We start from the raw sequence: 57671 nt of genomic DNA, 5'->3' as shown, positions 1-57671 counted from the left end.
CTGGAAGTATTGAAGATCATCGACAAAGACAATCTGTGCGACAAAGCCAGCGCGATCGGCGAGGTGATGAAACAACAACTGGAAACGCTTCAGCAATCCTTCCCTGAAATTACCGATATCCGCCAGTTAGGCGCTATGGTCGCGATCGAATTAAGTGACCCTGTCACTCATAAGCCGCTTAGCGATCTGACAAAGCAGTTGGTTCAGTCGGCCCCCCAAGCTGGACTTATCCTGCTGTCGTGCGGTGTCAAAGGCAATGTCATTCGGCTTCTGCCGCCGCTCACCGCTGACATGGATGAGATCCGACTCGGACTGAACCGGCTCAGGGTGCTGTTTGAGCAACTCGTTAAATAACACTCAACTCACCGGCCGTGCAAGCAGCCGGTGAGATACCTGCCTGGATCACAAGTTGCCATACTTTTCTGCTTTTAGCGCTGTTCTCTGTTCTCCCCTGCACTTGTTACTGATATGTTAAACAATGAAGGTATAGCGACAGGTTTGCCCAAGGATAAGGGCACCTTGAAATAGGACGTAACATGCTAAACCAACTGATTGCACTGGATCCGCAGTCTCGCTTATCTCTGGGCGAACAAATACAGGCCAGCATTACTGATGCTGTGATTAAGGGCTATTTTCCCTCTGAAAAAAGCCTGCCTTCTTCGCGTAAACTATCTCAAACCTTGAATGTGGCACGTAATACCGTCATCCGAGCCTACGAGCAACTGGTTGAAGACGGGATCTTAATCTCAAGGGAACGCTCAGGCTATTATCCGAATCCGGGTATGGTCAACACAGCAGCAATGGCAGACTCTCCCCCTCTCACCAATGAAGATTCAGTAAACTGGGCGACGCTGATCACCAATCCTGCAGAGCAGTCTTCCGAGCCAATTCATGATGATTGGCGCACATTCACTTACCCTTTTGTGTATGGCCAGGTCGATAGCAGCATGTTTCCGGCCAATGAATGGCGAAAATGCAGTCTCAGGGTGCTCAACCGAAAAAGTTGTGAAGTCTGGACGGGCGATCAGGCTAACGATGATGAGTTGATTGAACACATTCGCACACGCATCCTGCCCCGCAGAGGTATTCTGGTCAATCGTGACCAGATTCTGATTACATTGGGCAGCCAGCAGGCACTGTTCATCCTGGCGCATTTGTTTCAACGGGAAGGTTTAACTGTTGGTATCGAAGATCCGGGATACCCGGAAGCCAGAAAAGTGTTTGCAGCTCACCATGCCAACCTGTGTCCGCTGGACGTCGACAGCGAAGGCCTGAGGGTCGATGACAGCCTGGCACAATGCGATTTGGTGTACACCACACCCAGCCACCAACTTCCGACCACAGTCTCGTTATCCGAAGAAAGGCGTCATGCGTTGCTGGCGATGGCAGAGAAGCATAATCTGCTGATCATTGAAGATGACTATGAACATGAAACCAATTATCTCGACTCCCCCGTCCCGGCGCTCAAGTCGCGGGCGGATGCAGAACGTGTCATCTACATTTCCAGCTTGTCCCGGGTTTTGGCACCCGGGCTGCGCATTGGTTTTATGGTCGCCTCCCCTGCCGTGATACAGCATGCGAAAACCATACGTTCTCTGATGATACGTCAACCACCGGCAAACAACGTCAGCAGTCTTTCGCTGTTTTTATCTATGGGATATTACGATGCATTGATGCAGAAACTGATCCATGCCTACCGTCAGAAGTGGCAGGTCATGGAAGACAGCCTGAATTATTACTTTCCCCAGTACAATGCGACACCGGCTTTCGGCGGAACCGCTTTCTGGATTGAAGGGCCGCCTGAGCTGGATGCCAATGAATTACAACGCATTGCCAAAGAGCACAGTATTCTGATTGAACCTGGGGATCGCTTTTTCAGCCGCAACAATGGCCGTCACTGTTTCCGGCTGGGTTTTGCCGCGATACCGATTGACCGTATCCGTGAAGGCATTGCCCAGCTCGCGAGGCTGATGAACAAGCTACTACCGCCGGAACATATCGACAATGCCGTGGGTATTCGCTACCGGGGCGATGCGTTACGTCAGTTGCTTAATGGCTGTCAGGTTCTGGCCAGTGACTGCTACCACGTACCCTATCTGATTACCTTTCAGCGTGACGGGCAGATTCATGGTATTGCCGATCACCCCAATGATGAAGATGAAGGCTACTGGTGGATTAAAGACGACAGGTGGTACAGGCAATGGCGCCGATGGCAATTTGCCGAAGAGCGCAGCTTTGCCATTGTGGTGCATGGTGAAATATTTAAATGGTTTGATGAATCAGGCTGGTGCGTCAATCAGGGAATTCTGAACCCGAAGACCACGTTTCAGGTAAACAGCGAAGAGGTATTATCCAATACGGTGACCGCACTGCCGGGGTGATGTGTCTGATGCGTGGGGGAAGTATGTAAAGCTATCTGAAGCAAAAAAATCGGGGCTGTTAAGCCCCGCACTCAAGGAACCATTGTTCAGTTTCTTATTATAATTCTGTTGGCTTACGGCATAATGCCGCACGGCCAGATACCTTAAGAGTATCCAATCGATCCAAATATGGCGAGCGATCTCCCTGATATTGCGGAAAAATCACGTCATGATCACGGTAACTCTTTAAAATTTGTCCCAAGCCAAGTACACCTCGTTCTCTGGAACGGCGTACCCGGTTCAAATCCAGCTCCAGCGTAATCACTTGTTCAGTCGTACCCGCCTGATAGAGTATGTCGCCATCCGGGCCGACCACAATCGACTGGCCGTTCCCCAGATTTCCGGCACTATTAATATCAACAAAGTAACACTGATTTGTGACAGCATGGGTACGCGCCATGCAACATTCAAGTTCTCTGTCCAGCGTGCCCGTCATGGTGGGATGAATGATCACCTCCGCCCCTTGCCAGACCATGGCACGAATCGTTTCAGGCACCCACATGTCATAACAGATAGAGACCCCGAAGCGGCCGACATCCGGTACATCAAACACCACAAATTCATTGCCGGCGCTGATACCCTGCTCGTAGGGCTGAAAAGGATACATCTTCCTATACCGGCTGACAATTTCTCCTTGCGGATTTATTACCTGCACAGTATTAAACACCTGATCACCGGCCCGCTCATACATAGACCCGGGTACCAGCCAGATCTCCAGTTCACGTGCCAGCGCCTGTAGCCGCTCTTCAGTAGGCCCGGGCATGGGCTCTCTGAACGCCGGGTGAGAACCAAATGGCGCTAACTCACTGAAAATGACCATGTCCACCCAAGGAAAACGCTGGCATGTCAGACGGGTTTCCGCTTCAAGCCGACTCAGGTTATCGCCCTGTCCCAGCGCAAGCTGCAGGCCTGCAATCGCAAAATAACTCATTTCATCAACTCCCCGATTGGAAAGTGGCAGGCCACTTTATGCCGATCGTTATCGTTACTGTCTGGCTCAACTCTGCTTAGCTGATCACAGCTGGATGGGTTACCGCTGTCGTGAATAACCGGCTGTTTCTGCTGGCACAGCGTATTCACATTGCGACAGCGCGTATGAAACAGACACCCTTCAGGCTTATTCAGCGGGCTGGGCATTTCCCCTTGCAAAGGCTGAAGGCTATCCCGTTTAGCCGGGTCCAGCGATGGAATCGAATCCAGCAACGCACGGGTATAATGATGTTTTGGCTGACCGAATACCTGCCTGACTGGGCCTGATTCAATAATTTGCCCCAGATACATCACCAAAACGTGATCGGCAATACGTTCAACCAGCCCGAGATTATGAGTGATAAACAAGTAACTCAGCTTTCGCTGTGCACGTAGCTTATTGAGTAAATTCACCACAGTTGCCTGTACCGATACATCCAATGCAGCTGTTGGTTCATCCAGTACCAGTAAGTCGGGCTCAAGAATCAATGCCCTTGCTATACCGACACGTTGGCGCTGACCGCCAGACAGCTCGTGTGGCATCCGGGCTAACATCAGCTCATCCAATCCTACATCCGCCATGACAGCCAGTACCCGTTCCCGGCGTTGCGCCTTACTTAGCCGGAAATGAGTTTTAAGGGGTTCTTCAATCAATTGGAAGATATTCAGTCTTGGATTAAGCGAAGAATACGGGTTCTGAAACACAATACTGAAACGCTGCCGAAGCGATTTCATCGACTTTCGATCCACTCTGGACAGATTCATGCCGTCAAAAATAACTGTCCCCTGGTCCGGCTCAATAAGGTGCAACACACTCATCGCCACAGAACTTTTACCGCAGCCCGATTCTCCGACTAAAGCAACACACTGACCACGTCGGATATCAAAATCAACGTCAGAAAAAGCCTGCAGCGGCTGTTTCCCGACCCAGTATTGCTTGCCTAATCCGCGAACAGACAACAAAGGAGCCGCCTCGTCAGCCAATTTCTGATGATGAACCAAAATCTGACTGTCAGCCATTGGCAACCTCCCTGTTCAATGTTGCTGGCACACCTTCTGCCTGAAAACATCTGACCTGCCGTTGCCCGATAGTGGACATACCCACCTCCTGCTCATAACACTGCGAAACGCACTGCTGACACCGGCTGACAAACGCACACCCTGAAAGAGGCTGACGCAGATCCGGTACACTGCCTTTAATCGCAAACAGCGGAGCGTTGCCATGCCCTATTTCTGGTACAGATTGCAGCAACCCTTGTGTATATGGGTGCAAAGGCTGAGCAAAAAGCTGCTCGGTTGGCGCAGTTTCCACCACTTGTCCGGCGTACATCACTGCAACGCGGTCACACAGCGAGGCCACCACGGACAAATCATGGGTTATGAAAATGACAGACAAATCTTCTTTATTCGCCAGTTCGCGCAGCAGCACAATAATCTGGGCCTGTATGGTGACATCCAGCGCCGTTGTCGGTTCATCGGCAATCAGTACGTCCGGTTCGCAACTGAGTGCCATTGCTATCATGATTCTCTGCAACTGGCCGCCTGAAAACTGGTGCGGGTATTTTTTCAGTGCAATATCGGGATCGGGTAAATGCACTTTATATAACAGGGCGCTGGCCTTGTTGTACGCTGATTTTTTATCAAGGGGCTGATGCCGCCGAATCACATCGGTCAGTTGCCTGCCGACAGTAAAAAACGGATTCAGTGCCGTCATCGGATTTTGAAAAATCATGGCAATTTTTTGCCCGCGCAGGCTTGCCAGCTCTGCCTCTCCCGCCGTCACCATGTCGGTATCGCCCAGACGAATACGGCCTAAAACCTCAGCGTTTGCCGGCAGGATTCCCATACAGGCGGCGGATGTCAGTGACTTCCCACAACCTGACTCGCCAACCAAGCCAAGCAGTTCCCCTTTTCTCACCTCAAAGCTGCAGCCGTTGATTGCATGCACTGTGTGGTGAAAACCGGGAAATCGTACAGTCAGATTCTCGACTGATAACAGTATGTGATCATCCATTATTCACGTCCTTTGAAAGTCGGATCTAACATATCGCGCAAGCCATCACCCAGCAGGTTAACGGCAAGAACACATATAAATATGGCCAGACCAGGAAAAACCGCCGTCCACCAGAATTCAAGAAACAGGCTTTGTGCATCGCCAATCATCAGTCCCCACTCTATGGTCGGCGGTACTGCACCTAATCCCAGAAAACTCAGCGCCGCAGCCCAAAGAATGACATAGCCAAAATCCATCGAGACCTGCACCAGCAAAGGCGTCATCGCATTAGGCAATAAATGACGAAACATAATAGTGACATGACTGACACCTATAGCCCGGGCTGAATGCACATACAGCTCGTTTCGCACACTGAGCACAGCAGCACGTAATATACGGGCATACCAGGGGAACCAGGAGACGGCGATCGCCAGCATCACGTTAAACAAACCCGGCCCGAGGATCGCAATCATACAGATAGGTAACAACATGGGCGGAAACGCCAGAAACACATCCGATACCCGCATCAGAACAGTATCGACCCGTCCTCCCGCATAGCCTGCCAGTAACCCGACCGGCAACCCTATCAGCAGGGAAAAAACCACAGTCGCGAAGCCTATGGTTAATGACACCTGAGCGCCATATAGCACACGGGAAAAGATATCGCGCCCCAGATTATCGGTGCCAAACCAATGCGCCGCATTGGGCGCCTGTAATTTATGGGCGAAATTCATCTGGGCCGGATCATAAGGTGCCAGCCAGGGCGCAAACACCGCCGCAGCGCAGAGCAGTATCAATAATCCTGCACCGATAAACAGCAGCGGGTTACTGCGCACTCTGTGCAACCATAAGGCAATCGTGTAGCGCCAGCCTGTTTGTAACGTCAGCGTCTGTTCCATGACTACCCCTTCACACTCAAACGCGGGTCAACCGCGAAATAAATCAGATCCACAATGACATTGACTAGCAGGTAACTTCCGGACAGAGCCAGAGTCACGCCCATCACAGCCGGAAAATCATTGGTTATTACAGAATCCACGACATAGCGGCCAATACCGGGCCAGTCGAACACGAATTCGACAATCACACTGTTACCCAGCATGAAACCGTAGGTCAGTCCCACTACCGTCAGTAAAGGCACCAGCGTCGCTTTCAGGGCATAAATAAAATGTGTGGTACGTTTTGGCATGCCAAACGCATGACTGGTACGTATATAGTCCTGACTCAGTACTTCTACCATCAGATTACGGGTTGTACGCACGAAAATAGCAAAGGTCGCCAGACTCAGTGACATGACAGGTAATATCAGGTGAAGGGCCGCACTCTTGAACGCCTCCCACTGTCCATCCAGTAGCGTATCCAGCAGATAAAAACCGGTTACAGACGGAAATGGGTGCTCAATAAAGACCGCTGAGGCAATCCGTCCCTGAAGCGGAAACCAGCCCAGCCAGCCGTAAAACACCATTTGCAGCACGATCGCGAGAAAAAAGGAAGGAACAGCGATACCCATCAGGGAAACCGCTCTGGAAGCCTGATCTGCCAGGGTATTTTTACGCACCGCGGAAAACACCCCAACCGGCACACCCATCAAGACAGAAACCAGAATGGCTATGGTCACCAGCTCAATGGTTGCCGTCATGTGTGTGCCGATATCCGACACCACACTCTGCCCGGTTCTCAGGCTGTTACCCAGATCCCCGGTTACCGCCTTACCCAGATAGTCTGCGTACTGATAAAGCAGGGGCTTATCCAGCCCCAGTGCAATGGTTGCCTCGGCAATTTGTTCCTGCGTCGGTTTCGAGCCCAGCATCATTTCTACCGGTGACGAGGGCAACACCCTCGTCAGAAAAAATGTGATGGTCAGAACGCCGAACAGAATACCGCATAGCATGCCCAAACGTTTGGCAATGTAACTGCTCATCGCCGTCACCTCCCTGTGATTATGCCTGAATGGTGGGCGTGCCTCAGCCTTGACTCAGCTGGTAGAAAAAGGTCGCCGCATACGCCGGATTCGGTTTCAGCCCTTCTATTCCCTTGCGGTAAATCACCCTGTCTTTCAGATCGGCATAGAAAATAGCGACGGCGTCATCCACCAGAATTTTCTGGGCCTGCTGATAAAGACTGACGGCCTTCGCCCGGTTGGAACCTTCCAGTTTCACGCCTTGATCCACCAGACTGTCGTAGCGCTGGTTAGAGTAATGCGACAGGTTAAACGAGGTTTTATCTTCGGTGCGGAATAACCCGATCAGCCAGTCTGATGGCGTGGCATAGGTCGGCCACCATGTCATGGATTGCAGATTCGGTGCAGTACGCAGGTTCTTGGCATCATTCCAGATTTTACCCCAAGGTCCTGGCTTCACTTCCAGTGTGACACCAATTTGACGCAGATTTTCCTGGTACATAAGGATGGCGTTTTTATAAGCATCTGACGAGTTGATATAAGATACAGACACTTTCCAGTCTTTTTCCGGCACGCCGGATGTTTCGAGAAGCTGCCTGGCTTTTTTGAGATCAAAACTGGGCGACTGAATGTCAGAATTCGCTCCCCACATGGAAGTTGGGACAATCCCTTTGGCGACAGAAGCACCGCCTGCGTAGACATAATCAACAACAGACTGATAATCCCATGCATGTGTCAGTGCCTGTCGGAACTGCAGATTATCCGTTGGGTATTTTTGTGTATTGATCAGAAACTGTGAGTTTTTCCAGGAAGCGACTTCCTGCACCACCACATCTTTATTTTTCGACAATGACTGAATCAGATCCGCAGACGGCAGGCTGATGAAATCCGCATCACCGGCTTTGATCATCTGAATCTGAGTGGCTGGATTGGCGACCAGTTTCAGGACAACACGCTCGTACTGGCTGTCTTTCCAGCCCCCCCAATAGGCCGTGTTTTTATCCAATACCACTTGCTGGCCTTGTTCCCAGGATCGAACCTGATAAGGACCGGTGCCTGCGGCATGCCCTTCATTAAACCACTCTGTGCCTTTTTCAGCGGCTTTTGGGGAATAGATATAAGCGCCATATTGCGAGGAGGCAATAAGATCGATGGGCGCGGGATTTTTCGTGGTAATTGTCAGCGTGTAAGTATCAAGTGCATTAATGGCTTCTACTTCAGACCAGATGTAGTGCGCGCCTTTTTTCATGGCAATGGTACGTTCAAGCGACTGTTTCGCTGCCTGTGCAGTCAGCTTTTCACCATCATGGAAGCTCACGCCTTCACGGAGCCTGAAGGTCCATGTCAGCCCATCATCACTCACCGACCAGGAGGTTGCTAACGCTGGTGTGAAGGTTTCTTCGCTGCCCGGTGGGTTATACCACAGCAAAGGTTCATACACGTTGCTGAGCATATTCACTTCCAGTGAAAAGGCGACAGCCGGGTCCCAATCCTTGATATCGGCATACTGGGCATAGGTTAAAGTGTCTGTGCCAGCTGCCAGGGTGTCTGCTGAATACATCACGCTACCGGCTGCCATCGTCACACTCAGTGCACCCAGTAAAGTCATTCCCTTTTTCTTCAACATATGTCGCTCCACGTTAAGCTGTATAGTGAGGATTCGTACCTCGTACAGCCGCGCACTTAACCCTCTGCGCGGCGGCTTTTCCGTAACATCAGCTTAACAATAGAGGGATTAGGACACCTGTCATAGATCCAGATTTTTCTGATGAGGGGTCCAGTTTGGGATAGGAGCGATAAAATCAGAAAACCGCGACATCTCTGCGTTTGAAGAGCGCGTCAACGATCATGCTCTTATCGCCAGGACATCCGACAGAAACTGGTTTTATTATTCCCATTATCTTCCAGTATGAGATCTAACGGCAATAAAGCGGTATCTAAAGCAGCCGACGTCAGAATATCTGCAACGGAAAGTGGAATCGTGACAACAATGATGGGTGGAAATGCCAGAAGTGCATAAACATTACAGTCTGCATTATCTACAGCATATTCAAGGCCTCCGTAAGGCTGCCCTACCTGATAACCCGAGCCAACCCTCGAAGCAATACTTGAACAACCCGTTAAGATACAAACGTACAGCAATAAACTTATCCATCTCATTAATACATATGCCTTTAATCTCATTTAACATGCGCGTTCTATATCATGCTTTTCAATAAAAGCGTTCTGCAAAAGAAACTTTTGGAGTGTATCTCGCAAGAAAAACGGCCCCGCAGGGCCGTTGTTATTCATATTGTTTTTCAATGGATTACTGGCAGTAGGGTTTGATTTTTCCCGCCTCAGCAAACGCTTTATCCCACTTAAACTCGTCATTGTCACTGACGTAGTAATAAATCATATCATTAGGCAACATCACAAACTGGATACCACCATAACCTGACATGTAAGGCACGTGAACCTCACATTGACCCGGTACGCTCTGTTTCAGTGACCAGAAACTGTTGCTGTAATATTTGTTGGTGTAGGTCGTGGTAAACGGCGGTGTCGACAGTTCGCGGAACAGGGCAACCTCTAACTGCGCTGGATCCAGCACCTGCTGACCATTCACTCTGCCGTTATCAATACTGGTGAATCTGGCCAGTTTGACAATGTCATCACGCAGGAAAGTCAGACCATATCCGCCGAATGGCATTTTCACACTGTCGTAAGTGCGACGGGTATCCTGAGTCCCGAGATCCATATTCAAGGGCGCCCAGATATCTTTGACAATCACGTCTTGAAAGACATCAGCCTGCGCGCCAAGCTTGTCTTTCACGTAGGCCTGAGCCGTCGCGGTGGCAATATACGTATCCGTGGTATGGTAAATAAACAGTGTGCCGGGTTCTGAATTTCTCGGATAACGGCTGACTGAATAGTCCAGCTTATTTTGATGACCTTCCACCAGGAAGAATCCCGTATCATTGGCAACCGACCCTTCATCGCTCAGTGAATCACTGGTCAGACGATAATTCCCTGTCGCCATGTCAATCGCGTTATTCACTGTGACTTGCTGCCAGTCATTTTCCGGATCGTTCGCAGCTTCGGGCAGCCAGTCTGTAATCTGCTCCTGCATATAGCCCGGATACAGGTATTCCAGCCTCATTGTCGCGGTACCGGCCATCGCCGATTTCGCGGTCGAGTAAGAGGGAACACGCAAGCGATCACAATAAGGATGCATCCCGGCCCGGGTTTCACAACCGGCAGTATAGTGCGTGCCGTCAACATAAACGCCGTATACAGACATGTAATCAGAGCTGACTTCACTGCTGTTGCCAAACTGACTGACATCCACATTGGCCGCCGGATAGTCAGAAGCCAGTGCTGAGATAGGTTTGACCGGCACTTTACTGGCTTCATAAGCCTGATGCTGTTGCTTAATCAGCAAAGCATCAGTCACCGTTGAGGGTGTGTAGGTTGCCGCTACTCTGCCCCACATATCGACCTGATAATACAGGCAGGTTTCAGACGAAATCTGATACGCGACATCACTCATCCCGTTGTCATTGAACGTAAAGCTCATCAAACCGTTATGGACACAATTCGAGTTTTTTTGCATCAGCGAGAAAGGAATAGCGGCACGCGAATCACCGCTGTCATTGGTTTCACGCCAGACACGGCCAGGCTCGAGAATATACTCCCAGTATGGATGGCTTCCGAGCACAATACCCCGGGTTTCTGGAATCAGGTGTGTGCCAGATTGTACGAAACGAAAATCAAAGTCTGGCAGGTGTTTACGGGGATCATCACCTGAGCCGGTATACCTGAATGTATCCCTTTGCTCTGCAAACTGGCCTGTGCTGCCAGGATTGTGAAGCTGAATACGACCTTCAAACTGATGAACAGGCTGGGCTGCATTGGCTGGCACGGCAAACGCAGACAGAGGCACCTGAGTATCACTGCCAGCCCCGTTCAGATAGGCATAAGTCAGTTCAGAACGGGACACACTGCCCGAACCACTCAGTGGTTCATAGTTTTCAACATAGCCATCTCCCTGATCATCCAGGCCATATCCGCTGACAGGCAAATTCAGAACAGGTTGATCAGGATCGTTAGACTGAATAGACAGTGACTGATTAACCGACCCTTCGATACTTGGCAGATAGTTCAGCGTGATCTGACACTGGCTCTGTGCACGTAAACTCGCACTGCTGCAACTGTCAGCCGCCACTGCAAGATCACCCGACAAACCAGAAACACTGTTGATCAGTAAGTCGGCTTGCCCCTGATTTGTGACAGTCAATGTCTGATTAACCGATGAGCCAATCAATACACTGCCAAAATTCACTGAACTGCTGGTTTGAATATCCGCTTCTGGCGTGCCTGAGCCGGGCTCTCCGGTTACAGTGACATTTTCGATAAAGCAATTATCGGCGGTTGAAGCCGCAGCACGAAAACGGAGCACCACACCGGGGTTATTGGCAAGATCAGCCGTGTTTATCAGACCGTGCTGAAATGTCCCTGTATCCTGTCCGTTGGTCAGGCTGGTGACAACTGTGTACTGATTTCCGCCGTCGGTAGAATATTCCGCATAGCAATAGTCCGGATCTTCCAGTAAGGTCGCGGCAAAATAATAATCTATGGTGACATTGGAATAGCCTGTTGTATCCCATGTTTTCCAGAGTTGCCCCGTCTGCTGCAGTCGGACCGCATCACCCCCCAGGTTTTCGCTATTGTTACTTTCCACAACACCTGAACTTGACCACTGCGTAAATCCACTGTCGAAATTATCGGTAAAAAGAATCTCTGCCTGTACGCTGTAGCTTAGCGTCATGCCTGCTACTAAAAGCGTTGCCACTGTTTTCATCTCAACCACCTTAAATCAATCATTTGATATGGGTTAATAGGAACACGTCCTTGTTTACCCTAGTGGTAGGTGTTTTTGTAAAAGAGTACCAACGGCAAAAATCAGAGGATCCAGAATGCAGTTATTAATAAAATCATCATTTTTTATCAGACTTTAAAGCTGCTGCCGGGCAGCACGAATTTTTGCCTGCATCAGTCGTCCCCCTAAAATACAGCATGTCAAACCGAGAAAAATCAATCCTGCGCCTGCCATTTCTGTTTCAGTCATGCGCTCGTTCAGTACCAGTGTGGATGTGAACATCCCGACGACGGGAATGAGCAAAGCAAAAGGCGTCACTGTGGCTGCGGGATAGCTTTTCAGTAAATGCCCCCACAATGCGAAGGCCAGCAACGTTGAAATATAGCTCACGTAAAGCAGTGCCAGCCATGTGTCCGAAGTGGCAGCGAGCAGCACATCCAAAGGCTGTGCCGTTTCTGTGAAATACGAGATTAGCAGCAAAGGCAGCGGAGGAACCACACTGACCCATACCATGAAGTGAAGCAAATTGACGCCTTGCATCCGCTTCATAATGGTGTTGGCGATTGCCCAGCAAAAAGCGGCCGCCAGAATCATCATCAGGCCCATGGCGGTAATGTTGCCGTCGGCATCAAGAAAAAACAGCCCAAAACCTGCCACGGCAACCAGAATGCCGAGTGCCTGATACCGACTGACCATTTCTTTATACAATAAGACACTCAAACCAATAGTGAAAAACACCTGAGCTTGCAATATCAGGGATGATAAGCCGGCTGAAGCATCCGCTTTCATGGCGATAAACAGTAAACCGAATTTCAGCACACCCAGAAATACGCCGACACCCAGCACGTTCCATACGGACGTTTTCGGGAAGGGGATGAAAAACACAGCCGGTACAGCCACCACAGCAAATCGTAATGCAGAAAATAATATCGGCGGCAGTGTTTCCAGCCCTATCTTAATGACAGAAAAGTTGACACCCCAGATGACGACAACCAACAGCGCAAGCACCATGTCCTTTGATTTCATTTCCCCGTTCCTTCTTAGAGCTTCGCGTTCATGCTTTATACACGACAAACTCACCTTTGCCGACGGGCAGCAGACAGGTCGTTAACCCTTCCCGGCGGCACAGATAGTCGGTGAAGGCTTCGAGTTCATGACGATGTGAAATCGCATTGTCACACACTAATACCCCACCGGCTGAGAGTTTACTTAGCAGCAGGTCAATATAATCCATGTAAGCTGAACGATCGGCGTCGAGAAAAATAAAATCAAAGCTCAGATCTGTGCTTTGTATGAATTCGCCGGCATCTGCCTGAATCTGTTCGATACGATCCTGTAATCCGGCCCGTACGAAGTTTTCTGTCGCCATTGTGATTTTATCTGTCTGTTTTTCAACGGTTACCACTTTGCCTGCAGCGGGCAGTGACGAAGCCAGCCACAGGGTTGAGTAACCATTGGACGTGCCAATTTCCAGTACATTCACAGCACGTGTCGCCTTCACCATGACAGAGAGGAACTCACCTGTGTCCCGGGTAATATTCAGCAGTTTTTTCGATCGGTCTGATTCAGTTGCGTCATTTTGTTCACCTAACGCCTCTAATTCAGCCAGTAATAATGCTAACGACATCCATTTCTCCCCGCTCATCATTTCGTGCGGATCAAACATCCGCTCAATAATCATATGAACATGGAAACATATCAATGGCATCACATTTCATCAACTATAACCGCGTATAGCAGACATAAAAAAAAGGCTGCCAAAGGCAGCCAAGCATCACAACTTATAGGGTTTGGTAACCCATTCTTATACCGTTCAACATCTTTCTGTTACTGGCAGATTGATGTATCAGTATAAAGAGACGACTGTATGATGCTGAGTATTAAACATTATTTTGTCAGAGAGCACGGCGTTATCCGATTTTCTTTGTACCCGCACATCACAGGATAAGTCCCCGCCTGCTTGATATCCGGGGAATCCTCCAGCACATGATCTTTATAATGACGCCAGGTGTATTCCGCCATCAGCACACAGTAGCGGGGATCGGTATCTTTTTCGCACTGCTGCCTTGCCCGTAACAATGCCGACATCTCTACTTCGCACTGATAAATCTGGGCCTCATCCTTGTAAAGCTCCCTGCACAATGACAGTGGCTCCTCGGCGGCGTTTGCTTGCACGGCATTTGGCGAAATATCCCGCCAATGTACCTGAGATGAAGAACAGGCCGTGAGCAAACAGAAAAACGGTATGATCAGCAACCACTGAAATCGCATTGTCAGCCCTTCCTTTTGCATTGGACGCTATAAAATGGCGACCGTTCAGGAAAGATTCATAAACGCAAAATAGTGTGTGTAACCTAAACGCCCAGTCTTAAGACTGCTCACAACATCGCTTTCCCGTTCTAATGCGTGCTCAATCCCCTTACTTCCTCTTCACGGTATGCCTTTTTCAATGCCAGCCAACTCGTCTTGGGGCCAAGGATCAATGACAGCACGGCCACTCCCCCAACCATCAATATACCGCCCACAATCGGCCCGAGAACAAAACTGTAAAACACCAGATACGGCACATACACCCCATAGCGCAACACCTGCAGCACTAATCCTTTCATTAAAAGTAAACTATTCATGATCTTACTTCTCCATCCACTAAAATTGAGCGCGCTCATTTATAGTAATTTGAGCGCGCTCAATTTTCAACATTCAAGATGAAGTCCGCTCGCCAATTACGGTATGATGGCTGCTCATCCGCAACTGGCTATCAGCAAAGCAGCAAGAAATGATGAAAAGAGAACAGACAAAACGGCGAATTCAGGCAGCCGCGTGGCAATTATTTCGCGAGAACGGCTATCAAGACACAACGACACGGCACATTGCTGAGCGCGCTGAGGTAGCAGCCGGAACGGTATTTAGCCACTTTCCGACAAAATTGGATTTACTGAAAGCCGGTTTTAGTCAGCAAATTGATCATGTCTTAGCGGAAGCAAATTCGGGTTGCCCCGAGAGCTGCCCCAAAGATAAACTCATGCACTTTGCCGGTTACCTTTACGCGTTTTATTGTCTGGAAGCGGATTTCAGCAAAGAGTTATTCCGGGTGTTGATTTGGCAACAGGAAGAGTTCGAACAGCAGCTGGAAGCCTTTCGCCAGCGCTTGTTTTCACATGAGGCGAGTTACGATCAACACCGAGCTGCCGTAATGATGGATTGCTACTTTATGACGCTGATCACCGGTTTGAATGCTGATAAGCCGGATGCGACATTAATGCTGAACCAATTAGAAAAGAAATTAGATGTCTTGCAGTAAGTACGCCTTCATCTGAGCACCTGCCGACGCGCGTGGGACACCGCAATCAAACGTTTAACCAGCACAGATTTTTTACTGTCCGCTGCCGTTTCCAGATCACGTAACAAGCGGGTAATTTCTGCGTCAAGGTAACGGGCATTTTTGGTTCTGATCAAGGAACGAATCACCTTCTCGGCGTTATCAGGCAAAGGCTGCTCCATGGCCCACAGGTAGCTGTAAGCAGCAGTGTTGACATGATTGGCCTGACTGGCCTTGGCATGGTTATGGTTATGGTTATTTGCCCTGGATAGCGTTTTGTGTGGCGTGCTATGGATCCTAGCTTGCTCTGCATCCGCAGCCCGGCCGACACGTTCATAATACCTTTCCGTCACAGGGGATTGTGCAGCGGGTAATGGCCCGTTCTGATACAGGGCAGGCCCAATGGCTTTGGCCTGCTCAATGGCGGCTTCCCGAACGAAGGGACTGGCATTACGTTTGCCTTTCTTTTCCGCATCGGTGTAATAGACAGCCGAATACACTTTCGCCCGCGTTAATGCCACATAAGCCAACCGCCGCTCTTCTTCCTTATCTGTTTTCATGTCTGTGGCTGCCGGATTACGATACGGAAAGGCATCTTTATCCCAGAACGGCAGGAACACACGCTGGTATTCGCACCCTTTTGCCCGGAATATAGTAGTGACTTGCACGCTGGCCGAACGCGGCTTCTGATCTGCCTGCCCCTGACCGGTATCGCGGGATTGCGCCGTGTAGAACTCAAAATACTGTAAGGCTTTTTCGCAGCGTTGATCCATAGACTCCAGCACGGTCGATACCGCATCCAGCCTGTCTATCGCTTCTTCTATCTCACTGGCTGTGGCTTCGGTTTTCCATATCCAGCTGTCCAGACCGCTTTCCCGCCGATACTGCTCAAACACATCAAATGCTTTCTGCCCGCCTTTGCGCTGTAACCGGGTAAAAAGCTCAAGGCGTTCAATCAGGTTATCCAGTTTCAGATTGGGGTTCACCTGGGCATGTCGCTCAGCAAAACCAACCCAGCGGCTATCCGGTATTTTCACCAGTTGATCACATAAAGGCCTGAGCGCTTTATTGGGTACGTAACAATGGGGGAATGACAGCAGACTGAACAGCAGTGCGGATCTGTCCTGATCATTTAACTGGGCAAATCGCCCGATGGCCAGGGTCATAACTTCCATCAGTAAGCGCACTTCACGGCTGTTTGCCAGCACAGAAGGTACGGGCATATGGTATGGAATCTGTTTGCTGAGAAACGCCAGTTCAAACAGCAGGGTCTGAGACCAGCGCCTGACCAGAATGGCGATGTCGTCCGGCTGACCACCCTGTTCAATATACGCCTGTACCGCACTGACAATTTCCCCCACCTGCCGGGGAGAGCCAATCAGGTTAACCTGAGTATCAGGGATATTGTCAGCGGGCACGGTCAGGAAATCTGAAAAGCGTGCCTGGTTATGCGCAATCAGATGGCTGGCGGCCAGCGCCAGACTATGACCGAAACGAAAAGTCTGTGACAGCGAATAGACCTGCGCGGGGGCAAAGTCACGTTCGAAATTCAGCATGAACTGCGGCGCACTGCCCCGCCAGGTGTAAATGCACTGATCCACATCGCCCACGGCAATCAGCTGACAGTCAGGCCCAAGCAACTGCTTCAGTAACCGGTACTGCGCATTGTTGATATCCTGAAATTCATCTACCACCAGTAACCGGCACTGTTGCTGACAGTGCGCACGCAGTGAGGCATTTTGTTCAAGCAGTGACACGACAGTGACCAGCCAGTCATCAAAAAACAGTAACTTCTGCGCCTGCCGCAAGTGTTCAAAAGCGGTATAGGCATCCAGAATAAAGCGATAGTCATTATTGATGCCCGCCATGGCAAATACTTCATGAGGCGGCAACATATGCGCTTTCACCAGACCGACAAAACTGAGCAGCAGTTCAAGGGTTTTTGGCTCTTTTAATTGCTGCTGTTTACTGTAAGCCGTCTCTTTCCCCGCCATTTGTCGCAGCACTTGTTTCGCCAGACTTTTGTCGTTTTCGCCGGGATTGAAATCAACACGGTATCCGGTTTCAGCCAGGTAACCCGACTGATTCAACACCCGCAGACAAAAACTGTGGAAGGTATGAACAGGGACAGGCTGAGTGATGCCGGACTGGTTGAGTTTCTGCTGAAAATCACGGCGTATATCGCTGTTAAACATCAGGACCAGCATCTCGCTGGCCGGTCGCATGTCGAGCTGAGTCTGAATCAGGCCGACAAGGGTCGTCGTTTTACCCGTCCCCGCACCGGCAATACATAAGGCATTTCCCTCGCGATGCTGAATAAAACACTGCTGCTCGGATGTAAAATGCATCATGTACCGTTTTTACCTGTTGGTCTGAAAGGACAGTGATTTTGCCACAGTTCCGCCCGTCGCACTAACACCTGTCAGTCTTTTGCGATTACCGCTGAAAATTCAGGCAAAATGGCGGTACTGTTGCATTTAGCGTCACTCAGAGAAACATCAAGGCAAACGTTTGCTTTTTTGCTGAAAGGCGAAAACACTTCTGCTATCATCTGCCTCGCCAACAGGATATGCGCTGATTGGGCGACACCCAAACAGCGATTTTCATCGAATTGACTCTTGAAATAGGAACTTCACCATGAGCCTTGCTGATCAAGTTCTTGCTGTAAATGATGATCTCCCAATCCGTACCGACCAGCCGGTTCACAGCGGTAAAGTCCGCTCCGTATACTGGCTGACTGAGGCAGACAGCCGCCGGCTGATTGAAGAGAAAGGCTACAATGTTCGCCCGGATGCGCCTTTGGCAATCATGGTTATCAGCGATCGTATTTCTGCGTTCGACTGCATCTGGCATGGTGAAGGTGGCCTGAAAGGTGTACCGGGTAAAGGTGCGGCACTGAATGCGATCTCCAATCACTGGTTTCGCCTGTTCCGCGAGAAAGGCCTGGCAGACAGCCATATTCTGGATATCCCTCACCCGTTTGTCTGGATAGTTCAGAAAGCCCGCCCAATCAAAGTAGAAGCTATCTGCCGCCAGTACATCACAGGCTCCATGTGGCGTGCCTATGCGAACGGCGACCGCGAGTTTTGCGGCATTCAGGTGCCTGACGGCCTGACCAAAGATCAGAAGTTGCCAGAGGTTCTGATCACCCCATCCACCAAAGGGATTTTGCACGACATTCCGGGCGTGCCTGCTGTGGATGACGTCAATGTCACGCGCAACGACTTGCTGAACAATTATCAGGCGTTCAATTTCAGCCAGCCTGAAGATATTGATCACTACGAAGTGCTGCTGAAAGAAGGGTTTGGCGTTATCAGCGACGCGTTAGCGCAACTTGACCAGATTTTTGTTGATACAAAATTTGAGTTCGGTTATGTCACCGATGCACAAGGTCAGGAAAAGATGATCTACATGGATGAAGTCGGCACGCCGGACTCCTCCCGCATCTGGGATGGCCCTTCATACCGCGAAGGCAAGATTGTCGAAAACTCTAAAGAAGATTTCCGTCAGTTGCTGCTGAACCACTTCCCTGATCCGGACATTCTGCTGAACAAAGAACGCATGGATGAGCGTGAAGCACTGGCTCGTGACAATGCGCTGCCTGAAGATGTCCTGATGCAGGTTTCCCGCATTTATACCGGCATTGCCGAGAAAGTCACAGGTAAGAAAATTGAGCTCAGTGGTAATCCGAAGGAAGAAATCATTACTGTACTACGCAATGAGTATGGCCTGATCGACTAATATTCCCTTAATGGAATATCAGGGCAGCTTATTGCTGCCCTTTTTCATTGAGTCCTGGGTTAATATTCGGAGCAGGAATGCATTATTCCTCACAAAATCATTGCTAATATTTATCACTCATCACAATTACATATTTTTGCTATTAAGACTTTTTGTGTCAGCGCCGACAATGGAAGAACAATAATAGCAATTACAGTAGTTGAGGGACTCCATGAAGTTTAGCCACAAAATCGTTGCCACTTCGTCGGCAATACTGTTCGCCGCTTTAGTTCTGCTTTCCGGCATCCAGTACGTTCACACCAGGGATGATGTGCATAAGCTGGTAGACAACAGCATTGATGAAATCGTATCCGGCGTGAATCAAACCTTAGTCACAGAGATAGCCAGCCGGACGAAATTAGCCAATATCACCGCTGGGATCGTCGAGCAAAATTTATCCCCTGACAGTATTCGCCAGATTATCCGCCAGCCTGTGCTCAATAATACTTTTGAACTGACCGGCATAGGGTTCGAAAGCGACGGTTCTTCCATCATCAGTGACCCAGCGTGGAAACCCGCACCAGGCTGGGATCCCCGCGCTCGCCCCTGGTACACTCAGGCAAAAGAAGCCGGGCATATGATCATTACATCGCCATACCGGGATTCGGTCACAAACGAAATTCTGGTCTCTTTTGCTGCACCAATTAAAGACAACGGCCAATTTATCGGCGCCATCTTCTTTGATGTCAGCATGAGTAAAATTGCCAACCTGATTAACCAGGCCTCTTTGTTTAATGCCGGTTATCTCTTTTTGGTCTCGGAGAAAGATGTGATCATCGCGCACCCTGACAAAGAGGTGAACGGCAAACCGCTGTCGGAAGCGTATCCCGGTATACAAATCTCAGAGCAGCCGTTAGATACGGTGCTTGATAATGAATCCGTCAATATCAGCTTCCATAAAGTACAAGGACAGACACTGTATATTGGTGCGGTCCTGAAAAATGACGTTGCCTTTGCCGCTGTTGATCAAATTAAGAACAACGCCATCACCTATTCTCTGCTGTTCATTGTTATCGGTTTCGTGGCTGTCTTCTTGCTGGTTAAACGTCTGATGCGTCCTTTGGATGTTATCAATCAGGCCATGAAAAACATTGCCACCGGACAGGCCGATCTGACCCAGCGTCTGAGCACCAATACCGAGCCGGAATTTGCGGCTCTGGCACAAAGTTTTAATCAGTTCACTGAACGTATGCAGCAACAGATCATACGCTCGCAAGCGCTGAGTAACGACATTATGCAGGGCACTGAGCTGACGGCTCAGGGCGCCAATCGTTCATCCGAGGCGATGAACAGCCAGCTGCAGCAGCTTGAACTGCTGGCAACGGCCATGAATGAAATGGCTTCAACATCGGCTAACGTGGCAGACAATGCACACAGTGCTGCGTCTGCAGCTTCAGCGGCAGAGCTGGCTGCACAGGAAGGCGGGAATATCGTTTCCCGGACATCTGTGTCGATTCATGATTTGTCTGATCAAATTGATCAGGCTGTCGATGTCGTCAAAGAGCTGGAATCTGCCACGGGTAATATTGAGCGTATTCTTCAGGTGATCAATGACATTGCCGATCAGACGAACCTGCTGGCGCTGAATGCTGCCATTGAAGCTGCAAGGGCTGGCGATTCCGGCCGGGGTTTTGCGGTCGTTGCCGATGAAGTCCGGACACTGGCGCAACGCACGCAGCAATCCACGACAGAAATCCGTCAGATGATTGAGCAACTTCAGGCAGGCGCCAGTTCAGCCACCAGCACCATGGCGCTGAGTAAAAACACGGCCAGCGAAACCGTCGCTACCGCGCAGGAAGCCGATGAAGCACTGTCGCGTATTCGTGAAGCCATTCAGCAGATCAACGATATGAATATACAAATTGCCTCGGCGGCTGAGGAGCAGAGCCTGGTTGCTGAGGATATTAATGGCAATACCATCAATATTAAGGACTTGTCGGTTCAGGTTGCTGAAACCGCCAATGAAACCAGTGTGGCGATGGAAACCCAGATAAAGAACGTGCGTGAACAAAACGCACTGATGAAGCAGTTTACTGTGTAAGCCATTCAAAGCCGCCGGTACCGACTGGCGGCTTTCCTTTCACGAACCAGGCTTTCTGAGATAAAGCCTATGACGCTCGCTGATAAACATGATCCGCGTACAGCTCACCGCCAATTTCGTATGCTTCAGGAATTTTCTGCTGTAACCTGAAGCCACATTTTTCCAGCACTCGTTCTGAAGCAATATTGCCTTCTGTTACCACAGCTCTGAACAAGGTAAGCCCCAGTGCTTCTTCCGCCCAGTGAATCACTGCACGCAGGGATTCTGTGCCATAGCCTTTGCCATAAAACTCAGGCATCAGCAGATAACCCATTTCAGCAATACCTGAATCAACAAAAAACCCGGTTATGCCGACCTTGCCACCCGACACTTTTTCTTTGATGACAAGGGTTAACCATGCGCCGCTTTCAGGCGCCCACGCCTGAAGACGCGCATGAAATTTTTCCGTTAATTCATCATCAGATGGCGCATCAAAACATTTTTCGATCACGGCCGGTATCGTATGAAGCGCCTTAAAAAGCGGCCAGTCTGTTTCAGTAATGGGCTCTAATACTAATTGTTGTGTTTCTAAATTCATCCTGAATCACCTCTTAAAGACTGCCTTAAGATTCAATAATCATCCATTTTCACTATGTTGAATGACAGCACATCCAGCCCTCAGGTAGTCATGCTTCTGAAAGTGTACGGCTGATTAATGCTTCAAACATTTCTGACTGGCCTGCAGGAATAAGCTGCCGATGAATTTCCCGACGTTTATCCACACCATACAAACGCTCTGCCAGCCAGCCTGTAAGGTACAATTGCGACAAGCACCCACCTGCTGTGGCAAGATTTCCATGTACTACCAGCGCCTTATCCAGGACATGAATACCTTCAGCTTCAAGCGCTGATTTTGCATCCGGATGAGTCGTTGCCGTAATGCCATCCAGCAGCCCCAGTTTGGCCAGAATAAACGCACCTGCACAAATTGACCCAATAAGCTGATTTTGAGGATCCAGCTTAAGCGATGCCATAAACTCAGGATTATTTAACGCCGCCGGCACCCCTTTGTAACCGCTGCTGAATAACACAACATCGGCCTCCGAGGTCTCTGCAACATGCCCGTCTGTTTTTACTTCCATTCCTAAAGAAGATATATGGGACGGCTTAGTGCCTAATATTTTGACGGCCCAGTCCATCTGACTTCTTCCCAAAATATCCCGTAGTAAGAAGAAATCGATATCCGTGAAATCATCAAAAATGACGATAGCTATTTGATACATATACTCATACCCGCCAAGCTGCTTGTACTTTCCGACGGAAAAAGTTAACACATAAGCATCAGAATGTATAAGTAAGTGTGCCTTGCACTGCTTTATTTGAGTAAACGCCTTAAACAACAAAGGCCAGCAAATGCTGGCCTTTGATAGTTAGTGAATGTCTGTCAATTCACATTATAAGGTTGATTTCGCTGTACCTGTTGTAGAGGAATCTTCACCCAGGTCTGGCGCTTTCTGGCCTTTACGCTTCATGCGCTCTTCCCAGTAATCAGCACCTTTGATGCCTAATTTCACTGGATCGAATACGTATTCTTTCACACCGGCTTTCTTCTGCATTTCATAGTCTCTCAACGCTTTCAGCGCTGGTTTTGCCATGAAGAAGATGATCAGAATACCGATGATGTTCAGCCACGCCATCAGACCAACACCGACATCACCCAGCGCCCATGCCAGATCGGCGGTTTTCACTGCGCCGTAGAATACGGAAGACAGCAAGAACAGCTTCAGTACAAACATCAGGCCTGGTACATGAATGGTACGGTGGATGTACGCAACATTGGTTTCTGCAATGTAGTAGTACGCCAGAATTGTCGTGAATGAGAAGAAGAACAGTGCAATTGCCACGAATGGTTTACCCAGACCAGGCATTGCTGTTTCAATCGCCATCTGAGTAAATACCGGGCTGTTGGCAGCAATGTCCGAAGGCAGGTTTTGAACCAGGAATGCGCCTTCAGCACCATGGACGTTAAACGCACCTGTGATGATAATCATGAATGCCGTTGCACTACAAACCAACAGCGTATCAATGTAGATAGAAAACGCTTGCACCATACCTTGCTGAGCAGGGTGATCAACCTGAGCCGCTGCTGCTGCATGCGGACCTGTACCCTGACCGGCTTCATTGGAGTAAACGCCACGCTTCACGCCCCAGCCGATAGCCGCACCGACACCCGCCATTGGCGAGAAGGCATCACCCACTATAGTGGCGAACACAGTTGGCACCATGTCAATGTTCAGCAGGATAACAACGAAGGCAATAACGATATAGCCCAGCGCCATGAAAGGAACAACGATTTGAGTAAAGTGAGCAATACGCTTAACACCACCAAAGATGATGAAAGCCAGTACCACACATACAATCGCGCCAGTGATGATCTTCGCAGAACTGAATGTACCTAAAGTGGTTTCGATCACATCACCAGAACCGAATGCTGCTTCAACCGCGTTACCGATACTGTTTGACTGCACACCAGGTAACAGAAGACCACAAGCGACAATTGTCGAAATCGCAAAGATCCATGCATACCACTTCTGACCCATTGCTTTTTCAATGTAATACGCAGGGCCACCACGGAACTGACCTTCGTCTTCCACTTTGTAGATCTGAGCAAGCGTTGATTCATAATAAGCTGTAGAAGCACCCAGGAAGGCTACAACCCACATCCAGAATACGGCACCCGGACCACCAAAACCGATGGCGGCAGCAACACCTGCAATGTTACCTGTACCGACACGACCTGACAGTGAAACCGCCAGTGCCTGGAATGAGGAAATCCCCTTTGCCGAGCTCTGACCAGCGAACAGCAGGCGGATCATTTCGCCGAAATGGCGAACCTGCATAAAACGTGTTGTGATGGAATAAAATAAACCGGCACCCAGGCAAAGATAAATCAATGCCGGACTCCATATTATCCCGTTAATAAAATCGACCAATGACTGCATATGAGTCTCCCTGTTATAGTCTGTTTGGTTACAACTCGAGCAGTATAATACGCAAATTGTAACCTGATTGTTAAGAATTTTATTTCATCAGCATTGATTTGCTTGATGCAGGCATCAAATAGCAACAAATCCACAACATCCAGTCATTGAAACTATGATTAACGATAAATACGGCATACCCCACCAATCATCACCAGTTAGGCCTGTGATAATTTGTATAAGTATTAGCCAGGTGATTCACAAAAGATGTCAATAATGTGCAGCATGTCAGCATAAAGAGGCCGTGACAGATACTGATCAGGCATCAACAGACACAAAATACTGTATTGCAAGCATATGCTATCAAAAGCATTCATGTGAAATAAGACGCATGAACTGCCTCCCAAAAAAAGCAGTTCAGCTTAGAATAGGTAACAGTGAGTGGATATCAGTTAACCGCAGACAAATTCACTAAGTGGCGGGTATATTCAGCTTCGGGGTGGCTGAACAGCTGACGGGTTGGCCCCTGCTCTACCACACAGCCATCTTTTAATACCAAGGTATAGTGGCACAATGACTTCACGACATTCAGATCATGGCTGATAAACAGGTAACTCAGGCCGTACTTCATCTGCAATTCTTTCAGTAAATTCAGCACCTGATGCTGCACGGTGCGATCCAGTGAGGAGGTAGGTTCATCCAGCAGAATAAACTCAGGTTTCAATACCAGCGCCCTTGCTATGGCTATCCGCTGGCGTTGCCCACCTGAAAATTCATTGGGATAACGAAAACGGGTGGATGGATCCAGCTCTACATCTTTCATCGCCTGACAGATCGCGGCATCTTCTTCCTCATCAGATAAACTCTGATGGACTTTCAGGCCTTCGCCAATAATCTGCGCCACAGACATTCTTGGATTCAGTGCGGAAAACGGGTCCTGAAATACGACTTGCAGACGACTGCGAAAAGGTAACATGCCTTTGCGGTTAAGATGACTGATCTCCTGGCCGTCAAAACGAATACTCCCTTCGCTGTTGAGCAATCTAAGTATCGCCATCCCGGTCGTCGACTTCCCTGAGCCACTTTCCCCGACCAGCCCGACACTCTGCCCCTGCTTAAGCTGGAAGCTCACATCAGTCACGGCTTTAATATGACTGATAACGCGTTTCATAATCCCCCCTTTCACGGGAAACCAGACACGTAATTTATCTATTTCAAACAGCGCGGAAGGATTCCCGATCACCGGAACGGGCTCGCCGGTGGGATCAGAGTTAATGAGTTTCTGGGTATAAGGATGGGAAGGCGACGCAAAAAGGATATCTTTCTCATTGGTTTCCACTAACTGCCCGAGTTGCATCACCGCTACCCGATCGGCAATTTTTCGCACAATACTCAAATCATGCGTAATAAAAAGCATGGCCATGCCCAGTTCCTGCTGCAGATTTTTCAGCAAATCGAGGATCTGGGCCTGAACAGAAACATCGAGAGCGGTCGTTGGCTCATCCGCAATCAGGAGATCAGGCTCATTGATCAGCGCCATGGCAATCATTACACGCTGGCGCTCACCGCCTGACAACTCATGAGGATAGGCATACATACGCTGCTCGGGGTTACGGATACCCACTTTTTTTAACCAGCTCAGCGCACGTTTCTCTGCCGGCCTCTGACGCACTCCCTTGTGTATAGACAGCGTTTCACACAGCTGGCGGCCTATTTTATGCAGCGGGTTCAGCGACATCATAGGTTCCTGAAAGATCATGCCGATTTTGTTTCCGCGTAACCCGCGCATCTGGCGTTCACTACACCGCAGCATATCCACGCCATCGTAATAAATATGACCGTCCAGATAACGCGCCGACGCTTTCGGCAGCAAGCGCAGAATGGCATTGGCCGTGACAGACTTGCCAGAACCACTTTCCCCCACCAGTGCCAGGGTTTCTCCCCGCTTGATTGTCAGGCAGACTTTCTCTGTTACCGGGCGGACAGGCTTACCGTTGGCAAAGCCCACAGAGAGATTTTCAATAGTCAGTAAAGCATCACTCATTGCAGTATCCCGGTCATTACGATTGATGGTGTGGGTCGAAAGCATCGCGCACCGCCTCGCCGATAAACACCAACAGGCTCAGCATGATAGAAAGCACAACGAACGCAGACAGCCCCAGCCAGGGTGCCTGAAGGTTGGTTTTACCCTGAGCAAGCAATTCACCGAGAGACGGTGAACCCACAGGCAAACCGAACCCGAGGAAGTCCAGTGATGTCAGTGTGGTCACTGACCCGCTGAGAATAAAAGGCATCATAGTCAGTGAGGCCACCATAGCATTTGGCAGCATATGACGGAGCATTATGCGCCTGTCATTCACGCCCAGCGCCTGCGCGGCACGCACATAATCCAGGTTCCGGCAGCGGAGAAATTCCGCCCGCACAACGCCCACCAGCCCCATCCAGCTAAACAGCACCATGATACCCAGCAGCCACCAGAAGTTAGGTTCTACGAAACTGGACAGGATAATCAGCAAGAACAAAGTCGGCATACCTGACCAGACTTCGATGAAACGCTGACCAAACAGATCCAGCCAGCCGCCATAGTAACCCTGCCCGGCTCCGACCATGACACCGACAATGGTTGAGATCACCGTCAGCGCAAAACCAAACAGCACAGATATCCGAAAACCGTAAATGATGCGAGCAAGCACATCGCGGCCTTTATCATCTGTCCCCAGCCAGTTCACATTGTCCGGTGCAGAGGGCGCCGGACCGGACAAGTTGTAGTTAATCGTGTCATAGCTGAAATGGATCAGTGGCCAGATCATATAGCCGTCTTCGTTGATCAATTCCTGCACATACGGATCGGTATAATCGGCTTCTGTGGCGAACTCACCGCCAAATTGCGTTTCGGCGTACTGTTCGGTTATCGGAAAATACCAGTCCCCTTTGAAGCTGACGAACAAGGGCTTATCGTTGGCGATCACTTCAGCAAACAGGCTGATAATAAAAAGCACGGCGAACAGCCACATTGACCAGTAGCCGCGTCTGTGTGCTTTAAACCGGGCCCAGCGCTCTTTTGTCAGTGGATTGAAGGTAAACAAAGTTGCGAATGTCTTTCTCATGGTATTACCTGGCCTCGAAATCAATACGTGGATCGACCAGGGTATAAGTCAGGTCAGAGATGATATTCAGGATAAGTCCCAGCAATGTCATGATATAAAGCGAGCTGAATACCACGGGGTAATCACGCTGAATCGTTGATTCAAAGCCCAGTAAGCCAATTCCCTCCAGCGAAAACATCACTTCAATGAGCATAGAGCCGGTAAAGAAAATACTGATAAACGCACTGGGAAAACCGGCAATAATAATCAGCATGGCATTACGAAACACATGCTTATATAAGATGCTTCTGTCATCGAGCCCTTTCGCACGGGCGGTGACAACGTATTGCTTGTTGATCTCATCCAGAAACGAGTTTTTGGTCAGCATAGTCAGCGTCGCGAAACCGCCAATGACCATGGCAAAGATGGGCAGCGCAAGGTGCCAGAAGTAATCACCGACTTGCTGATACCAGGTCATCTGATCGAAATCAGCCGAAAACAATCCCCGTAACGGAAACCAGCTGAAATAATTACCGCTGGCAAAGAAAATAATCAATACAATGGCGAACAGGAAACCGGGAATCGCATACCCGGCTATCACTAATGCGCTGCTCCAGATATCAAAACGGCTACCATGATTCACCGCTTTCGCAATCCCCAGCGGGATAGAGACGAAATAAATGATCAAGGTGCTCCACAGACCCAGCGAAATCGACACCGGCAGCCGTTCGATAATCAGATCAATCACATTGCCGCCACGAAAAAGGCTTTCGCCGAAATTGAAGGTAATATAATTCGTCAGCATATCGACATAACGTTCCCAGAGCGGTTTATCAAAACCAAACTGCTTACGTATTTCTGCCACCACTTCCGGATCCAGACCACGGGAACCACGATAGCCCGTTCCGCCATTGCCGTTTTGCTGCGAACCTTCCGACTGCTGCACTTCCTGCCCGCCGCCGGTAAAGCGCTCCATAATGCCGGAAGTATGCCCTTCAAGCTGTGCCACTGCCTGTTCTACAGGCCCGCCCGGTGCAATCTGAATCACGAAAAAGTTAATCGTAATAATCGCCCAGAGCGTTGGGATCACCAGCAAAAGGCGCCGGATAATATATGCCGTCATACTGCTCTACCTGTTTCCACGTTTTGATTAACGGCGTTTTTCCGGCAACTTGACCGCCTTGGCCGTATCCACCCACCAAGTATCAACACCCAGTGCATACTTAGGTCGGACCGCAGGACGATCAAATTTATCCCAGGTCGCTACACGGAATTTGCTTAAATGCCACTGGGGAATGACAAAAAAGTTCCATTGCAGCACCCGGTCCAGCGCCGGGCCTAATGCCGCCAGCGCGGCAGGATCTTGCTGATGCGCAGCGATTTGTTCTGTCAGCGCATCAATAGCCGGATCCTGAACCCCGGCAGTATTATAGGTGGAGTCCAGATAGTTACTGTTCCAGGCAATCAGCAGATTCTGTGTCGGGTAGGCATTCGCGCTGTAACCGGAAGACACCATGTCAAAATCCCGGTCACGCAGGCGCTTGATGTACTGCGTAGTGTCAACCGTACGGATTTTCATCTCGATACCCAGCTGCTTCAGGTTTTTCTGTAGCGGAATAGCGATGCGCTCCGAGGTCGGGCTGTAGATAAGCAACTCAAAAGCCAGAGGCTCCCCGGTCTTCACATTGGTCATGACCTGATTTTTCAGCTCCCAGCCCGCAGCCTTTAACAATGCAAACGCTTTACGCGATTGTGCACGAACACGGCCTGAGCCATCAGTGACCGGCGGCTGGTAAGATTCAGTAAAGACACGTGCCGGGATCTTGTCTTTCAACGGATCCAGATATTTCAACTCAGCAGGCGTGGGCAGGCCTTTTGCTTCATAGGGGGTATTCTGGAAAAAACTGCGGGAACGTGAATACTGGTTATAGAAAAGCGTTTTATTCATCCACTCAAAATCCATGGCGTAATTGAGCGCTTCCCTGACCCGGACATCACTGAATACAGGGCGCTGAGTATTAAAGACAAACGCCTGCATCGCCTGAGGGATTTCGTGCGGGATTTCTTCCTTCTTTATATAACCGTTATCAAAATTATTGCCCTCATAGAGAGTGGCCCAGAACTTGGCGACATTCTCCTGACGGAAGTCATATTCTCCGGCTTTGAACGCTTCCAGGGTCACAGTATCATCACGGTAGTAGTCGTACCGGATGGTGTCGAAATTATGCCGCCCGACATTCACCGGAAGATTGGCCGCCCAGTAATCTTTCACTCTGGAGTAAGTCACACTCTGACCCGACTGATAACTGGTTACCTTGTACGCACTGCTGCCAATCGGTGGTTCGTTGAGCGGCTCGCTGAGTTTCTTGTCTTTCCAGTAATGTTCCGGTAAGACGTTCATGCCTTCAACCAGAGAAAACAGTTTTTCCCTGTTGGCAACAGACATTTCAACCCGCGCGGTCAGCGGCGATACCGCCGTCACTGACTTCACCTCTTTATAAAACACACGAAACTGAGGCACACCCTCAGCCATGAACTTATCAAAGGTGAAGGCGACATCTTTCGCTGTAATAGGTTGGCCGTCATGAAATCGCGCTTTAGGGTTGATATCAATTTCCATCCAGGAAAAATCGTCGGCATAACGTACTTTTTCTGCAATTAACGGGTAATAGCTGTCAATTTCGTCACTCGCTGGTGCAAATAAGGTGTCATACATTTCGTCCGCGCCGGCGACCGAAACCCCTCTTGATGCATAGCGGTTAAAACTGTCGTATGTTCCTACTTCCGCATAGGTGATGGCTCCGCCTTTTGGCGCATCCGGATTGACATAGTCAAAGTGTTTAAATTCAGGTGCGTACTTTGCCGTACCAAACCCCACTAAACTGGTGGTTTCTATCACCTCTTGTGCCAGTGCACTGGTACTTCCCAGCAATAATCCAGCCATTATTGACAGGCTTACAGTCAATCCATTCTTCATATCCCCTCCAAGGCAACTTCACCTAACCACCCAGCCAACGCCAGAAAATCGTTCTTTTTCATTATTGTAAGAGTTATCAATGACGAACACTGACATGTAACACAAATATATACCATAAGAAAACACGCCGCCTGAATCGCTGGGCATATCATCAAGAAATTTGTTGCTCTGCCCGACAGGGATGCAACACCTTGTCACAATCAGTTAACAGACATTTTCTGTATTTTTATTGAGCAATCATCCAGTTCCTGCCTGAATCAATGGGTTAAAAGCCAACGAATACTCATTAAATTACTCAGATCTATGTTCTGATAGTTGTAAGTAGTGCTATACTCCCCACCCTGACATGTGACAACAATTGTTCATATAGAGAAAAACAATGGCAGATCTATCTAAATACAGAAACATTGGTATTTTCGCGCACGTAGATGCGGGTAAAACCACTACCACTGAGCGTATCCTGAAGCTGACCGGTAAAATCCACCGTACGGGTGAAGTACACGACGGTGCTTCTACCATGGACTTCATGGATCAGGAAGCAGAGCGTGGTATCACCATCCAGTCAGCTGCGACTACCTGTTTCTGGAAAGACCACCGTTTTAACGTTATCGATACTCCGGGACACGTTGACTTCACCGTTGAAGTTTACCGTTCTCTGAAAGTACTTGACGGTGGTGTAGGTGTATTCTGTGGTTCAGGTGGTGTTGAGCCTCAGTCTGAAACTAACTGGCGTTACGCGAACGAATCAGAAGTATCTCGTCTGATCTTCGTTAACAAACTGGACCGTATGGGCGCAGACTTCTTCAGCGTTGTTGAGCAAGTGAAGAAAGTTCTGGGCGCTAACCCTCTGGTTATGACCCTGCCTATCGGCCGCGAAGACGATTTCGTTGGTGTTGTTGACGTTCTGACTCGCCAGGCATACGTGTGGGACGATTCAGGTCAGCCAGAAAACTACGAAATCAAAGAAATCCCAGCGGATATGGTTGATGACGTAGAAGCTTACCGCGAAGAGCTGATCGAGACTGCCGTTGAGCAAGACGACGACCTGATGGAAGCTTACATGGAAGGTGAAGAGCCTTCTATCGAAGACCTGAAACGTTGTATCCGTAAAGGTACTCGTGATCTGGCCTTCTTCCCAACCTACTGTGGTTCAGCGTTCAAGAACAAAGGTATGCAGCTGCTGCTTGACGCCGTTGTTGACTACCTGCCAAACCCAACAGAAGTTGACCCTCAGGATCTGACTGATCCAGAAACTGGTGAACCAACTGGTAAAGTTGCTACCGTTTCTGTTGACGAACCATTCCGTGCGCTTGCGTTTAAGATCATGGATGACCGTTTCGGCGCCCTGACCTTCGTACGTGTTTACTCTGGTAAGCTGAAGAAGGGTGACACCATCCTGAACTCTGCGACAGGTAAAACTGAGCGTGTTGGCCGTATGGTGGAAATGCACGCTAACGACCGTAACGAGCTGGATGCTGCGCAAGCAGGTGACATCATCGCTATCGTTGGTATGAAGAACGTTCAGACTGGTCACACTCTGTGTGATCCTAAGCACGAATGTACTCTGGAACCAATGATCTTCCCAGATCCAGTAATCTCTATCGCTGTTGCTCCTAAGGACAAAACAGCTTCTGAGAAACTGGGTATCGCACTGGGTAAGATGATCGCAGAAGATCCATCATTCCAAGTTGAAACTGATGAAGATTCTGGCGAAACCATCCTGAAAGGTATGGGTGAGCTGCACCTGGACATCAAAGTTGACATCCTGAAGCGTACTCACGGTGTTGAACTGACTGTAGGTGCTCCACAGGTTGCTTACCGTGAAACTATCACCAAAGCAATCGAAGACAGCTACACGCACAAGAAGCAGTCTGGTGGTTCTGGTCAGTTCGGTAAGATCGATTACCGTATCAAACCAGGCGAAGCAAACTCTGGCTTCAAGTTCGTTTCTACCGTTGTTGGTGGTAACGTTCCTAAAGAATTCTGGCCTGCAATCGAAAAAGGCTTCGCTGGTATGATGAGTACTGGTGTTCTGGCTGGCTTCCCAGTGCTGGACGTTGAAGTTGAGCTGTTCGACGGTGGTTTCCACGCAGTTGACTCCTCTGCTGTAGCGTTTGAAATTGCTGCACGTGGCGCATTCCGTCAGTCTATGCCTAAAGCGGGTGCTCAGCTGCTTGAGCCTATCATGCACGTTGACGTGTTCACTCCGGAAGATCACGTTGGTGATGTTATCGGTGACCTGAACCGTCGTCGCGGTATGATCAAAGATCAGGTTGCAGCTGCAACGGGTGTTCGTATTAAAGCTGACGTACCTCTGTCTGAGATGTTCGGCTACATCGGTCACCTGCGCACCATGACTTCTGGCCGTGGTCAGTTCTCAATGGAATTCTCTCACTACTCTGCATGCCCAGCGAACGTTGCTGAAGCAGTTATCGCAGAAGTGAAAGAGCGTAACGCTAAGAAATAATTTATTTTCTTAACGTAACGACAAAAAAATCCCAGCTCAGGCTGGGGTTTTTTTAGGGCTGTAACAACAGATGCGTTCCTAATTCCCAGCCTGTGATTTACTCGCTGCATTCACGTAAAAACCGCATTAAACCGTATTCCTGTAACCACACCAGCTGTTCTGCTTGTTTTACCAGGAAACGTCCGCTGTAGTTAATACCATTGGCAAAAAGCCCCTGCACATTATTAGCGGTACGAGGCAGTATCAGCAGCCAGCGCTCAGTCAAAAGGATGTTATGTGGCTTGCACGCATCGTCCGCCTCATTAAAGAGCGACAAGGCTTTCATCCCCTTCAGATAGGCGTCGTACAGCTCATCAGTGGTCATAGCTTCAACCAGATACAACCAGTGAGCAAATGGCAGCTTTCCACCCGCGATCACTTTTTCCAGCGGAATGTCACTTCGGACCAACTGCATGTGACGGTGTGACTGGCTCGCTCCGGCTAACGGCCCACTGTTATAAAAGCCGAGCACATCTGAGTGTGTAAATCCCCCCAGCCAGGCATGCCAATCTTCCCAGCTTAAAGGTGACTCCTGGGGCACAAAATCTTTTGAGCAAATCAGCAAGTGTGGCGAGATAACGGGAAACTTATTAAGCAGACACACATGGTGCTCCCCTGCTTCGCAAACATACATAGATTTCTCGTAGGGCAGAAAGGGGTTAGAGGTATGCTTAGCCGTCAGATTCAGTAACTTCTTGCCCGCATTCTCTGTGACCAGGTGACCAAGATAACGGACACCCTGTTCTTCAATCTGCTCCGCTTCTGTGGCGATTGGCATAAGGCTACCTTCTGCCAGTGCCTTTGCAGCCACCTGATCCGCAAGTTTCCAGTTCATATCCATATCCCATCTTTTTTAACCAAGATACTCTAACTTGGCATGCGTGTCATAGGAGAAAAGTGTGTATAAAAAAGTTTACGTTATGGCGAATTTTGTCTCTTCAGGAAAACAGGCCCAAGCCTAGCACCAGTAAAGGAAAGTCGGTAAGATTCGCTCAACTTTTTGAGGATACGTCACTAGCTGCTTACTCTGTGTCAACAGATCACTACTCCTGCAGATAGGTTATTTCAGCGTTCGGTCAAACCTGAAACGACACCTGACGATATCGGTCTTGTTCGGTCAAACAAATCGTTAGCATCCTCAAAGCAATGTCGCTAATACGATATTGAGCTCCACAAAAAAAGGCGCTTCCAATCGGAAGCGCCTTTTTACATCTTAGCGGTACTCACTGATTAAATCAGTTCAGCCATCAATAGAAAACAACCGAACAGAAAGCTCAGCGCCAGCGCCATGACTCCGCCGCCCGCCTGATACACAGCTTCGTTACCCTCTTTTTGTGTCACTGTCGCCTCATCGCCATCCTTTCTGACTTTGACTGTCATTGCCATCGGGACAAAAATAGCCAGGAACACAAGAATGATACCGGCATAGCTCAGCACTGACAGGAATTGATTCGCCGCCAGAATCGCCCCCAGCATAGGCAAAATAAAGGTCAGTACATACGTCACTGCCCGATTCTGGCGAAAGGCATCCGCGTTCTGATCAAACAGTGCCATTGCCACACCCAGAAAAGAAGTCAGCAATGCCAGGCCGGTGAAGACAGACAGGATCAGCTGCATACTGCCGTGATTCACACTCAGCGCAGCAATCAGCTCAGAAACATTCGCAAAGCCCACCAGTTGCTCAGGCGACAGATTGCCAACAGCCGCGTAGAGCCAGAACAGGTAACAGAATAATGGGATGACAGAACCTGCAATCACCATATTTCTCAGCTGCTTTTGAGTGGCTTCAGGGTTATAAGTTACCAGCGACGGGATAACCACCATAAAACCGAAGCTGGTAAACAGCACAGAGCTGGTTTTGATGAGTGCGACTTTGTTATCGCTGCCAACCGATGCCAGGTTGTCAGGATTGATGCCAGGCACCAGAGTCACCAGAGTCATGGCCAGCATGATCACCATTGCCGCAAACAGCAGCCGGTTGAGCCGGTCAATCACACCGGTTCCGGCAGCAACAACAACACCCGCTACCACGGTAAACGCAATTTGTGCCTGCGTGGCACTTAATACCACTCCAAGGCCATCGGTCAGCTTTTTGAGCAGATCGCCAGCGCCGATAATGTAGGCCATCAGCAGACACACAAGGAGCGCGTACAGCAAGCCATTTGTCACCAGTTGGCCACCTTTACCCAGTGTTTTACGGGCAATGGAATTCATGCCCAGGCCACCACCAGACTTGATACTGGCTTCAAGCAACAGCAGTGCCGCGTAGGTCGTACCTACCCAGATCAGCAGCATTAGCAGGGTGCCCCACAGTAAGCCAAACTGGGCCAATACCATAGGAATGGCAAGCATGCCTGCACCCAGTGCTGTACCTGCAATAATCAGGGAACTGCCTAACAATTTCATATTCACGGAATTTTCCTTCATGTCCTTAACTGCGGCTTATGTCAAAAGCGCACTCAAGCGTTATCTTTATAACTATCTGATTTAATTCTATTTAAAAGCACTCTGACACGACTCAGGCGCAATCAGTTGTGTTCTGTATGGGCTAACAATGGCCAAAACATCTAAATCGACGAAAGAATTGAAGGCGATAGGCAGAAAACGGGCGTGAAAAAGGCAGCAAGGTCAAAGCGCAGCGGCTGAGCAAAGCACTCAGAAGGGAAATGGTGAGAATAGCGCCCCTACCCGGCAATAATGCCTGGCCTGGAAGCGAGCAGTGTAATGTCATTTATCGTACTCCTAACACGATAGAACTTCGGTCATTTCTGATAAAAACCAGCCAAACTGGCTGATATTTCATCTCTTGCCAGGTCAAGGCAAGGCGTTCGGTCAGGAAGCAAAATAATGAGGTACCGCACAAACTACAACCTGCATTGTTTAAATATTTGATTTTGATCTTGGAAAAAATGGAATACAGGTCAAATTGCCTGTTTGGGCGAGCATAAGAAGCAGATCAATCTGAGTAAATCTTACCCAGATTGATGGTAAATTCACAGCAGGCAGCTTCAGTCGGCACAATAATGCTTATGAAGCATCGCGATGATGTCGATAACAGCAGCATTATCGAGCCGGTAATAGATAGTCTGCGCTTCCCGTCTCGTTTTCACAAAACCGGCCCGGCGCAGCCAGGCCAGATGCTGTGACAAAGACGACTGAGGGATAGGAAATCGCTCATTCAGCTGAGAAACAGACAATTCCTCTTCCTGGAGTACACACAGTATCATCAGCCGGTGCTGATTGCCCATGGCTTTGAGCAGCTCAACCGCCTGCTCGACATTTGCCTCCATGTTGGAATAATCCCGCATTCTACCCTCATAATTTTCAAGACTTTTTAAGCAGACGGTCGATAGTGCCAGAAAACTGCATTCCCGCCAACATCGCGATAACGAAGCCGAAAATTTTAGCATTACCTCCCAGCAGATTACTCACAGCGGGCCCAGGGCAAATCCCCACTAACCCCCACCCCAGGCCAAATAAAATAGCGCCTATAATCAAAGGTTTATCGATAACTTTATTGACAGGAATATAAAACTGTTCGGCTATCAGAGGCTTTGAGCGGGGTTTCACCAAAAAGTGATACCCCAGCCCAAAAACAACCAATGCTGAACCCATCACCAAAATTAAACTGGGATCCCACTGTCCTGCTATATCCAGGAAATTTAACACTTTATCCGGATTGACCATTTGAGAAATCGTTAATCCGGCACCAAACAATAAACCGGCAATAAGAGCAATTAACATCTGCATACCCTTACACTCCTGACAGATGGCGAACAACAAACACCACAACAACAGCGACCAACATGAAGGTTGCTGTTGCGACAATAGATCGGGGAGATAGACGCCCGATACCGCAAATACCGTGTCCGCTGGTACAGCCAGACCCTAATCTTGTTCCGACACCAACCAGCAGCCCACCAGCTATGATGAGAGGCCAGCCAGCATCGATACGTTCTGGCAAATACGTTCCAAAAGGGGCAGCCAGCAATGGGCCGATAATCAGTCCCACTATAAACATCCAACGCCATTTGACATTTGGATCACTGGCATCCATCGCGCCGCTGACAATACCTGAAATACCCGCTATGCGACCATTCAGCAGCAGCAGTATCAGTGCGCTAATACCCAACACTGCCCCACCTGCCAGCGCCGTCCAAGGTGTGAATTCTGTCATTTCATTACTCTCACTAATGCAGTTAATCGTTTCAGTTTGGCGACAACCGAGTGGCGCACAAACAGCGTTGAGTGGTTCAATCTGCCTGACTTGGCCGCTCGAGGGTTAACGGAATCTTGATGTAGGCTGTATCGTTACTCTCGGCAGCCGGTAAATGACCGCCACGTATATTCACCTGCACAGATGGATACAGCAGTTTAGGCACATCCAGATGCTTGTCTCTGGCTTGTCTCACCTGAATAAACGCGTCTTTGTCTACGCCCTGGTGAATGTGGATATTGTTACAGCGGCTCTCTGCAACTGTCGTGACATAAGCCAGCTCCCGGCCATCAGGTTGATAATCATGGCACATCCATAACCTGGTCTCGGCCGGCAGGCTGTGTAACCGGGACACACTGTCATACAACACACCTGCATCACCGCCGGGAAAATCACACCGGGCTGTACCGCCGTCCGGCATGAATAAGGTATCTCCGACGAAGGCATTACCTTCAATAAGGTAAGTCACACTGTCATTCGTGTGTCCTGGTGTCGACATCACCTTGCCGGTTAATGCGCCAATCGTAAAAACCTCACCATCTTTAAACAGATGATCGAAGACCTGACCATCTGCCATTAACTCATCGTCAGCGATATTAAATACCGCTTTAAAGGTTTTTTGTACCTTGACGATTCCTTCGCCAACACCAAGAGGGCTACCGAGCTGCTCGCGGAGATAATGTGCCGCTGATAAGTGATCGGCATGGGCGTGCGTTTCCAAAATCCAGTCGACAGTCAGTTGCTGTTCTTTGATAAACGCCAGTTGCTGATCAGCAAATGCAGTCCAGACCTTGCCGGAGTGAGCCGAAAAATCCAGGACACTGTCCACAATGGCAGCGTGTCCGCCCTGTTTGTCGTAGACAACATAACTTATGGTACTGGTGTCAGTGTGATAGAAAGCTTTAATCATCGCATTCATCAGACTCTTCCTTTGCATTAATATCTATATATCGTATATTACACATATACGAACAATCATAGCAAGTTTTGAGGTCTCTATGATCACCCTTTTTTTTGGTGCAATAGCTGTCGGGCTTAGCCTGGGCATGCTTGGCTCCGGCGGCGCTATTCTCACGGTACCAATTCTGGCTTACGGTTTGGGACAGACAGAGAAACAAGCAATAGCCAGTGCCTTAATTATTGTCGGAATAATCAGCAGTATCACTTCATTCAATGGTATCAGACAGCGATTAGTGAACTGGTCTTTAGTGATGCTGTTCGGTTTTCCCGGTATGGCAGGAACTTACCTGGGAGCCTGGTTCGCCAGCTATCTGGATGGTGCTATCCAGATGACAGTATTTGCCATCGTGATGTTGGCAGCGGCGTGGCGAATGTTCCAGCCGGTTGGCCTTACATCCTCTCACGCTCAGACTCAGTCATATTGGTTGACCGGATTGCAGGGACTGCTGGTCGGGGTGCTGACCGGATTTGTCGGAGTGGGCGGTGGGTTTCTGATTGTCCCTGCGCTTGTACTGCTCAGTGGTCTGACGATGCAAACTGCGGTGGCGACCAGCCTGGTGATCATCGTCATGAACTCGTTGATCGGTTTTCTGAAATACCAGGATGTCCTTGCTCTTACACACACCCAGCTGGATTGGTCTGTGATTGCGATCATGGCTGTCATTGGTGTGGCGGGCAGTTTAGCCGGGCAGCGACTGTCCGGGCGGTTACCCCAACATCGCTTACAACGTATTTTTTCTGTGTGTTTGATTCTGATGGCAGGATTCATTCTTTACCAGTCACTGCCTTCACTGCTCCCTTCGATGACTCTCTGAGGTTAAGAGGAATATGATTATGCTTGTCAATGGACGCGACTTAGCCAACCGGGCTAAACAAAGTATTGAAGAAATTCACTGCCATGAATTAGCGTTACTGCTCACTCAGGAGATTATTTTAATCGATGTTCGCGAACGTCATGAAGTCGACACAGGCATGCTGCCAGGCGCCATCCATATTTCCCGGGGCGTACTTGAAATGCAGCTTGATACGCACCCAGCGGTTGCCCATCACAGCAATCCGCTTGAAGTGATGGCTCAGCAGCCTGTTTACCTTTACTGTCGATCCGGTGTCCGCTCGGCCTTAGCCGCAGAATCGCTGCAAAAAATGGGATTTACGCGGGTGTTTTCACTGGCTGGCGGCATACAGGCCTGGCAAGACGCCAAACTGCCTGTGGTCAATGCCAAGACATAGTGAAGTCACGTGAAGCCTTATTATCAGGCAAGCGCCTGATCAGTGTCTTCCGTACATACCGCACTGCCCGACAGTCAACCAATTCGCTTGTGCCAGTCATGCTGTGGAAGATTTTGGCCTCCACAGCATGATCTCAGAGACTGTCACTGCACCGCCATCCCGCTGAGTCTCTGCTGTCTGTCCCGATATCATCCTCTTAGTTTGAAAGCAGTTCAAAAAGTCATAATCAATCGCTTGATATTCAATCGATTCCATTTATGTTTATGTCTCCTTGCTGGCGAGTTCGATTGACAAGACCGAAGACATTCTGTGGCCCATTTTATCTGCCATCGTGCATCCGTCTTATTTACGCAGATGATTAACGCTCTTTAATACTCAGGTCTGCCAGCTCATCTTTCTTTTTCTATAAGCCATAAACATGAAGAATCAGCACGAATCAGAATCTAACCGGCGTCCCCTTGCCGTCAGGGAGACGGCTTTAACCAAGCGCATTGCAGTCTGGTTAAGCCAGAAAAACATCACACCGAACCAGATCTCCCTGATGAGCATAGTATTTGCCATCATCGGCCTGCTCTCAATGCTGTGGTACAAAGCCTCCGCGTTCAGTGTCCTGTTGCTTGTCGCTGCAGCCTGTATCCAGTTGCGGCTGCTGTGCAATCTGTTCGATGGCATGGTCGCTGTAGAAGGCGGCAAGAAAACCCCGGCAGGTGAATTATTCAATGACGTGCCCGATCGTCTTGCTGACCCGCTGTTGATTCTGGCCGCTGGCTTTGCAACTCAGTCTGATATCGGTATGACACTGGCATGGCTGTGCGCCCTGGTCGCCGTGCTGACGGCGTACGTTCGCGTATTAGGGGTCAGCATGGGCTGTCCGGCCGACTTCCGCGGGCCTATGGCCAAACAGCACAGAATGGCGCTGCTGACAGTGAGCTTCCTGGTCTTGTTCGTCAGCCAGGTGTTCGCCTTGCTGCCAGAGGTGCTGGCCTACACGCTGGACGCCGCGCTGGCGATCATGCTGGTTGGATCTGTGATAACCACCTGGCGCCGTCTGGTGGGTATTTATCGCTATAAAGCGACAGAGCAGACTGATAAGGAAAGCGCAGACAATGAATAGTATTCCTTCCCATTCGCTGTACCTGATGCTCGCCATCATTGCCGTACTGGTAACAGGTACGCTGGTGTATTTGTGGAAATCGCGCGCCCATCCGGACAGGGATTACCTTGAACTGAAGCTGCGTATCCGTTCCTGGTGGTGGATGATTGGGATTGTTTTTGTCGTCCTCTACCTGCCGTTAACCTATACGCTGTTTTTTGTCGGTTTTCTGAGTTTTATGGCGCTGAAAGAATTTTTGTCTATCGTGCCGACCCGAATGACAGACCGCCGCGTGATCTTCTGGGCCTACCTGTCGATTCCCTTTCAATATTACTGGCTGTCGATTGGCTGGTACGGCATGTTCATCATTTTCATCCCTGTGTATGTGTTCCTGTACCTGCCGATGGTGATGGTACTGATTGGCGATACCAAAGGCTTCATCCGCTCGGCCGGTATTATTCACTGGGCCATGATGCTGACCGTGTTTTGTATCAGCCATATGGCCTATCTGCTGGTCTTGCCAAGCCTGAACCCGGACGCCGGATCCTTGGGCATGCTGCTGTTTCTGCTGGTATTTACCCAGTTTAACGATGTCTGTCAGTACGTCTGGGGCAAATCCTTTGGTAAACGTAAGATAGTGCCCAAAGTCAGCCCGAACAAAACCTGGGAAGGTTTTATCGGCGGCAGCGCAACCGTGATTTTGGTGTCCTCTTTCGTCGCGCCCTATCTCACGCCCCTCACCTCGCTGCAGGGTCTGGTAGCCGGTATGATTATTGCGTTCAGTGGGTTTATCGGGGATTTAGTGATTTCTTCGGTGAAACGTGATTTGCAGATCAAAGACACCAGCCAGTTTATTCCGGGCCACGGCGGCATTCTGGATCGCATCGACAGCCTGATGTTCACAGCGCCGCTGTTCTTCCATTACATTTACTATCTCTACTATTGAGGATCCCATGGCTCACGTGCTCAAGGTGTTATTTATCCTCTTCATTGTTAAGCCGCTGGTATTTATTGGCCTTGGGCTGAACATCATCCAGCGGCAAAACCTGCCTGTAAATGGTCCGGTTGTGGTGGCAGCCAACCATAACAGCCATTTAGATACCCTGGTGTTACTGGCGCTGTTTCCCATTTCCATCGTCCATAAAGTTCGCCCGGTCGCCGCGGCAGATTACTTTCTGGCCAATAAAATCGTTGCCTGGCTGTCGCTGAACGTCATTGGCATTATTCCGCTGAGACGATCCCCTTCACCCAGCCAGCGGGAAGCGGTATTACAGGAGTGCCATCAGGCATTGGCACAAGGGGATATACTGATCATCTTCCCGGAAGGCAGCCGGGGCGAACCGGAAACCATGAGCGGCATTAAGAAAGGCATTTACCATTTAGTGAAAGATCATGAGGGCTGCCCGGTTATTCCGGTGGTCATGCGCGGGCTGGGCCGTTCTTTACCCAGAGGCACCGCTATGTTTGTGCCCTTTAACTGTGATGTGGTGATTGGTGAGCCGGTCAGTCATTTTGACGATGCCAACGCTTTCGTCGATACCATGCAGGCCAGGTATCATGAGTTGGCCAAACATTGCATTACGCAAACCAGCAGCGAAAATTAATACCAGCTCAAAAGCAACAAGCCTGTCTCAGACAGGCTTGTTATCAGGGGTGAATCATTACAAAGGCATTACGCCGATTGCGGACGCGCTCTGTGACGCTGAGCAGGTCGCTTGTTGCCGCCAGCTGCGTTACCGGCAGGTCTTGCATTGCCCGCTGATTGACCCGCTTCAGAACGTCCGGCACCATTTTTGTTTGCAGCATTAGCCTGGCCATTCGTTCTGCGCCTTGGCTTTTGCGCAGAATTCCCACTGGCATTGTTTCTCTCACCTTGAGCCTGGCCTGAGCGCGGTTTATTCGACTTCGGTTTCTTCGGCTTTTTCGGTTTGATCGGACGCGAGTCCAGCTTAGACTCCGGCAATGGATTACTCGGCTTGTAACCGTCCAGTTCCATACGCGGCAGCAGTTGCTGAATTAAACGCTCAATGCCAAACAACTCGTCAGCTTCCTGAGCGCACACCAGCGAAATCGCTTTACCTGTCTCGCCCGCACGGCCTGTACGTCCGATACGGTGAACATAATCTTCCGCCACATTGGGCAGCTCAAAGTTCACCACTTGTGGTAACTGAGGAATATCGATACCGCGTGCAGCAATGTCTGTCGCCACTAACACGCGAATTTTGCCCGATTTAAAATCAGCCAGCGCTTTGGTTCGTGCGCCCTGACTCTTGTTACCGTGAATGGCCGCAGAAGCCAGCTTCTCTTCAGACAAAAATGCTGCCAGGCGGTTTGCGCCGTGTTTAGTACGGGTAAACACCAACACCTGCTGCCAGTCGCCATCCTTGATCAGTTTGACCAGCATAGGCGCTTTCTTCTTCACATCAGCCGGATAGATACACTGCTCAACCGTTCTTGCCGTTGAGTTCGCGGTATTGACAGAAATTTCAACAGGGTTGTTTACCAGGCCTTTCGCCAGGGTGCGAATTTCTTCAGAAAACGTTGCTGAAAACAGCAAGTTCTGACGTTTCGCAGGAAGCAATTTGAGAATTTTTTGAATATCGCGGATGAAACCCATATCCAGCATGCGGTCAGCTTCATCCAGCACCAGAACTTCCAGCTGATCAAATTTCACTGCATTCTGGTTATACAAATCCATCAGACGCCCTGGTGTTGCCACCAGAATATCTGCGCCTTTGCGCAAACGCAGCATCTGCGGATTAATCTTTACCCCACCAAACACCACGGCACTGCTCAGCGGCAGATGACGGCTGTAGACAGACACGCTTTCCTGTACCTGTGCTGCCAGCTCGCGCGTCGGCGTTAAGATAAGCGCACGCACTTGGTTACTGCGAACCTGCGGGCCCTGATAAAGACGCTCAAGAATCGGTAATGTAAAGCCAGCGGTTTTACCTGTTCCCGTCTGAGCTGCAGCCATGACGTCTTTTCCATCTAACACAGCCGGAATAGCCTGTGCTTGAATTGGTGAGGGAGTGTCGTATCCTTTTTCTTGAATAGCTTTCAGGATTGGCGCAGAAAGACCTGTTGAGGCAAAACCCATATATGATTCTCAATTGTTAATGATGTGAATGTTCGCCTAACTCTCTGACGGCGAAAAGTCCGACATTCTGAGGCTTTCACTCCCGGGTAGCAACCTATAATTGTGATTTGTTTCGTGGCAGGCCCAGAGAAAGAACGTCAACAGAACAATATTCTCAGCGAAAAACCGCGAGATCTTGCGAGAAATTCATCGAAAAATCAGCAAGGATCAGTAGCCAGAATGAAGCATGGGTGCCATTTCTTCAGCATGTCATCGTGAAGAAATGGCACCAGCCCAATGCGTCACGCGCATTTCGCTCAATATCTATCAGATCAAACTGAGCTTTATCTTTTCATCGCTATAGCTGTTTGGTAAAACTGCCAACCGCCATATCCACTTTCTCGGCCCCTTTGCGAATATCACTCATCATTTGCCCCGCTTTGTTTGACAAAGTGAGTGTTTCAGATGCCTGAGACAAACCCTGTTCAATCAAATGAACCGCATTTCCCGTTAAGGTTAAATTCTCAGATACCACAGCAACAATTTCATCAGTGGTCTGGCTTGTCCTTGATGCGAGTTGACGGACTTCATCAGCCACAACGGCAAAACCACGTCCCTGTTCACCTGCTCTGGCCGCTTCAATGGCAGCATTCAGCGCCAGAAGGTTAGTTTGCGCCGCTATCCCATTAATGCTGCCCACCAACTCGTTAATTTTCTGAGATTGCTCATACAGTGCCTGGATACCTGCATTCGCTTTTTCCATCACTTTTGTTAACTCTTCCATTTTCTCTATGGTTGAATCAATAACTTGTTTGCCTTGCGTCGTCTGCTGACCGGTCTCTGTCGAGACTTCATGAGCAATGTCAGCGGCTTCCGCAATCGCAATCTCACGATTAATCTGCTCAGTAATCACGGTGGCAAATTTGACAACTTTATATAACTCACCATGCGCGTTATAAATGGGGTTGTAAGACGCTTCTAACCAAACGACATTCCCGTAGCTGTCGATACGTTTAAACCGGTCAGAGACAAACTCCCCTTGTCCCAGCCTTTGCCAAAACGCACGATATTCAGGAGAGTTGGCCTCTGAACTTTCACAGAAAATGCGATGATGCTGCCCGACAATTTTCGTTTTTTCATAACCCATAGACGCCAGAAAATTGCTGTTAGCATCAATAATAATACCGTCTAATGTGAACTCGATGACTGCCGTAGAACGGTGCAAAGCATTAATAAGATCCTCTTGCTCCCGGGACATTGCAATGGTTCTGGTAAGCTCAGAGGCATAAATAACAATATGCTTAATGCCGCCAGTCGTAGATAAAATGGGTTGAAGAATTGCCCTCAACCAGGCTTCTTCACCATTTCCTTTTAAAATTTGCAATGCACCATTCCAGTGCTTCCGCTGCCTGATTGCATCAGACATCAAATGAAAGTGACGAGTGTCCCGCGCCTGCAGAGGAACCAAATCAGCAATATGTTTACCTTTAATGTCTTCCAGCGGTAACAAAATATCATTTTGAAACAATGTGTTAGATGAAATTACATTCCCACCCTCGTCCAGAGTCAGTCGGAGCATATCAGAATCTATACTCTCTTTAACTTGCGATAATGCATATAGCTCTGCTTTCAGCTCATGGTTTTGTTGCTTTATTTTTCTGAAAAACATATCACTTGTCCTGCGAATCTTGTCATGGGTGAGTGAAGTAAAATTAGGGATGATACAAAAAAACCAGAACGATCGCTCTGGTTAAGAATGACACTGTTATTGTTTGGTAAGCTTTACGCTGATACGAGACATAGCCTGCCGCCAGTTAGTCTACCTGATTGTCAATGTGAGATCACACACTTTGAAAATTAACGTAAACCAATGATTTTAATAAGATTTATAGAAATTTCTCTTTGGTGATTTTTACCAACTAAGACATTAAAATTGAGCTCAAATGCTTTGAATATGTATGCTGGCCCAAACAGCGGGACAGGCATTGGGTACGAAATGGCTACCCTCTGCCATCGAAACAAATCAGATGGCGAGCGTTACGGATCATTTCGGGCTTTTCGGGGGTTGTTTGGCCTTGTCCGATCGTGCCGGACTGCCAGGCACCCACCATGATCCAACCTTGTCAGCTTCTGCTGTACGCTCTGCCTCAGTGAGATTGCGCGTACGGACAATGGAAAACAGCATTGAGCCGCCGATCAGAACGGCAGTGATCAATAACGCCAATTCCGTCGGAATGAGCTTAGTGCCGAAATACGCGTTCACCAGCATCTTCACTCCAACGAAGATTAGCACCAGTGAGAGTCCGTACTTTAGGTAATGAAAGCGGTGTATCACCCCCACCAACGCAAAATACAGTGCCCGCAAACCGAGAATGGCGAACACGTTTGACGTGTAAATAATGAATGGGTCGGTTGTGATAGCAAAAATAGCAGGAATGGAATCCAGTGCGAACACCACGTCGGTCAGTTCCACCAGCACCAGCGTAATGAACAAAGGTGTCATGTAAAGCAGGCCGTTCTGACGGACGAAAAAGTGCTGGCCGACAAAACCTGCCGTCACCCGAAAGTGTCGCCGCATGAACACTGCCACGCGGTTTTTGTCCAGATCCGGCGTCTGACTTACAGTGACCAGCATTTTGATGCCGGTAAAGACCAGAAAAGCGCCAAACAGATAGATCATCCAATGGAAGGTATCAATTACAGCTGTCCCTGCCCAAATGAGGCTCCCGCGCAAAACCAGAGCGAACAGCACGCCCCAGAAGAGCACCCGATACTGAGATTGAGGCGGCACCGAAAAATGCATAAAAATCAGCACAAAGACAAAAATATTGTCGACGCTTAAGCTCTTCTCAATAAAATAGCCCGTCAGGAACGCGTACCCTGCTTCCCGACTCATAAAAGCAAAGATCCCGGCCGCAAAAAGCAGCGCTAAAATGACATAGCCAAGACTAAGTAACAAAGCTTCACGTACTGCAATCACCCGGTCGCCCCGGTGCAGGACACCAAGGTCCAAAGCCAGCAACAAAATGACGAACAGGTTAAAACCGATCCACAGCCAAATCATGCCCATATTATTGCCCGGTCACCTTGAGGTTAAGATTGCCAAAGAGTGCCACCTCGGATTAAGTCATCAGTACTGTCATCACTAACGCCGAATAATTACGCACCCAAACTCGTCACCGAAAGTGTAGCGGGTGTTTGGCAACCGGGAGATCCATGTAGCCGCTTGTTAGCGGACGAACGCTTCAAGTGAACAGGGCATATTTTCAGGAAAAGGGAATAGTAAATGTCTGTTCACGATAATAACAACGACTGTGAAATAGTCATTTTTATTCACCTTGATTAAGACCGAGTTCTTTTTGTTTTTTCTTACTTAACCCTAAAGACACAATACGGTATGACTCTTTGAGGTAATATCTTAACGCTTCATCTTTTGTGCTGGCGGTATCGGTCTGCTGAATCCATTTCATCCCCCGCGAAGCCAGATAGGGCGCAGGTCTGAATCCGGGTTCATCTTTTAAGATATTAAAATTGAGCTCAGAGGCTTTGAAGGTGTATGCGGGCCCGCCCGGTTTGTCCCAGCCACCAATGGCGAAAACTTTACCGCCCACTTTCCAGACATGGGCGCCTCCCCACTGAACAACGTATGTCGTTGCGGGCAAAGAGCGGCAAAATGCATTGTATTCATCATATGTCACAGGAATAATCCTTTTCATTCATCATTGATGGCACCACTTCCCTTGGCCGTCCTGCCATTCATTATGGTCAAAGCCAATGGCCCTTAAAACATGTAACCCAGCCAATCGAGCTGCCCGGACTCCCAGTGTTTGCCACTAATGGGCTTAATAAAAAGATCATCAAGATGTTCAAAGGCAACACCGAAATTTTTATGCTCATGCAACCTCAGCCAAGCACTTGGTGCATGTATCTGCCTGAAGCCATTATTCGTGTAAAACTTAGTCAGATCAGAGACTAACACAATGAAATCGACATCCCGACTCTTCGAATATTCGCTGAGTTGCGACAACATAGCCGACCCGATACCCTGCCCCTGATGCGTTTTGGCTACGCAAAAATCGATAACACCAAGTACCTTAAATGCGCATCCCCCAACGCCAATAACACGATAGTCCAGCCCCAGGTAGCCCACTAACCTTTTATCTTTGTATTCCAGCGCGCGCATATGCGGTAACTGTTTGTAATATGAACGGGCAACTTGATGATCAGGAAATGCCTCATTCCGAAGCGCTGTTATCGCGGCATGCTCATCACTTGTTACGTCTAACTCAGGTTTGATGTTCACAGTTTACTCCTCAGAGACTGGCGGTCATGAACATTATGTTACAGACACAGAGGTTTTCTGCTGTTTTATCTGAAAGTTAGGACATAATTGGCAAAAAAAACGCCCCCGCTAATGCGGAGGCGGTGCTCAATGGAACAGCCATCTCATCAAAAATTATTTTGTGCCGGATTACTTTTTATAGTGCTCGTACACTTTATTAAACGCAGCGGCGAATTTTTCCATGTGCTGCTCTGAATAAACAGGGTGGGTATGGAACACAATCGAGCTGTCTCCCAGTTGTCTGGCCGCCTGGCAGTCCGTTAAGGTGTAATCAATCTGCCGGTGGGCCGGGTCGTTAAACGGGTAATTATTGGTGCCAAACCCATTTTGCTTCTGGAATGCATCTTCATTGTAAACTTCAGGCCAGGGCACCGGATAACCAGGTACACCTTCGGCATCAATGGCTTTGGTGAAGGTCTTGATGTCACAACTGAGCTGGCTCATATCCAGAACAAACGGTGCCCACCAGAAAGCATTGCCACGTACTTCATCATCAGCCGGTGCATGCGTAACTAAAGGGTGTTCCTTCAGTAACACAGTCAGGAAGCGGCCATTACGGATTCGCTGTTCCAATGCACTTGCCTTGAAGCGGGATAACTCCCTGATACCAATGGCAGACTGAATTTCTGTCATCCGATAATTAAAGCCAACCTGAGTATGGATGTAAGGCAATTTTTGTGAGATTTCAAACAGACCCAGTCTTTTGGCTACGTCGTAACCGTGATCGCGGAACGAGCGGCATTTCCAGACCAGATCTTCTGAATTAACGTACACAGCACCGCCTTCACCGCCTGTTGTAATGTGCTTGCTCTGACAAAAACTGAAGCAACCGGCATCACCAATAGTACCCAGGTAAGCCCCCTTGTATTTAGCACCCAATGCCTGCGCGCAATCTTCGATGACCTTTAAATCATACTTTCTGGCGATCGCCATGATAGCGTCCATATCGGTCGGCACCCCGAAAGTATGCACGACCACAATGGCTTTGGTTTTATCGCTGATTTTGCTTTCTACCGACTTGGGGTCAAGGGTATGGGTATGATCAACATCGGCAAATACAGGTAGCGCACCCGCTTGCAGAATAGAAAATGCGGTAGCAATAAAGGTATAGGACTGACAAATCACTTCATCACCCGAACCAATACCCAGTGCGGAAAATGCCGTATGTAAGGCTGACGTACCATTGGTGGTGGTGACGACATAACCATCGCCCAGATAAGCAGCTAAGTCCTTTTCAAAGGCCATTCCACGTTTGCCGGTCCAATAGTTAATTTCACCGGTTTTTAAGATGGCTTCAATATCATCCATCACGGATAAATCCAGGCTTGGCCAGGCTGGCAATGCCTCTGAAATGACAGGGCTACCGCCCAGAATCGCGAGTTTATTCATAATTATTCCTGCTTAAAGGTGTGATGCAAGCCAACGGGACAGTGCGCATATGGTTAAGGCCGGATTGGCGATGCCCAGACGAGGAAAAGCGCCAGGCCCAATGGCATACACGCCCGGCATGGCGGTTAATTCCAAATCGTTTGTTAAAGCAATATCACCGGTTCCGCCTATGGGGTGCGTACAGCTTTCGTGTTCGTACGAGCCGTAAGGGAAGATAAATCTCGTATATACATTGGATTGTTCCGTTTCACTCAGCGCTGCCAGTGCCTGCTCTATCTCGGTACTTTCTGTCGATCCGAAGAAAGCGCCCGATTGTTCTGTCGGTGTGTCAAACAACGGTACTAAGTCTGCGCTTAACTGCTCACTGGCAAATTTAACAATGCGTCTGGCAACACGGTTGTAGTTTTCAATCCCTGCCTCTGAATGGTGTGACTGAATTTCCAGCCTTGTCTGTCCCTGACTGTAATGACAATGGAGCTGGCTGAATTCAGACTGATGCGGGTTTTGCTCAATCACGGCCATCAGTAACAAAATGCGATCGCCGCTGTCGAGATTCGGTCGCTCAACCACAAAGATGTTGGCATTCAGGTCATGATGCTCGCTGAAACCATGCCACAACATTTCATGGCGGTATTGAGCAATGCGTTCACCTTGACCAATCTTAACGGCGATACCAATACAGTAATGATCGGTAACCTGTGCTGTGGTGGATTTTCCCAGCGATGTGGAAATAATCTTGTTATTCACCAAAGCCGATGCCGACAAAATACATTTATCGAACGGTAACGGATTCACAGTCCGCCCTTCCTGATCGATAAGAAAAAAACCTTCCGGTTTCTTTTCCACCTTGGCGACAGTCGCTCTCTCAATTCGGATCACCCCATCCCTGATAAAGGGTTCAAGCTGATATAAAGGACTGTATGACGAGAATGCTGCATTCTCGCCGACAACGGCCGCCTGAGGCGCATGAAATAAAGACATGCCAACCTGTTGCTGTCTGGTCATTTCCGGGTATTTACCGGTAAATTCCTTCTGCAGTTGGCTATACAGCCCTTCAGAGCCATTCAATCGCTGTTGCCAAACCTCAGGCCAGCTTGCCAGTGCCTGCGGTTCAAGCGGCAGCATGACCCCGTGATAACACAGCGAACGTCCTCCCAAACGTTCACTGATGCCACCGATGGCCCAATGTTCATCCGCCGTCCAGTGCACTTTCTTTTCATCCCCTTGCAAAACACGGGTATCGAAATGCACATGTTCTTTACGCAAATCCGGTCCGGCTTCATAAATCACCATCTTATTTCCCTGAATGGCGGAATAAAGCGCAAACTCAAGGCCAGACAGTCCCCCTCCGACTACACAAAACGTCGACATTTTCTCTCCTTAATTAAAGTCCCTTTCGGGCGAAAATTACCGTCTGTCAGCCAGGTATAAAATGGTCAACCCTAACAAACCAACAGCCGATGAAATAAATATGGTCATGCTGATATCAAAGAAATAATTACCCAGGAAGTAGACAACAGATGAAACCGAAGACGAGACAAAGAATGAAATCGACAGCAACGAACTGCCAACGCCTGGTCTTCCTTCAGCCAGCGATTGCAAAAATCCGATTGGGATACTTATCAGACATGCCGCTCCCAGCGCAATCAAAGGAATTAACAGATAAACATGAACGATATTCTGCGTCACAGACAACAGCATGGTAGACAATGAGAATATTACCGCACCCATAATTATTACACTGGATGTCTTCTTTTTCTGCGCTGTCTTAGACCAATAAAAAATAAAGAAAACCTCAAACACAGCAATGCCAGCTTCAAACGCCCCAATATCTGAATACTCCCCCTGCACCTGATTAACAATAATAAAAGGCACAGTCGCATCTAAGGTAAACAGCATATTGGTAACAAGTGATACGCTTATCAGTTTAATGATATTTGAAGCATGGAATACTTTAGAGATAGGTTCGGAAGACAACATGGATTTATGGCTTTCATTGACAAACTTTTCTTTAAAGTACAAGGTGAAGATCAGACAGCACATAATGCCAGAGAACAACCAGATAAAGATCAGCTGTTCTTTCTGAAGTGCTAACATACCAATCATACCCAATACCCCATCGAGTAGGTCGAGCGCAGTGCCGCATTTTCATTGTGCGCATTATCAGAGCCATCCACATTGCGCTTCGCCGCGGCATAACCAAAAATCAATGAGTTCAATACACAAAATACAGGCAGCAACAAACAATTAGCTAAAAAGTACGTATACTCGTTCGGCCAGACATAAAGTGTAATATTTCCAAACACACCACAGATACTGCAAATAATAATATACTTTACAAAACTACCTTCTTTATCTGACCGCATACCAAAGTAAATACTGAAGAAGGTAATGATTACTCCCGACAGTAGAATCACTAAACTGTAGTAAATCTCTTGCAGACCAATAACATCGACACCAAAAATATTTTTATAGGGATTTACAGCAGCATTTGCACTGGCAAACAGTAAAATGGCAAACACCTGTTTATTCATAAACAGAGAAACGGGCGAATCTGAGCGACCGAACGATTTTAAAATATTGAACATATAAAGCCTTTGTGTCGCACGCTCTAATAAGAACATGGTCAATTAAGGTGTAACTCTGAAATCCTGACAATTAATCGATAAGTCAGTTGGCGGGAGATTAAACACAAGAATATGTTTTTTATATCAACAAAAGAACTTCTCTCGAGTCACTTAATACTATTTAAAGAAACAAACAGAGCTCAACAATTAAAAGCGTGATCAAGAGTAGATACCAAAAAAAGAAGCAATAAAATATAACTCTCAGCCTGATCATCATCAACAACAAACCCTCCGACAAACCACCAATGGAAGCGACAATAATCTGCTTATCTATCAGATATGGCTACTTTATACCAAGAACAATAACACTGTTAGATCAGCCCATTAAAAATAGAGTTGTCATTAATTTCATTTGCAAACAAGCGTCATAAACCATGTACTTTTTCATAGAGAAAAAACACCAGGACAGACATAGAAAGGAGGAAAACCAAAAGGAAAGTCAGGCAGGGAAATCAGGACAGACACAGCAGGATACTATCGGGACAGGCACAGTGAAGCCCCAAGCTATCAGGACAGACACCAGATGAAACGATTAATGCTACGCGTCACAAGCGACTTATCGTCAGCGCCGCGTAACAATAAAGAATATGGAGAATACGCACTTTATTAATATGACAAGGCACTCTGCCGCTGGCTCAAAGCTTTTCAGTGAACTCGCCACAAGCTTCGCATTGATAGCCATGGCGGTAAAAAAACAAGGGAAAGCCCAGTAAAAGGAAAACGACAAATGCGGGTCGCTTTCCCTTTGTGTACGGCAGTAAATCATGGCTACCACAACGCGGACAGGCATCCGCTTCCCCGGAGAAGATATGACTGTCCTCGACAGCTTGTGACTCAACAGCTTGCGAGAAGTCGCAGCTCAAAATATCACGGGCTTGTTCAGCCTGTTGTTTCGCGACCATCAGGCGTACGCCACCCATCGCATTGGAATACAGCCACTGCACATTCACTGTATGCTCGTCAGCCAGATGGCTATGAATACCGGCAGCCTCAAGGCTGGCTTTCGCAATATGCGCTTCGTGGGGAAACGAAAAACGGGCAACAACTATCATGTATTCTTCCTTGTGCTTAACCAGACTGAGCGGTGCATGGCAGCACCGCGTTTCTTAGCCCCTGTCTACAGCTCCGCGCAACCGTTGCTAGCAATCTACGATAGTTTCGAATCCGCCATAAATAAGGCGCTTGCCATCAAACGGCATAGGGTTCAGATTCTGATCACAGATAGGATCTTTCATAAACAGAGCCATGCCTTCGTCTCGTGCCGCTTTTGAAGGCCATTGGATCCATGAAAACACCACTGTCTCACTGTCTTTACATTTAACTGCCATAGGAAAAGACGTGACTTCGCCATCTGGTATATCATCGCCCCAGGTTTCGACCACACGCTCGGCGCCGTACTTTTTAAAGACCTGTGCGGCTTCTGCGGCATGTTGTCGGTATTCCTCTCGTTTGTCTGTTGGCACAGCGCAAACAAAGCCATCAACATAACTCATGATCTTTCTCCTCTGCCTATGGTGCGTTACGCACCTCTGTGTCTTGATAACTCACGTTATTTTCGCCCTGCAACTCGCGTACCGGACGAATTTCTACGCTGCCGTAGCGTGCCGGCGGGATCTTACTGGCCATCTGAATCGCTTCGTTCAGATCCCGGACATCTAACAGGTAGAAACCTGCCAGCTGTTCTTTGGTTTCAGCAAACGGGCCGTCCGTAATGTCCACCTTGCCATTCCGAACGCGTAACGTGGTGGCCGCCTGGACAGATAGCAACGCCTCGCCTCCGATCATATAGTCACGCGACCGCAGGGATTCGCCGCAATCGATACACTCACGGTTGAGCGCATCCCACTCGTCTTGCGTAAGCGCCTTCATTACTGATTCGTCGTAATAGACCAAAGCTACATATTTCATTGCCCTGATACTCCTGTCTGATTTCAGAAGCCTGCTACTGCTGGCTGTCGTCGCCTGGTAACATCACCATCCAGCCCATGCCAAACTTATCCGTTACCTGGCCATATAAAGGTGACCAGAAGGTTTTATCCAGCGGCATACGAACCGAACCACCGTCTGCCAGCGCATCAAATACACGACGCGCTTCCGCTTCGGAGTCAATCGTTAATGCCAGATTGAACCCGGTAAACGGCCCCTCGTCACCACAGCCGTCTGAGGCAAAAAGTGTCATATTTCCGACCGTAAATTCGCAGTGCATCACCTTGTTTTCAAAGCCGGGAGGTAACATACCCTCGGGCACAGGATCCGGGCTTTCATTAAACCGAAATAGCATGACCACACTGGCGCCAAGGTGTTTCTGGTAATATTGCAGCGCCTCATCACAGCAGCCAGAGAAAAACAGATAGCAGTGTGATTGCGCTTTTTGCATCGCAAGTGTTTGCCTTAACTGAGTTTCTTGTGCACGAGCCGATCCGTCGCTGTCGATTTCAGCAAAATCGTCCATTTCATAAAAAGGGCGGATTTCAATGTCGGACGCTTCTTCCATCGGGTTCGGACATTTTTTAACCCATTCAACGGCTTCGTCCATTGAGCTGACATTCCAGACCCAATAACCGGCCACTAGCTCATTAGTTTCGGCAAATGGCCCTTTGGTCACGGTACGCTCACTGCCCTTAAAACGTACGCGAATGCCTTCACTGCTGGGTTTTAAACCGTCGCCCGATGCCATGACGCCGGCTTTCACCAGAGTTTCGTTGAACTCGCCCATGGCCAGTAACAACTCCTGGGTTGGCATCTTGCCGGCTTCCGAACTTTCACTGGCTTTCACAATTACCATGACTTTCATTGCGCTTCTCCTGTCTGTGTATTCAGGTTGATTTAAGAGCGGCTTCTTTTTGCTCTCTACACAATAGTCGAGTGAACCTTCAGAAAATCGACAACGCGTGAAAAATTTTTTGATCTTTTGACTGGTAACTATTTAAGGTGTTGTCAGCAGTGCCAACTTTCGTCTGAGAATGCGCTGTTCCGGGGCTTGCTGAGTCAGGCTCAGTGCGCGCTCAAATGCTGAGATAGCTTCTTGCACCCGACCGGCCCGGCTGAGCAATTCGCCATAGGTCGCATAGGTGAGGTGATAGGTTTGGAGGACTTTTTGTTCAAGCAGATTTTCAACGATCTCTATCCCTGCCTGCGGACCATCACGCATCGCCACGGCGACAGCCCGATTGAGTTCAATGACTGGCGAGGGCGCCACTTGAAGCAGCAGGGAATAAAGCGACACTATCCGGGCCCAATCGGTGCTGGCCATATCCGCCGCCTGAGCATGGGCCGCCGCAATCGCGGCCTGTAATGTGTAATAGCCAATATTTCTGGTTTCCAGGGCACTCTGTACTAAGGCAATCCCCTCTTCTATCAGAGCGGCATCCCACAACCTGCGATCCTGATCTTCCAGCAATACGATGTCGCCTTGCTGATCCGTTCGGGCGCCTCGGCGGGATTCATTGAGCAGCATCAGCGCCAGCAAGCCAGACACTTCAGCATCGGGCAGCAAGGATCTCACTAAACGCGCCAAACGAATGGCTTCCGCCGTCAGCTCGGAACGTGTGACACGCTCCCCCGCCGACGCAGAGTAGCCTTCGTTATAGACCAGATAGATGACAGACAGCACGGATTCAATTCTGTCCGGCAGCTCAGTTTCTGAAGGCAGTTGAAAGGGAATGTTCGCTTCGCGGATTTTTGCCTTACCCCGCACAATGCGCTGGGCCATGGTGGATGGCGACGTCAGAAAGGCACTGGCAATTTCTTCCGTGGTCAAACCACACACTTCCCTCAGCGTCAGCGCGACCTGCACTTTGGCATCTATGGCCGGATGACAGCAGGTAAAGATCAACCGCAGCTGATCGTCTTCAATCACCTGATCATCGAATTCGAATGGGCTTTCAGTGTCAGAGCGGATAAAGGATGTGTCATTGGGAGCATCGAGCAGCTCTGAGACAATCTCGACTTGCCGTTTTTGCCGGCGCAGATGATCGATAGCTTTGAAGCGTCCGACAGACACCAGCCAGGCACTGGGGTTATCAGGAATCCCCTCTTTCGGCCACTGAGTTAACGCCGTGCTGAACGCATCGTGCAGCGCCTCTTCTGCGAGATTAAAGTCACCCAGCAAACGAATTAAGCTCGCATACACTTTACGGGCCTCGTTGCGATACAGGTTCTCTACTTTGCTTTGTACTGCTTCGCTTGTTACAGGTGATTTCATTCGTCTCTCTCGCGCTGTTCGGTTTCCTCTGAGCAGTCTGAAGCGGGCGTTTGCAGCACTTCACGACATTGCCCACTCCACGGCTTTGGCGGCATGGATGGCCGTCGTGTCGTACAGAGGGATACCAGCATGCTCCTGAGAGATTAACATGCCTATTTCAGTACACCCCAAAATAACAGCATCAACCCCAGCCAGCTCTAACGCATGGACGATACGAATATACTCATGACGAGATGTCGCATTAATATTACCCAGGCAAAGTTCGTTATAAATGATGTCATGAACCTGCTTTCGATCTTTTTCGCTGGGTATGACAACCTCAAGACCGTACTTTTCCGACAAACGATCTTTATAGAAAGATTGCTCCATTGTAAAAGCGGTGCCTAATAGACCCACCTTGCTGATCCCGTCTTTTACGAGCTCTTCGCCAGTGGCATCAGCAATATGAAGCAGGGGAATACTGATGCTCTGTTCTACCTCTGGGACAACTTTATGCATGGTATTCGTGCAGATCAACACGAAGTCGGCCCCCGCAGATTCCACACTTTTTGCCGCATCAACCAGTATCTCAGCCGCACCTGTCCAGTTGCCGCTGTGCTGTAATTTTTCAATAGGAGCAAAATCAACACTATGAAGAAAGATTTTAGCTGAGTGGAGACCACCCAACGTATTTTTTACACCTTGGTTAATTTTCCGATAGTACCCGATCGTACTTTCCCAGCTCATTCCGCCTATCAGCCCAATTGTCTTCATGCGCTCTCACCGCTCCCTGAATATAGTCCTGTATCAAAAAATACGCGGACAGACACAACAAATGAATCACTCAGCCTGTTTAACGTGCCTGTCCTTGTTAGTAGTTCTTGTTAGCACTGTATAACATGTCTGTCCCTGTAATCCGCAAGCAATCAAAACCGATAGCTCAATTCAATCATGTGGAAATCAGCCCCTGTTGTATCAGATCCATTCACACCAGCATCGGAATAATGGAGAAAACGATAGCCTAACCCCAGATTGTTAAACAGCGGCACACCAACGCCAAAAGTCAGGGCAAACTGGAAAGGCCCGCCATAATCTTGCACTCCAAAGCGATACTTACTTAATAGTGCCCCACCGGCTCCTAAATCCAGCGTAAACCTGCCGTTTTCACTGCCCAGGGTCAAGTCGGGGATAGCAGAGACAACAAAAGCATTTCCCCCGGTCGCCTGCAGCATTCCGGCACTCACCATCAAGCGCGTGCCCATTCCCCAACCTGAAGTGGAATAATCTTGCCATGGTAAGCTGAAGTTCGCCGCCAGGTCGTACACCTCAAAATCCTCCGGCGCATCATCTCCAAGTAATGTCTGCTCTGAAACACGGGCGCGAATACTGAGGCTCTGTAATTTCAGCTCTTCCGGGTAGCTCTGGCTGGGGCAGGAAAGGCAACAAATGGCGATCAACATCCGTCTTAGCGATACTAAATGGCGATGAGAACCGATCACAGATCTACCAGAGGATCTACCAGGACAGACATCAGTTCTACAAGGACAGACAGGTGAAGAAAAAAACAACTTCATCAATTTCAGGAGATTCTGACCCAGATCCCCACTTCGTGATTTGCTCCTTTTTTCGGCCAGCACAGACGTATACTGTACATTCATCCAGTTCAATTATTGTGACTCCCAATGACGACAGCACGCAGCCAACTTATCAGTATAGAAGCTACGCCCTACTACCATTGCG

General features: G+C 48.9%; 52 protein-coding genes (1 of these 52 running past the window's edge). 11 read left to right on the top strand and 41 right to left on the bottom strand.

Going from position 1 to position 57671, the window contains the following annotated elements; translation table 11 throughout:
* Together gabT and pdxR are read left to right on the top strand one after the other, a co-directional pair.
* Window positions 1–354 carry the 3' portion of a 4-aminobutyrate--2-oxoglutarate transaminase gene (gene gabT, locus P0Y67_RS12545; protein WP_342392130.1) on the top strand. The gene continues 921 nt to the left of window position 1, outside the view, so only the last 354 of its 1275 coding nucleotides appear in the window; its start codon lies off the left edge, out of view; the stop codon is at window positions 352–354.
* 182 nt (window positions 355–536) lie between these two features.
* Complete coding sequence (gene pdxR / locus P0Y67_RS12540; protein ID WP_342392129.1) at window positions 537–2381, top strand: MocR-like pyridoxine biosynthesis transcription factor PdxR; 1845 nt, start codon at window positions 537–539, stop codon at window positions 2379–2381.
* 97 nt (window positions 2382–2478) lie between these two features.
* Here pdxR and P0Y67_RS12535 read toward each other — a convergent pair whose 3' ends face one another.
* The 11 genes from P0Y67_RS12535 to P0Y67_RS12485 form a co-directional block, all read right to left on the bottom strand.
* Window positions 2479–3351 (bottom strand): carbon-nitrogen hydrolase family protein, encoded by an 873-nt coding sequence (locus tag P0Y67_RS12535; protein WP_342392128.1) that lies wholly within the window; start codon window positions 3349–3351, stop codon window positions 2479–2481.
* The gene (locus P0Y67_RS12530; RefSeq protein WP_342392127.1) at window positions 3348–4409 is read right to left on the bottom strand and encodes an ABC transporter ATP-binding protein; all 1062 of its coding nucleotides are present in this window, start codon (window positions 4407–4409) and stop codon (window positions 3348–3350) included. Before P0Y67_RS12530 ends, P0Y67_RS12535 begins: the two co-directional genes overlap by 4 nt.
* On the bottom strand, window positions 4402–5403 hold the full coding sequence (locus P0Y67_RS12525) for an ABC transporter ATP-binding protein (protein WP_342392126.1): 1002 nt from the start codon (window positions 5401–5403) through the stop codon (window positions 4402–4404). The genes P0Y67_RS12530 and P0Y67_RS12525 overlap by 8 nt, the downstream gene beginning before the upstream one ends.
* Window positions 5403–6281 (bottom strand): ABC transporter permease, encoded by an 879-nt coding sequence (locus P0Y67_RS12520; protein ID WP_120511022.1) that lies wholly within the window; start codon window positions 6279–6281, stop codon window positions 5403–5405. Before P0Y67_RS12520 ends, P0Y67_RS12525 begins: the two co-directional genes overlap by 1 nt.
* A gap of 2 nt (window positions 6282–6283) precedes the next feature.
* On the bottom strand, window positions 6284–7303 hold the full coding sequence (locus P0Y67_RS12515; RefSeq protein ID WP_120511023.1) for an ABC transporter permease: 1020 nt from the start codon (window positions 7301–7303) through the stop codon (window positions 6284–6286).
* Window positions 7304–7346: 43 nt separating this feature from the next.
* Window positions 7347–8909 (bottom strand): ABC transporter substrate-binding protein, encoded by a 1563-nt coding sequence (locus P0Y67_RS12510; RefSeq protein WP_342392125.1) that lies wholly within the window; start codon window positions 8907–8909, stop codon window positions 7347–7349.
* Window positions 8910–9590: 681 nt separating this feature from the next.
* A complete protein-coding gene (locus tag P0Y67_RS12505; protein ID WP_342392124.1) occupies window positions 9591–12125 on the bottom strand; it encodes a choice-of-anchor D domain-containing protein in 2535 nt (844 codons plus the stop codon).
* A gap of 153 nt (window positions 12126–12278) precedes the next feature.
* Entirely contained in the window at window positions 12279–13169 is an 891-nt protein-coding gene (locus P0Y67_RS12500; RefSeq protein WP_342392123.1) for an EamA family transporter, read from the bottom strand.
* A gap of 28 nt (window positions 13170–13197) precedes the next feature.
* Window positions 13198–13770, bottom strand: coding sequence for an O-methyltransferase (locus P0Y67_RS12495; RefSeq protein ID WP_027253199.1), 573 nt, complete (start codon window positions 13768–13770; stop codon window positions 13198–13200).
* Between the two features lie 260 nt (window positions 13771–14030).
* On the bottom strand, window positions 14031–14414 hold the full coding sequence (locus P0Y67_RS12490) for a hypothetical protein (RefSeq protein ID WP_342392122.1): 384 nt from the start codon (window positions 14412–14414) through the stop codon (window positions 14031–14033).
* Between the two features lie 128 nt (window positions 14415–14542).
* The gene (locus P0Y67_RS12485; RefSeq protein WP_342392121.1) at window positions 14543–14770 is read right to left on the bottom strand and encodes a hypothetical protein; all 228 of its coding nucleotides are present in this window, start codon (window positions 14768–14770) and stop codon (window positions 14543–14545) included.
* A gap of 149 nt (window positions 14771–14919) precedes the next feature.
* On the opposite strand from P0Y67_RS12485, the gene P0Y67_RS12480 reads away from it, so the two are divergent.
* A complete protein-coding gene (locus P0Y67_RS12480) occupies window positions 14920–15444 on the top strand; it encodes a TetR/AcrR family transcriptional regulator (RefSeq protein WP_342392120.1) in 525 nt (174 codons plus the stop codon).
* Window positions 15445–15452: 8 nt separating this feature from the next.
* Here the strand turns inward: P0Y67_RS12480 and P0Y67_RS12475 are convergent, their stop codons facing one another.
* On the bottom strand, window positions 15453–17813 hold the full coding sequence (locus tag P0Y67_RS12475; protein ID WP_342392119.1) for an ATP-dependent helicase: 2361 nt from the start codon (window positions 17811–17813) through the stop codon (window positions 15453–15455).
* Window positions 17814–18099: 286 nt separating this feature from the next.
* On the opposite strand from P0Y67_RS12475, the gene P0Y67_RS12470 reads away from it, so the two are divergent.
* Together P0Y67_RS12470 and P0Y67_RS12465 are read left to right on the top strand one after the other, a co-directional pair.
* Window positions 18100–19203, top strand: a complete 1104-nt coding sequence (locus P0Y67_RS12470) for a phosphoribosylaminoimidazolesuccinocarboxamide synthase (RefSeq protein ID WP_342392118.1) — start codon at window positions 18100–18102, stop codon at window positions 19201–19203.
* 211 nt (window positions 19204–19414) lie between these two features.
* Window positions 19415–21283 (top strand): methyl-accepting chemotaxis protein, encoded by a 1869-nt coding sequence (locus tag P0Y67_RS12465; RefSeq protein ID WP_342392117.1) that lies wholly within the window; start codon window positions 19415–19417, stop codon window positions 21281–21283.
* 67 nt (window positions 21284–21350) lie between these two features.
* Here the strand turns inward: P0Y67_RS12465 and P0Y67_RS12460 are convergent, their stop codons facing one another.
* The 7 genes from P0Y67_RS12460 to P0Y67_RS12430 form a co-directional block, all read right to left on the bottom strand.
* Window positions 21351–21860 carry a GNAT family N-acetyltransferase gene (locus P0Y67_RS12460; RefSeq protein ID WP_342392116.1) on the bottom strand — a complete coding sequence of 170 codons (510 nt, stop codon included), beginning with the start codon at window positions 21858–21860 and terminating at the stop codon, window positions 21351–21353.
* Window positions 21861–21948: 88 nt separating this feature from the next.
* Window positions 21949–22545, bottom strand: a complete 597-nt coding sequence (locus P0Y67_RS12455) for a DJ-1/PfpI family protein (RefSeq protein WP_342392115.1) — start codon at window positions 22543–22545, stop codon at window positions 21949–21951.
* A gap of 171 nt (window positions 22546–22716) precedes the next feature.
* The gene (locus tag P0Y67_RS12450; RefSeq protein WP_342392114.1) at window positions 22717–24264 is read right to left on the bottom strand and encodes an alanine/glycine:cation symporter family protein; all 1548 of its coding nucleotides are present in this window, start codon (window positions 24262–24264) and stop codon (window positions 22717–22719) included.
* 427 nt (window positions 24265–24691) lie between these two features.
* Window positions 24692–26287: an ABC transporter ATP-binding protein gene (locus P0Y67_RS12445; RefSeq protein ID WP_342392113.1), complete on the bottom strand. Its 1596-nt coding sequence runs from the start codon at window positions 26285–26287 to the stop codon at window positions 24692–24694.
* Window positions 26288–26303: 16 nt separating this feature from the next.
* Window positions 26304–27350 carry an ABC transporter permease gene (locus tag P0Y67_RS12440; protein WP_027253208.1) on the bottom strand — a complete coding sequence of 349 codons (1047 nt, stop codon included), beginning with the start codon at window positions 27348–27350 and terminating at the stop codon, window positions 26304–26306.
* A gap of 4 nt (window positions 27351–27354) precedes the next feature.
* Window positions 27355–28452, bottom strand: coding sequence for a microcin C ABC transporter permease YejB (locus P0Y67_RS12435; protein WP_027253209.1), 1098 nt, complete (start codon window positions 28450–28452; stop codon window positions 27355–27357).
* Window positions 28453–28479: 27 nt separating this feature from the next.
* Window positions 28480–30306, bottom strand: a complete 1827-nt coding sequence (locus tag P0Y67_RS12430; protein ID WP_036759852.1) for an extracellular solute-binding protein — start codon at window positions 30304–30306, stop codon at window positions 28480–28482.
* 379 nt (window positions 30307–30685) lie between these two features.
* Between P0Y67_RS12430 and fusA the strand changes: the two genes are divergently transcribed.
* Window positions 30686–32773: an elongation factor G gene (gene fusA, locus P0Y67_RS12425; protein ID WP_027253211.1), complete on the top strand. Its 2088-nt coding sequence runs from the start codon at window positions 30686–30688 to the stop codon at window positions 32771–32773.
* 97 nt (window positions 32774–32870) lie between these two features.
* On the opposite strand, the gene P0Y67_RS12420 is transcribed toward fusA, so the two are convergent.
* From P0Y67_RS12420 to P0Y67_RS12395, 6 genes are all read right to left on the bottom strand, one after another.
* Window positions 32871–33647 carry a phosphorylase gene (locus tag P0Y67_RS12420; protein WP_027253212.1) on the bottom strand — a complete coding sequence of 259 codons (777 nt, stop codon included), beginning with the start codon at window positions 33645–33647 and terminating at the stop codon, window positions 32871–32873.
* A 395-nt stretch (window positions 33648–34042) separates the two neighbouring features.
* On the bottom strand, window positions 34043–35224 hold the full coding sequence (locus P0Y67_RS12415; RefSeq protein WP_342392112.1) for an amino acid permease: 1182 nt from the start codon (window positions 35222–35224) through the stop codon (window positions 34043–34045).
* 596 nt (window positions 35225–35820) lie between these two features.
* On the bottom strand, window positions 35821–36120 hold the full coding sequence (locus P0Y67_RS12410) for an ArsR/SmtB family transcription factor (RefSeq protein ID WP_027253214.1): 300 nt from the start codon (window positions 36118–36120) through the stop codon (window positions 35821–35823).
* 16 nt (window positions 36121–36136) lie between these two features.
* A complete protein-coding gene (locus P0Y67_RS12405; RefSeq protein ID WP_342392111.1) occupies window positions 36137–36562 on the bottom strand; it encodes a YeeE/YedE family protein in 426 nt (141 codons plus the stop codon).
* 4 nt (window positions 36563–36566) lie between these two features.
* A complete protein-coding gene (locus P0Y67_RS12400) occupies window positions 36567–36989 on the bottom strand; it encodes a YeeE/YedE family protein (RefSeq protein WP_342392110.1) in 423 nt (140 codons plus the stop codon).
* Window positions 36990–37065: 76 nt separating this feature from the next.
* A complete protein-coding gene (locus tag P0Y67_RS12395; protein WP_342392109.1) occupies window positions 37066–37947 on the bottom strand; it encodes an MBL fold metallo-hydrolase in 882 nt (293 codons plus the stop codon).
* Window positions 37948–38026: 79 nt separating this feature from the next.
* Here P0Y67_RS12395 and P0Y67_RS12390 point away from each other — a divergent pair, with 79 nt between their 5' ends.
* The 5 genes from P0Y67_RS12390 to P0Y67_RS12370 all read left to right on the top strand — a co-directional run bounded on the left by P0Y67_RS12390 (window position 38027) and on the right by P0Y67_RS12370 (window position 41915).
* Window positions 38027–38803 carry a sulfite exporter TauE/SafE family protein gene (locus P0Y67_RS12390; protein ID WP_342392108.1) on the top strand — a complete coding sequence of 259 codons (777 nt, stop codon included), beginning with the start codon at window positions 38027–38029 and terminating at the stop codon, window positions 38801–38803.
* Window positions 38804–38822: 19 nt separating this feature from the next.
* Entirely contained in the window at window positions 38823–39218 is a 396-nt protein-coding gene (locus tag P0Y67_RS12385) for a rhodanese-like domain-containing protein (RefSeq protein ID WP_342392107.1), read from the top strand.
* Between the two features lie 418 nt (window positions 39219–39636).
* Entirely contained in the window at window positions 39637–40332 is a 696-nt protein-coding gene (locus tag P0Y67_RS12380) for a CDP-alcohol phosphatidyltransferase family protein (RefSeq protein ID WP_342392106.1), read from the top strand.
* A complete protein-coding gene (locus tag P0Y67_RS12375; protein WP_342392105.1) occupies window positions 40325–41257 on the top strand; it encodes a phosphatidate cytidylyltransferase in 933 nt (310 codons plus the stop codon). The genes P0Y67_RS12380 and P0Y67_RS12375 overlap by 8 nt, the downstream gene beginning before the upstream one ends.
* 7 nt (window positions 41258–41264) lie before the next feature.
* The gene (locus P0Y67_RS12370) at window positions 41265–41915 is read left to right on the top strand and encodes a lysophospholipid acyltransferase family protein (protein WP_342392104.1); all 651 of its coding nucleotides are present in this window, start codon (window positions 41265–41267) and stop codon (window positions 41913–41915) included.
* Between the two features lie 68 nt (window positions 41916–41983).
* Here P0Y67_RS12370 and P0Y67_RS12365 read toward each other — a convergent pair whose 3' ends face one another.
* From P0Y67_RS12365 to P0Y67_RS12290, 16 genes are all read right to left on the bottom strand, one after another.
* Window positions 41984–43411, bottom strand: a complete 1428-nt coding sequence (locus tag P0Y67_RS12365) for a DEAD/DEAH box helicase (protein ID WP_161446763.1) — start codon at window positions 43409–43411, stop codon at window positions 41984–41986.
* Window positions 43412–43748: 337 nt separating this feature from the next.
* Window positions 43749–45059 carry a methyl-accepting chemotaxis protein gene (locus P0Y67_RS12360; RefSeq protein WP_342392103.1) on the bottom strand — a complete coding sequence of 437 codons (1311 nt, stop codon included), beginning with the start codon at window positions 45057–45059 and terminating at the stop codon, window positions 43749–43751.
* A 375-nt stretch (window positions 45060–45434) separates the two neighbouring features.
* A complete protein-coding gene (locus tag P0Y67_RS12355; protein ID WP_342392102.1) occupies window positions 45435–46460 on the bottom strand; it encodes a TerC family protein in 1026 nt (341 codons plus the stop codon).
* A gap of 259 nt (window positions 46461–46719) precedes the next feature.
* A complete protein-coding gene (locus tag P0Y67_RS12350) occupies window positions 46720–47088 on the bottom strand; it encodes an MmcQ/YjbR family DNA-binding protein (protein WP_342392101.1) in 369 nt (122 codons plus the stop codon).
* 83 nt (window positions 47089–47171) lie between these two features.
* Window positions 47172–47693 (bottom strand): GNAT family N-acetyltransferase, encoded by a 522-nt coding sequence (locus P0Y67_RS12345; protein ID WP_342392100.1) that lies wholly within the window; start codon window positions 47691–47693, stop codon window positions 47172–47174.
* A gap of 168 nt (window positions 47694–47861) precedes the next feature.
* Window positions 47862–49121, bottom strand: coding sequence for a DegT/DnrJ/EryC1/StrS family aminotransferase (locus P0Y67_RS12340; RefSeq protein WP_342392099.1), 1260 nt, complete (start codon window positions 49119–49121; stop codon window positions 47862–47864).
* Window positions 49122–49133: 12 nt separating this feature from the next.
* Window positions 49134–50492 carry a hypothetical protein gene (locus tag P0Y67_RS12335; protein ID WP_342392098.1) on the bottom strand — a complete coding sequence of 453 codons (1359 nt, stop codon included), beginning with the start codon at window positions 50490–50492 and terminating at the stop codon, window positions 49134–49136.
* A gap of 36 nt (window positions 50493–50528) precedes the next feature.
* Complete coding sequence (locus tag P0Y67_RS12330; protein WP_342392097.1) at window positions 50529–51227, bottom strand: hypothetical protein; 699 nt, start codon at window positions 51225–51227, stop codon at window positions 50529–50531.
* Window positions 51224–51709: a hypothetical protein gene (locus P0Y67_RS12325; RefSeq protein WP_342392096.1), complete on the bottom strand. Its 486-nt coding sequence runs from the start codon at window positions 51707–51709 to the stop codon at window positions 51224–51226. Before P0Y67_RS12325 ends, P0Y67_RS12330 begins: the two co-directional genes overlap by 4 nt.
* 674 nt (window positions 51710–52383) lie before the next feature.
* Window positions 52384–52800 (bottom strand): putative signal transducing protein, encoded by a 417-nt coding sequence (locus P0Y67_RS12320; RefSeq protein WP_342392095.1) that lies wholly within the window; start codon window positions 52798–52800, stop codon window positions 52384–52386.
* Between the two features lie 87 nt (window positions 52801–52887).
* Window positions 52888–53241: a DUF1428 domain-containing protein gene (locus tag P0Y67_RS12315; RefSeq protein ID WP_027253233.1), complete on the bottom strand. Its 354-nt coding sequence runs from the start codon at window positions 53239–53241 to the stop codon at window positions 52888–52890.
* A gap of 16 nt (window positions 53242–53257) precedes the next feature.
* Window positions 53258–53656, bottom strand: a complete 399-nt coding sequence (locus P0Y67_RS12310) for a YciI family protein (RefSeq protein ID WP_342392094.1) — start codon at window positions 53654–53656, stop codon at window positions 53258–53260.
* A gap of 34 nt (window positions 53657–53690) precedes the next feature.
* Window positions 53691–54542: a YciI family protein gene (locus P0Y67_RS12305; protein ID WP_342392093.1), complete on the bottom strand. Its 852-nt coding sequence runs from the start codon at window positions 54540–54542 to the stop codon at window positions 53691–53693.
* Window positions 54543–54674: 132 nt separating this feature from the next.
* Window positions 54675–55952 (bottom strand): RNA polymerase sigma factor, encoded by a 1278-nt coding sequence (locus P0Y67_RS12300; protein ID WP_342392092.1) that lies wholly within the window; start codon window positions 55950–55952, stop codon window positions 54675–54677.
* Between the two features lie 60 nt (window positions 55953–56012).
* Complete coding sequence (locus tag P0Y67_RS12295; RefSeq protein ID WP_342392091.1) at window positions 56013–56705, bottom strand: aspartate/glutamate racemase family protein; 693 nt, start codon at window positions 56703–56705, stop codon at window positions 56013–56015.
* A gap of 152 nt (window positions 56706–56857) precedes the next feature.
* Window positions 56858–57391, bottom strand: a complete 534-nt coding sequence (locus tag P0Y67_RS12290) for an acyloxyacyl hydrolase (RefSeq protein WP_342392090.1) — start codon at window positions 57389–57391, stop codon at window positions 56858–56860.
* Window positions 57392–57671: the final 280 nt, after the last annotated feature.

This window comes from Photobacterium sp. SP02 (genome assembly GCF_038519165.1).
Lineage (GTDB): Bacteria > Pseudomonadota > Gammaproteobacteria > Enterobacterales > Vibrionaceae > Photobacterium > Photobacterium halotolerans.
This window is presented reverse-complemented; position numbering and strand designations above follow the sequence as displayed.

Excerpts from the sequence above, each read along its gene's own strand:
- P0Y67_RS12515 (WP_120511023.1), bottom strand. The coding sequence starts at position 7,303 with ATGAGCAGTTACATTGCCAAACGTTTGGGCATGCTATGCGGTATTCTG.
- P0Y67_RS12445 (WP_342392113.1), bottom strand. The coding sequence starts at position 26,287 with ATGAGTGATGCTTTACTGACTATTGAAAATCTCTCTGTGGGCTTTGCC.
- P0Y67_RS12485 (WP_342392121.1), bottom strand. The coding sequence starts at position 14,770 with ATGAATAGTTTACTTTTAATGAAAGGATTAGTGCTGCAGGTGTTGCGC.
- P0Y67_RS12375 (WP_342392105.1), top strand. The coding sequence starts at position 40,325 with ATGAATAGTATTCCTTCCCATTCGCTGTACCTGATGCTCGCCATCATT.
- P0Y67_RS12380 (WP_342392106.1), top strand. The coding sequence starts at position 39,637 with ATGAAGAATCAGCACGAATCAGAATCTAACCGGCGTCCCCTTGCCGTC.
- P0Y67_RS12490 (WP_342392122.1), bottom strand. The coding sequence starts at position 14,414 with ATGCGATTTCAGTGGTTGCTGATCATACCGTTTTTCTGTTTGCTCACG.
- P0Y67_RS12410 (WP_027253214.1), bottom strand. The coding sequence starts at position 36,120 with ATGCGGGATTATTCCAACATGGAGGCAAATGTCGAGCAGGCGGTTGAG.
- P0Y67_RS12360 (WP_342392103.1), bottom strand. The coding sequence starts at position 45,059 with ATGTTTTTCAGAAAAATAAAGCAACAAAACCATGAGCTGAAAGCAGAG.
- P0Y67_RS12400 (WP_342392110.1), bottom strand. The coding sequence starts at position 36,989 with ATGACAGAATTCACACCTTGGACGGCGCTGGCAGGTGGGGCAGTGTTG.
- P0Y67_RS12310 (WP_342392094.1), bottom strand. The coding sequence starts at position 53,656 with ATGAAATATGTAGCTTTGGTCTATTACGACGAATCAGTAATGAAGGCG.
- P0Y67_RS12505 (WP_342392124.1), bottom strand. The coding sequence starts at position 12,125 with ATGAAAACAGTGGCAACGCTTTTAGTAGCAGGCATGACGCTAAGCTAC.
- P0Y67_RS12390 (WP_342392108.1), top strand. The coding sequence starts at position 38,027 with ATGATCACCCTTTTTTTTGGTGCAATAGCTGTCGGGCTTAGCCTGGGC.
- P0Y67_RS12525 (WP_342392126.1), bottom strand. The coding sequence starts at position 5,403 with ATGGATGATCACATACTGTTATCAGTCGAGAATCTGACTGTACGATTT.
- P0Y67_RS12335 (WP_342392098.1), bottom strand. The coding sequence starts at position 50,492 with ATGTCGACGTTTTGTGTAGTCGGAGGGGGACTGTCTGGCCTTGAGTTT.
- P0Y67_RS12370 (WP_342392104.1), top strand. The coding sequence starts at position 41,265 with ATGGCTCACGTGCTCAAGGTGTTATTTATCCTCTTCATTGTTAAGCCG.
- P0Y67_RS12480 (WP_342392120.1), top strand. The coding sequence starts at position 14,920 with ATGATGAAAAGAGAACAGACAAAACGGCGAATTCAGGCAGCCGCGTGG.
- P0Y67_RS12340 (WP_342392099.1), bottom strand. The coding sequence starts at position 49,121 with ATGAATAAACTCGCGATTCTGGGCGGTAGCCCTGTCATTTCAGAGGCA.
- P0Y67_RS12430 (WP_036759852.1), bottom strand. The coding sequence starts at position 30,306 with ATGAAGAATGGATTGACTGTAAGCCTGTCAATAATGGCTGGATTATTG.
- P0Y67_RS12405 (WP_342392111.1), bottom strand. The coding sequence starts at position 36,562 with ATGCAGATGTTAATTGCTCTTATTGCCGGTTTATTGTTTGGTGCCGGA.
- P0Y67_RS12290 (WP_342392090.1), bottom strand. The coding sequence starts at position 57,391 with ATGTTGATCGCCATTTGTTGCCTTTCCTGCCCCAGCCAGAGCTACCCG.
- pdxR (WP_342392129.1), top strand. The coding sequence starts at position 537 with ATGCTAAACCAACTGATTGCACTGGATCCGCAGTCTCGCTTATCTCTG.
- P0Y67_RS12295 (WP_342392091.1), bottom strand. The coding sequence starts at position 56,705 with ATGAAGACAATTGGGCTGATAGGCGGAATGAGCTGGGAAAGTACGATC.
- P0Y67_RS12325 (WP_342392096.1), bottom strand. The coding sequence starts at position 51,709 with ATGTTCAATATTTTAAAATCGTTCGGTCGCTCAGATTCGCCCGTTTCT.
- P0Y67_RS12450 (WP_342392114.1), bottom strand. The coding sequence starts at position 24,264 with ATGCAGTCATTGGTCGATTTTATTAACGGGATAATATGGAGTCCGGCA.
- P0Y67_RS12495 (WP_027253199.1), bottom strand. The coding sequence starts at position 13,770 with ATGTCGTTAGCATTATTACTGGCTGAATTAGAGGCGTTAGGTGAACAA.
- P0Y67_RS12470 (WP_342392118.1), top strand. The coding sequence starts at position 18,100 with ATGAGCCTTGCTGATCAAGTTCTTGCTGTAAATGATGATCTCCCAATC.
- P0Y67_RS12355 (WP_342392102.1), bottom strand. The coding sequence starts at position 46,460 with ATGGGCATGATTTGGCTGTGGATCGGTTTTAACCTGTTCGTCATTTTG.
- P0Y67_RS12460 (WP_342392116.1), bottom strand. The coding sequence starts at position 21,860 with ATGAATTTAGAAACACAACAATTAGTATTAGAGCCCATTACTGAAACA.
- P0Y67_RS12315 (WP_027253233.1), bottom strand. The coding sequence starts at position 53,241 with ATGAGTTATGTTGATGGCTTTGTTTGCGCTGTGCCAACAGACAAACGA.
- P0Y67_RS12435 (WP_027253209.1), bottom strand. The coding sequence starts at position 28,452 with ATGACGGCATATATTATCCGGCGCCTTTTGCTGGTGATCCCAACGCTC.
- P0Y67_RS12385 (WP_342392107.1), top strand. The coding sequence starts at position 38,823 with ATGCTTGTCAATGGACGCGACTTAGCCAACCGGGCTAAACAAAGTATT.
- P0Y67_RS12530 (WP_342392127.1), bottom strand. The coding sequence starts at position 4,409 with ATGGCTGACAGTCAGATTTTGGTTCATCATCAGAAATTGGCTGACGAG.
- P0Y67_RS12395 (WP_342392109.1), bottom strand. The coding sequence starts at position 37,947 with ATGAATGCGATGATTAAAGCTTTCTATCACACTGACACCAGTACCATA.
- P0Y67_RS12535 (WP_342392128.1), bottom strand. The coding sequence starts at position 3,351 with ATGAGTTATTTTGCGATTGCAGGCCTGCAGCTTGCGCTGGGACAGGGC.
- P0Y67_RS12365 (WP_161446763.1), bottom strand. The coding sequence starts at position 43,411 with ATGGGTTTTGCCTCAACAGGTCTTTCTGCGCCAATCCTGAAAGCTATT.
- P0Y67_RS12500 (WP_342392123.1), bottom strand. The coding sequence starts at position 13,169 with ATGAAATCAAAGGACATGGTGCTTGCGCTGTTGGTTGTCGTCATCTGG.
- fusA (WP_027253211.1), top strand. The coding sequence starts at position 30,686 with ATGGCAGATCTATCTAAATACAGAAACATTGGTATTTTCGCGCACGTA.
- P0Y67_RS12465 (WP_342392117.1), top strand. The coding sequence starts at position 19,415 with ATGAAGTTTAGCCACAAAATCGTTGCCACTTCGTCGGCAATACTGTTC.
- P0Y67_RS12475 (WP_342392119.1), bottom strand. The coding sequence starts at position 17,813 with ATGATGCATTTTACATCCGAGCAGCAGTGTTTTATTCAGCATCGCGAG.
- P0Y67_RS12440 (WP_027253208.1), bottom strand. The coding sequence starts at position 27,350 with ATGAGAAAGACATTCGCAACTTTGTTTACCTTCAATCCACTGACAAAA.
- P0Y67_RS12305 (WP_342392093.1), bottom strand. The coding sequence starts at position 54,542 with ATGAAAGTCATGGTAATTGTGAAAGCCAGTGAAAGTTCGGAAGCCGGC.
- P0Y67_RS12300 (WP_342392092.1), bottom strand. The coding sequence starts at position 55,952 with ATGAAATCACCTGTAACAAGCGAAGCAGTACAAAGCAAAGTAGAGAAC.
- P0Y67_RS12510 (WP_342392125.1), bottom strand. The coding sequence starts at position 8,909 with ATGTTGAAGAAAAAGGGAATGACTTTACTGGGTGCACTGAGTGTGACG.
- P0Y67_RS12320 (WP_342392095.1), bottom strand. The coding sequence starts at position 52,800 with ATGATAGTTGTTGCCCGTTTTTCGTTTCCCCACGAAGCGCATATTGCG.
- P0Y67_RS12455 (WP_342392115.1), bottom strand. The coding sequence starts at position 22,545 with ATGTATCAAATAGCTATCGTCATTTTTGATGATTTCACGGATATCGAT.
- P0Y67_RS12420 (WP_027253212.1), bottom strand. The coding sequence starts at position 33,647 with ATGAACTGGAAACTTGCGGATCAGGTGGCTGCAAAGGCACTGGCAGAA.
- P0Y67_RS12520 (WP_120511022.1), bottom strand. The coding sequence starts at position 6,281 with ATGGAACAGACGCTGACGTTACAAACAGGCTGGCGCTACACGATTGCC.
- P0Y67_RS12330 (WP_342392097.1), bottom strand. The coding sequence starts at position 51,227 with ATGATTGGTATGTTAGCACTTCAGAAAGAACAGCTGATCTTTATCTGG.